This is a genomic window from Ruania albidiflava DSM 18029 (genome assembly GCF_000421225.1).
Lineage (GTDB): Bacteria > Actinomycetota > Actinomycetes > Actinomycetales > Beutenbergiaceae > Ruania > Ruania albidiflava.
On the sequence record NZ_ATWL01000014.1, the window covers coordinates 57672 to 98535 of the forward strand.

At 66.6% G+C, this 40864-nt stretch carries 30 protein-coding genes (1 of these 30 running past the window's edge); 16 read left to right on the forward strand and 14 right to left on the reverse strand.

Annotated features, from left to right (window positions below):
- Positions 1–808 carry the 5' portion of an ATP-grasp fold amidoligase family protein gene (locus tag K338_RS0115050; RefSeq protein ID WP_022918996.1) on the reverse strand. The gene continues 344 nt to the left of window position 1, outside the view, so the window shows 808 of its 1152 coding nt (coding positions 1–808); the start codon lies at positions 806–808; its stop codon lies off the left edge, out of view.
- 70 nt (positions 809–878) lie between these two features.
- On the opposite strand from K338_RS0115050, the gene K338_RS0115055 reads away from it, so the two are divergent.
- The 4 genes from K338_RS0115055 to K338_RS24675 all read left to right on the forward strand — a co-directional run bounded on the left by K338_RS0115055 (position 879) and on the right by K338_RS24675 (position 5046).
- Entirely contained in the window at positions 879–2315 is a 1437-nt protein-coding gene (locus K338_RS0115055; RefSeq protein WP_022918997.1) for a phosphomannomutase/phosphoglucomutase, read from the forward strand.
- Entirely contained in the window at positions 2312–2512 is a 201-nt protein-coding gene (locus K338_RS0115060) for a Trm112 family protein (protein WP_027286888.1), read from the forward strand. Before K338_RS0115055 ends, K338_RS0115060 begins: the two co-directional genes overlap by 4 nt.
- A gap of 40 nt (positions 2513–2552) precedes the next feature.
- Positions 2553–3494, forward strand: coding sequence for a cation diffusion facilitator family transporter (locus tag K338_RS0115065; RefSeq protein ID WP_022918998.1), 942 nt, complete (start codon positions 2553–2555; stop codon positions 3492–3494).
- Positions 3495–3717: 223 nt separating this feature from the next.
- Positions 3718–5046: a Mur ligase family protein gene (locus K338_RS24675; RefSeq protein ID WP_211218243.1), complete on the forward strand. Its 1329-nt coding sequence runs from the start codon at positions 3718–3720 to the stop codon at positions 5044–5046.
- Positions 5047–5050: 4 nt separating this feature from the next.
- Here K338_RS24675 and K338_RS23095 read toward each other — a convergent pair whose 3' ends face one another.
- The 4 genes from K338_RS23095 to K338_RS0115090 form a co-directional block, all read right to left on the reverse strand.
- Positions 5051–6154, reverse strand: a complete 1104-nt coding sequence (locus K338_RS23095) for a glycosyltransferase (RefSeq protein WP_022919000.1) — start codon at positions 6152–6154, stop codon at positions 5051–5053.
- Positions 6151–6843 carry an ABC transporter ATP-binding protein gene (locus tag K338_RS0115080; RefSeq protein WP_245542981.1) on the reverse strand — a complete coding sequence of 231 codons (693 nt, stop codon included), beginning with the start codon at positions 6841–6843 and terminating at the stop codon, positions 6151–6153. Before K338_RS0115080 ends, K338_RS23095 begins: the two co-directional genes overlap by 4 nt.
- Before the next feature lie 169 nt (positions 6844–7012).
- Positions 7013–7843, reverse strand: a complete 831-nt coding sequence (locus K338_RS0115085; RefSeq protein ID WP_245542982.1) for an ABC transporter permease — start codon at positions 7841–7843, stop codon at positions 7013–7015.
- 287 nt (positions 7844–8130) lie between these two features.
- Positions 8131–10317, reverse strand: a complete 2187-nt coding sequence (locus K338_RS0115090; protein WP_169579567.1) for an ATP-grasp domain-containing protein — start codon at positions 10315–10317, stop codon at positions 8131–8133.
- 188 nt (positions 10318–10505) lie between these two features.
- On the opposite strand from K338_RS0115090, the gene K338_RS0115095 reads away from it, so the two are divergent.
- The 8 genes from K338_RS0115095 to K338_RS25680 all read left to right on the forward strand — a co-directional run bounded on the left by K338_RS0115095 (position 10506) and on the right by K338_RS25680 (position 21294).
- Positions 10506–12062: an asparagine synthase-related protein gene (locus K338_RS0115095; protein WP_169579568.1), complete on the forward strand. Its 1557-nt coding sequence runs from the start codon at positions 10506–10508 to the stop codon at positions 12060–12062.
- Positions 12059–12526 carry a hypothetical protein gene (locus K338_RS0115100; RefSeq protein WP_022919005.1) on the forward strand — a complete coding sequence of 156 codons (468 nt, stop codon included), beginning with the start codon at positions 12059–12061 and terminating at the stop codon, positions 12524–12526. Before K338_RS0115095 ends, K338_RS0115100 begins: the two co-directional genes overlap by 4 nt.
- 24 nt (positions 12527–12550) lie before the next feature.
- A complete protein-coding gene (locus tag K338_RS24680) occupies positions 12551–14686 on the forward strand; it encodes a glycosyltransferase (protein WP_157612503.1) in 2136 nt (711 codons plus the stop codon).
- Positions 14687–14792: 106 nt separating this feature from the next.
- Positions 14793–15878, forward strand: coding sequence for a sugar-transfer associated ATP-grasp domain-containing protein (locus K338_RS0115110; protein WP_169579569.1), 1086 nt, complete (start codon positions 14793–14795; stop codon positions 15876–15878).
- A gap of 20 nt (positions 15879–15898) precedes the next feature.
- Positions 15899–16657, forward strand: coding sequence for a cysteate racemase (cuyB, locus tag K338_RS23105; RefSeq protein ID WP_022919008.1), 759 nt, complete (start codon positions 15899–15901; stop codon positions 16655–16657).
- Positions 16644–19211, forward strand: coding sequence for an acylphosphatase (locus K338_RS24685; RefSeq protein ID WP_022919009.1), 2568 nt, complete (start codon positions 16644–16646; stop codon positions 19209–19211). Before cuyB ends, K338_RS24685 begins: the two co-directional genes overlap by 14 nt.
- Positions 19201–20370 carry an ATP-grasp domain-containing protein gene (locus tag K338_RS0115125; RefSeq protein WP_022919010.1) on the forward strand — a complete coding sequence of 390 codons (1170 nt, stop codon included), beginning with the start codon at positions 19201–19203 and terminating at the stop codon, positions 20368–20370. Before K338_RS24685 ends, K338_RS0115125 begins: the two co-directional genes overlap by 11 nt.
- A gap of 12 nt (positions 20371–20382) precedes the next feature.
- Positions 20383–21294 (forward strand): hypothetical protein, encoded by a 912-nt coding sequence (locus K338_RS25680; RefSeq protein ID WP_157612507.1) that lies wholly within the window; start codon positions 20383–20385, stop codon positions 21292–21294.
- On the opposite strand, the gene K338_RS0115135 is transcribed toward K338_RS25680, so the two are convergent.
- The 5 genes from K338_RS0115135 to K338_RS0115155 are packed head-to-tail and all read right to left on the reverse strand — an operon-like array spanning position 21257 to position 29843.
- Positions 21257–22297 carry a hypothetical protein gene (locus tag K338_RS0115135; protein WP_022919012.1) on the reverse strand — a complete coding sequence of 347 codons (1041 nt, stop codon included), beginning with the start codon at positions 22295–22297 and terminating at the stop codon, positions 21257–21259. The genes K338_RS25680 and K338_RS0115135 overlap by 38 nt on opposite strands.
- Positions 22294–24792, reverse strand: coding sequence for an ATP-binding protein (locus K338_RS0115140; RefSeq protein WP_022919013.1), 2499 nt, complete (start codon positions 24790–24792; stop codon positions 22294–22296). The genes K338_RS0115135 and K338_RS0115140 overlap by 4 nt, the downstream gene beginning before the upstream one ends.
- A 53-nt stretch (positions 24793–24845) precedes the next feature.
- Complete coding sequence (locus K338_RS0115145; RefSeq protein WP_022919014.1) at positions 24846–27764, reverse strand: Mur ligase family protein; 2919 nt, start codon at positions 27762–27764, stop codon at positions 24846–24848.
- Positions 27761–28576, reverse strand: coding sequence for a serine hydrolase (locus K338_RS24690; protein ID WP_169579570.1), 816 nt, complete (start codon positions 28574–28576; stop codon positions 27761–27763). The genes K338_RS0115145 and K338_RS24690 overlap by 4 nt, the downstream gene beginning before the upstream one ends.
- Positions 28577–28583: 7 nt before the next feature.
- Positions 28584–29843: a nucleotide sugar dehydrogenase gene (locus tag K338_RS0115155; protein ID WP_027286892.1), complete on the reverse strand. Its 1260-nt coding sequence runs from the start codon at positions 29841–29843 to the stop codon at positions 28584–28586.
- A gap of 46 nt (positions 29844–29889) precedes the next feature.
- Here K338_RS0115155 and K338_RS0115160 point away from each other — a divergent pair, with 46 nt between their 5' ends.
- Together K338_RS0115160 and K338_RS0115165 are read left to right on the forward strand one after the other, a co-directional pair.
- On the forward strand, positions 29890–30975 hold the full coding sequence (locus K338_RS0115160; RefSeq protein ID WP_157612508.1) for a hypothetical protein: 1086 nt from the start codon (positions 29890–29892) through the stop codon (positions 30973–30975).
- Positions 30972–32036: an ATP-grasp fold amidoligase family protein gene (locus tag K338_RS0115165; RefSeq protein ID WP_022919018.1), complete on the forward strand. Its 1065-nt coding sequence runs from the start codon at positions 30972–30974 to the stop codon at positions 32034–32036. Before K338_RS0115160 ends, K338_RS0115165 begins: the two co-directional genes overlap by 4 nt.
- A 9-nt stretch (positions 32037–32045) precedes the next feature.
- Here the strand turns inward: K338_RS0115165 and K338_RS0115170 are convergent, their stop codons facing one another.
- Positions 32046–34256 (reverse strand): CDP-glycerol glycerophosphotransferase family protein, encoded by a 2211-nt coding sequence (locus K338_RS0115170; protein ID WP_084481277.1) that lies wholly within the window; start codon positions 34254–34256, stop codon positions 32046–32048.
- Positions 34253–35374: a glycosyltransferase family 2 protein gene (locus K338_RS24695; RefSeq protein WP_022919020.1), complete on the reverse strand. Its 1122-nt coding sequence runs from the start codon at positions 35372–35374 to the stop codon at positions 34253–34255. The genes K338_RS0115170 and K338_RS24695 overlap by 4 nt, the downstream gene beginning before the upstream one ends.
- A gap of 68 nt (positions 35375–35442) precedes the next feature.
- Between K338_RS24695 and K338_RS0115180 the strand changes: the two genes are divergently transcribed.
- Positions 35443–36069 carry a hypothetical protein gene (locus K338_RS0115180; RefSeq protein WP_027286894.1) on the forward strand — a complete coding sequence of 209 codons (627 nt, stop codon included), beginning with the start codon at positions 35443–35445 and terminating at the stop codon, positions 36067–36069.
- An 18-nt stretch (positions 36070–36087) separates the two neighbouring features.
- Here the strand turns inward: K338_RS0115180 and K338_RS0115185 are convergent, their stop codons facing one another.
- Positions 36088–37461, reverse strand: a complete 1374-nt coding sequence (locus tag K338_RS0115185) for a glycosyltransferase family protein (protein WP_157612510.1) — start codon at positions 37459–37461, stop codon at positions 36088–36090.
- Between the two features lie 603 nt (positions 37462–38064).
- Between K338_RS0115185 and K338_RS0115190 the strand changes: the two genes are divergently transcribed.
- The gene (locus K338_RS0115190; RefSeq protein ID WP_169579571.1) at positions 38065–39201 is read left to right on the forward strand and encodes a CDP-glycerol glycerophosphotransferase family protein; all 1137 of its coding nucleotides are present in this window, start codon (positions 38065–38067) and stop codon (positions 39199–39201) included.
- Between the two features lie 473 nt (positions 39202–39674).
- Here K338_RS0115190 and K338_RS0115195 read toward each other — a convergent pair.
- Positions 39675–40864, reverse strand: a 1190-nt coding sequence (locus K338_RS0115195) for an IS4 family transposase (protein ID WP_027286769.1), incomplete at its 5' end; no start/stop codon positions are given.

Here is a 40864-nt window from a genome sequence, read left to right on the forward strand (position 1 = left end):
ACCCCTGGGGGACAGGCAGATCGTGGTCCATCGTGCGGAACCGGTCCGCCTGCCCGAGGTCTTCGCGATCCTCGGTGAGATACCGATAGCGGATCGAGGCGGGGTCACGGTGCGTGCCGACCCGCCGCAGCATCACCTGGAGTACCTCGCCATAGGCTGTATAGATCTTCACGTCCTCAGGGATCGCACCGGCAGAGGCGTGAACGTCGAGCACCTCTTCTGCGAAGAACGGGGGACGGGCCCGCCGCGGCCCGAGCTCGACGAACCGAGCCTTGATCTGCGCGAGCGTGAGGCGTTGCGAGCCATCCAGCGACTCGAAGACTCCACTGGACGCCCTGCGCAGCAGAAAGACCGAGACCCCGCCGGCCCCGCCGTCGGCCTTGAGTACGAACTCCCCAGGCATCGCAGTCAGGTCGATCTCCTCGACAGAGCTCCACACCGCCAGTACCTCGGGCGTACGCACGCCGTGCGAGGCTGCCAGGTGATAGTTGCGGAGCTTGTGCGGTATCTGGCTAAAAGGGGTGAGGTACTCAGCGTCGACCGTGCGAACGATGCGCTGAGCATTCCGGAGGCTGAGGACCTCGCGACGAAATGAAGGACGTCCCGTGCTGCGCAGAAGCCGCTCCCGGGTTTCCTGCGCCTGCGCCTGTTCTTGACGAAGCCTCCGGTCCAGCGCCTTGATCTGGGCCGATCGGGATTCGACCTTTCGGGTGAGCCGGTCGATCTGCTCCCGTTGCCGCTGGATGATCGCATCCCGGCGTGCGATTGCTGGGATCCGAGACCGCAGCCACGTCTTTGCCTTCTGCACCGAGCTCTCCTGCCGCCGACCAGGTCTGATCCTGCCATGGGAGCAGGCCGAGGGACGATAGGCTCACGTTGTGTCTGATCTCGATGCCATCGTGAAGGCGTACGACATCCGAGGCGTGGTGCCCGAGGAATGGGGCGAGGAAGTCGCCCGTGCGCTTGGTGGTGCGTTCGCGGATGTCGTCGCCACACCCGGCGGTGCCAACAGCATCGCCATCGGGCATGACATGCGGGCCTCCTCACCCGGTCTCGTGCAGGCGTTCGCAGAAGGCGCCTGCTGGCGTGGCGTCGACGTCACCCTGATCGGGCTGTGCTCCACCGACGGTCTCTACTACGCCTCCGGCTCGCTGGACGTGCCCGGGGCGATGTTCACCGCGAGCCACAACCCGGCCCAGTACAACGGCATCAAGATGTGCCACGCCGGCGCCCGACCAGTCGGCCAGGACAGCGGGCTCGCCGACGTGCAGCGGCTCGCCGCGCAGTACCTGGATGAAGGGATTCCCGCGGCCGGCGACACCGGCACGCGCACCGAGACCGACCTCCTGGCCGACTACGCCGCGCACCTGCGGGGGCTAGTGCCTCTCGAAGGCATCCGTCCGCTGAAGGTCGTCGTAGACGCAGGCAACGGGATGGCCGGTCTGACCGTCCCAGCAGTTCTCGGTACCGAGACCGGGATGCCGGATGTGGGCCTGGAGCTGGTGCCGCTGTATTTCGAGCTCGACGGCACGTTCCCCAACCACGAGGCCAACCCGCTCGATCCGGCGAACCTGATGGACCTGCAGACCGCCGTCATCGCCGAGGAGGCCGACCTCGGTCTGGCGTTCGACGGCGATGCCGACCGGTGCTTCGTCGTCGACGAGAAGGGGGTCCCGGTCAGCCCCTCCGCCGTGACCGCCCTCGTCGGCCTGCGTGAGCTGTTCAAGGAGCAGGAGGCCGGACGCCAGGCGACCATCATCCACAACCACATCACCTCCCGCGCCGTGGCCGAGCTGGTAGAAGGGTCCGGCGGACGCGCAGTCCGGACTCGGGTGGGGCACTCGTTCATCAAGGCGCAGATGGCCGAGAACGAAGCCGTCTTCGGCGGCGAGCACAGTGCGCACTACTACTTCCGCGACTTCTGGTTCGCGGACACCGGCATGCTCGCGGCCCTGCACGTGCTGCGAGCACTCGGCGAGTCAGCAAGCCGCCTCTCCGAGATCGCCGAGATCTACACCCCGTACTTCGCCTCCGGGGAGATCAACTCCCGGGTCGCCGACGCACCCGCCGCCCAGGAGCGGGTGCAGCAGGCCTTCGCCGACGACATCGCGGCCGGCACAGTGCAGGTCGAGGAGTTCGACGGCGTCACCTACAGCCACTGGGACAGCTCACCGCGGTGGTGGTTCAACCTACGCTCCTCCAACACCGAACCGCTGCTGCGCCTGAACGTGGAGGCGCAGGACGAGGACATCATGACCAAGATCCGCGACGGCGTGCTCGCCCTGGTGCGCGAGGGACAGGAGGTGGAACAGTGACGAGCCCGGACAACGGCGTCGAACTGTGGCTGCGGCAGATCCTGCGCTGCCCCGTCACCGGCGAGAAGCTGGTCGCAGGCACGGCACCAGACGGGAGTCCGGAGCTGCACTCCACCGGAACCGGGCAGGTGCTCGCCTATCCAGTGCGAGACGGCGTCCCGGTGCTGCTTGAGCACGAGGCCCGCCGGGTCCGCTGAACACGTGATGCTCGCACCCGACCTGGGAGAGGACTGACGTATGGCAGCCGGCGGCGGCACGAAAGCAGTGATCGCGGCGTTGCTCGCGAACACGGGCATCGCGGTGACCAAGTTCGTCGCCTACCTGCTCACCCAGTCCAGCTCGATGCTTGCGGAGTCGGTGCACTCCCTCGCCGATGCCGGTAACCAGGTGCTGCTCCTGGTCGGCGGGAAGAGGAGCCAACGACGCGCCTCCGAGGTGCACCAGTTCGGCTACGGCCGGAGCCGGTACGTGTACGCCTTCATCGTCTCGATCATCCTGTTCACCCTCGGCGGCTGCTTCGCGCTCTACGAGGCGTGGCACAAGTTCTCCGACCCCCATCCGATCACCTCCTGGCAGTGGGTACCGGTGCTGGTGCTCGTGGTCGCCATCGTGCTGGAAGGCTTCTCCCTGCGTACCGCAGTGCTCGAGGCCAACCACGCCCGGGGCCGAACCCCGCTGCTGAAGTTCGTGCGCCGGTCCCGGTCGCCGGAGCTGCCGGTCATCCTGCTCGAGGACATCGGTGCCCTGGTAGGTCTGGTCCTGGCGCTGTTCGGGGTGTCGATGACCCTGGCCACCCACGACGGACGCTGGGATGCGATCGGTTCGGCAGCGATCGGCATCCTGCTGGTGGTGATCGCCTCCTTCCTCGCGGTGGAGATGAACTCCATGCTGCTGGGTGAGGCTGCGTTGCCGGAGCACCAGGACGCGATCGAGGCCGCCGTGGTGGGGCAGGGCATCCCCTCCCTGATCCACCTGCGCACCATGCACCTGGGCCCCGACCGGGTGCTGGTCGCAGCGAAGGTGGCGGTGGAGAAGGGGGCCACGGCAGCGGAGGTGGCTGCTGCCATCGACGGTGCTGAGGCGCGCATCCGAGCCAGCGTCCCGATAGACACCGTGATCTTCCTGGAACCGGACCTGCGGCGCGGACAGGCGGCGGAGGCTCAGGCCACGGTGGAGTGAGTAGGTAGGCACCGCCGTGCAGCCCTCTACGCCTGCCGATCTCTTGGACTTCGGACAAACACAACCAGGACGACCTTGAGGAGCACGACCCCCGATGCTGACGTTGGAAGCTCTGCTGGAACCGCTTGCTGCTCGTGTGCCGTACAGCTATGTCGGCGAGCCGAACATCAAGTTTCGGGGGATCGCGCTCCGCGCAACCCGCAAGCTTGCTGGTGGTCAGTTCGTGGTTCTCGTCGACTCCCACTGGGGAAAGCGTGCCCGGGAGAAGTTCGGCTATCCCGACCGCACGCGTGAGGAGGTGGTCAACGATGCTCACCACCACGGAGCGACAGGGTTCATCGTGAACGAGCGACTCAGGGATGAGCCCTTCCTCGAAGGCAAGAACTGCTTCTTCGTGAAGAACACCCTCGACTTCGCGTTTCGGCTCGTGGAGACAGTACGTGCAGTCACAGCGAAGAAGGCCGTCGCGGTGACTGGGTCTGCCGGCAAGTCCACCACCAAAGCGATGATCACCCACGTGTTGCGCAGCCTGCCCGATCAGCCTGAGATCTACAGCCCACCGAGCACGGACAACATATTCACGAGCGTTACTTGTCAGCTGAGCAGGATGGACAACTACGACTACTCGGTACTGGAGGTCGCCGGTTCGGCGTTTCTTCGGTTCCACACGAATTCATTTGCCGTGTCCCCTGACGTCAGCATGGTCACCTCGATCTCCGAAGCCCACCTTGACTATCTGGACGATCTCGAAGGAGTAGCACGAAGGAAGGCGCGTCTCTTCGACCGTCCGCCGCCGGGTGGCACAGCAGTGATCAATCTCGATACCGCCTGTGCCGACCGTCTGGTCACCCACGCCCTGGAGCAGGGCTGTCGGGTGGTCACGTTCGGGGAGACACCGGAGGCGATGATCAGGCTGGTGAGCTACGACCCAGCCTCGAAGCGAGTCGTCGTCGAAGCCGACGGTACCCGGACTGAGTTCACCGTCGGTGCCGTCGGCAAGCATATGGCGATCAACAGTCTGGCCGTCCTGGCCACCCTGCGGGCGCTCGAGGTCCCAGGCTGGCCGGGGGCACTGGAGTCCTTGGCCACCTTCCGGGCGTTGACAGGTCGTGGTGAGACGAGGTCGGTGGCACTACCCGGAGGAACGCTGACCCTGGTTGACGAGTCCTACAACGCCAACCCAGCGTCGATGAGGGCGGCACTTGCGGCGTTGGCGGACAGACCAGCGGCAGGCGGTCGCCGTATCGTGGTCCTCGCGGACATGCTCGAGCTGGGCGCAGGTTCCGCCGATATCCACCGTGACCTGGCCCCGGCCCTCGAGCCGCTCGCAGACGCACAGGTGCACTTGGTGGGGGAGAACATGGCTGCACTCTTCGGGGTGGTGCGGGGACGACTTCCTGGTGTACGGCACTGGCAGAGTGTCGAGGCGTTGAGGTCGACCCTGCTGGCCGGCCTGCAGCCGGGCGACGTCCTGCTGCTCAAGGGGTCCAACGGGATGAAGCTGACGAGCATCGTGAAGGCGCTGCAGCCGACGTCGGCTGTGACTGGCTGACGAGTCATCCGGTTGCGTGCTCGAGGGCACGGACGAATGCGCCGGCATCCTGGTACCAGTTCATGTTCGCCGCGACATAGTCGTAGCCGCTCGTGGCGCACGTCGTGCGGTAGGAATCATCGGCCGCGAGCTTGCGCAGAGCTCGGGCGGCAGCATCGATGTCTCCGAACGGGACGATGGCGCCACCGCCAGAACTGGTCACCAGGTCTGCCGCGGCCTCGTTAGGAGTGCTGACCACCGGGACACCGTGAGCCAGGTACTCGACCAGCTTCGTGGGCAGTGAACGCGTGTAGTTCGGCTCGTCGTGCAGCAGCGCAAGCCCGGCGCACGCACCGCTGAGCATCGTGATCGCCTGGTCATTGGGAACGAATCCGGTCCACGTGAGGTGGCCCGCGTCGTGCGCGGCGCGCAGCAGCGGTTCCAGTGACGCCTCGGCTGGTCCGATGAGCTGGAATGTCAGCTCTGGTACGGCCTGGGCAAGAGCTATCATCTCCTCGGCGCCTCGGGCACGGGAGATCTTGCCCAGGTAGACCACGCGATCCTGCCCCGGAGGTCGAGGGCGTCTGCCAGGCACCAGGACCGAGTTGGGGACTACGGGGTGTTCTCGCCGGAACCGCGCCGCATAGCTGTGCTCCGCCAGCAGCAGGTGGTAGCGGTTCTCGGCGAGACGTTCCGCGAGCCGGACAGCCCATGCAAGCACAGGCCGTAGCGCACGCGGTACCCACGACCGCATCGAGAGGGCCGCTGCCGTGTCCTCGTGCACGTCCCAGACGACCGGTGCGACACGAGCACCCAAACCGGCGACAGCAAGCAGCAGGTCGGGGTCGTGCAGCAAGATCACGTCCGCGTGCGGCCCGATCCGGCGGACCAAGCCTCGCGCCATACGGACGGCTGTCAACCGTCGCCGCCCCGCAGCGCGGGGAAGGGAGAGGCCGTGGACACCGTCTGGCGGGGTGCGGCCGAACGCCTCGAAGGGGGCGGCATACACCACCTGGTGCCCGGCATCGAGCAGTGCGGGGATCTGGCGGTGTCGGATCCGCGCATCCTCCGGATCGTGCACGATCGTCACGACGAGGATACGCAGCGGGCGTCCCGGCGCCAGCGTCATCGGCGCCTTCGCAGCTCAGCGGCATACCGGTCCATGACTTCGCCGCTCGGGCCATCGTCGACCACCTTGCCCTGGTCTAACCAGATGGCACGGTCGCACATGTTCCTGACGGCCCGGATGGAGTGGCTGACGAGGAACACCGTGCCGGCCCGTTCGCGGATCTGCTCGATGCGCTTCTGACTCCGGGCCCGGAAGGATGCGTCCCCAGTAGCGAGCGCTTCGTCGATCATCAGGATGTCGGGCACGGCGGCTGTGGAGATCGCGAACCGTAGCCTGGCGGCCATGCCGGAGCTGTACGCTTTCATCGGCAGGTGGATGAAGTCCTGCAAACCCGCGAACTCGACGATGTCGTCGTACCGCTCTTGCACCTCGGCCTTGGTCAGGCCGAGCGCGAGGCCGCCGATCATGATGTTGCGCTCGCCGGTCAGCGACTTGATGAGTGCTGCGTTGACGCCGAGCAGGGCCGAGGTGCCGGAGACATACACATCGCCGGAGGAGACTGGCATGAGTCCAGCCACCGCACGGAGCAGCGTGCTCTTCCCGGCACCGTTCATGCCGACGATGCCGATGGACTCCCCATGATGGGCGACGAAGGAGACACCGCGAACAGCGTGTACCTCACTGATCGCTCCGACGTGCCGACGACTGCGGTTGAAGAGCGCTCGGACCTTGCTGGTCTCGGTCGCCACCGACTTCTTTCGGCCGCCGAACACGCGATACTTGACGTGCACATCGTCGACGACGACTGAGGGTGTTCCGATTCGTCGAGCGGGGAGAGGAGCATCGGGCTCACCGTTCTCGGACTCGTCTGGCTCGTGGTCGACCTCGTCGAAGTCGCGTTCGTCGAAGTTCTCCGGATCAATCGCGGCCATACTCGTCCTCCGCCGCCCAGAAGAAGATCAAGCCGATGACGGCGAAGAGAACGGCCCATCCGACTGCCGCGATCCACAGCGGAAGAGTCATCGTGGCTTCACGCATCAGACAGGCACGCATCAGGGTCAGATACACCGCAAACGGCTGCAGCTCAAGGATCATTCCGAGTGCGCCAGAAAGATACCCTTGGATGGAGAAGAAGACGCCAGAGACATAGCGCAGCAGGCGGGTTGCCACGGGAATCAGGTTGCGCAGGTCCCGTGCGATCACCACGATCCTTGCCACGATCATGCACATCCCGGCGGTGAACAGCAGGATCAGCAGGAGTACGACGGGAACCAGGAGCCACTTCCAGGTGAGGGGCTCCCCGGTCACCAGCACCAGGACCAGCATCACTCCCGTGGCGGGTAGGAGCGTGAGCATCTCTGAGAGGGCCACAGAGATGGGCAGCACTGCGCGCGGAAAGTTGATCGCGCGGACCAGGTCGATGTTGTTGATGATCGACTTCGCGCCCGCGTTCACTGATGAGGACAACGACATGAAGATGAAGATGCCGATGATCAAGAACGCTGGGAAGTTGTCGATACCACGGGTGGTGCCCAGCAGCTTGCCGAAGACGAGGTAGTAGACCGCTGCGAGCAGCAGTGGGCTCAAGATGGTCCACAGCTGACCCAGGTAGTTGTTCTGGTTCTGCGAGTACGACTTCGCATGGGACATCGTCCAGAGGAAGCCACGCCGGGACCAGAGGTCTTTGAGGTACTGCCCCAGCGGTGGCCGCTCGCCGATCTTGACGAGCCCGTGCTCCTGGGCGAGCACAGCCAGTGCGGAGGGCTCAGCTGCCTTGTTCTGTCGCGCCACTACAGGACATCTCCGGTGCCGGTCGGTCGCTGCCCCCTGCGAACATGATCGCCGGGCGGCACCGGATGCGTCGAGCGCGACCGGCGACATGCACACGGGTGCCCCATGACTGCTGCTCCAGTCCCTCTACTGGCTGATGACATCTGGCCAAACCTCGAGACAGCATACGCTGTGCGGTGCCTCCCACCGCATCGAACAGGGGCCCGCGTGGCGATGTGATGTGCCTCGCACCACGTGTGTTCTGCTCAGAGCCGCCGCGACTCTCCGGACAGGATGTGTCGCGCCACGGCGGGATACGGGTCGTACGCAGGCCCACCCAACGGGTATCGAAAGAGAGCAAGAGCTGGGTCGCTGTGGAAGCGCCAGAGCGCCCAGGTGGCTTCGCTCTCAGAGCGGCGACGAGGAACGAAGGCGAACGTAGCGATGCCTGGATTACCGATCGCCGACATCAGCCTGGCGGCCTGGTTCTCGAGCCCTGGCCACGGCAGAGTGCTCAGACCGATGGTGCTGGCGCCGTCGACCAGCCGCGGCGAGCGCCCCAGCTGCAGCGTGTGACCCTCGCTGAGAACCTCCTGCGCATCGGTGCCGACAAGGAGCTCGTCGACGGTCCAGCGTCCTGCATAGTGCTTGAGCACCGGGTGGGCAGTGCGCCTGCTTCGCTCGCGGTCGAGCAGCATGGCCAGTGTCGAACGACCGTCACCGGTCACGGTCAGGGGGACCAGCAGCTGCGCGCAGATGAGCTGGTGCCCCGCCATGAGCAGAACACACGCAGGATCGGTCGGTGTTTCTACGAGGCGAGATGGTGTGGTCCTGGGTAGCCGTTCCCAGACCGTGTCGAGATCGGCTCTGCCGGCAACACGCACGTTGTGCATCGTCGAGCCCTTGCCGGGATATCGCAGCGTCCACGTGCGCCAGGGGCGTTCGGCGAGCTCCACAGCCTTCTTCTTCTGGGTAGCGCGGATCCAGTGGCGTGCCATCACTGGCACCCCGGAGATGCGTGCCACTCGATGCAGCACGTCAGGATCGGCCCCCACTGCACCTCCGATGAGGGTGCGCCCTGTTCGCTCCGCCAAGAACGTCCCGCTCCCCTCGCTGACGTGCACGAACCGACCGTCAACGTCCAGAGACACGGTCTGGGGCGCGCTGGCGCTCTCCAGGGCAGACCTCAGGCATGCCTCATCCAGGTTGCGTGGTCCGCCACTGTGTTCGTCCTCCGCTGCAGCAGAGATCCCGAGGGTGGTCGTGTCGTCCGATGCGGCCATGATCAGATCGGTGAGGTGGGCTAGGTCCACCTGCACCGGCGCAGGAGCTGTGTCCTTCTGCCACACGCTGAACGGTATGCGCGCCTCCTTGGCCCAGTGCGCAGCGACCTGGATGTCGTCCACAGGTGAGGAGGGGCCGTACAGCGGGTACAGGTGGAGCGGAATCTCGTTGTTCAGGTTCACCTCACACACGACTGCCCGCTGGGAGCTGATCGGTGCGTCGAACCGTTCGACGAGCAGGTCGATGCCGGCATGCAATGCGGACGGGAACAACGCCGCAGCCCGCTCGGCCAGGTCCGCGATCTCCGGATGCAGCCGGTCAAGGATCTCGTAGCTGTCCCCGCCGGCGGAGATGTTGGCCACATAGTGCAAGAAGACGCGCCGTCCAACCTCCGGCACGGTGTTGGCGCTCAGTCCGCGCGAGGCCAGAAACTGTTCCTTCTCCGGAGTGAGGAGCACACGTTGGTGTCGTGCGTAGTCGTTCGACTCCCGCAGGGCGTCCTTCTCCTCGACCAGCTCCGCAATGGAGGAGGTCCCATCGCCGATGACGTTCGCAGGTACCCGCAGCGTTGCCCCTGTTGCGCGGCCAGCCACAACACATACCCGCAGGTCGATCGCCGGTACCATCTCCTCCACGAGGACGGACCGGCCCGACTGCAGGATCGGTGCCGCGGCTGCGGCTGCTTCTGCTGCGGTCTGGACGTCGGTGGTGACCCCGCGGCCACCGCTCCCGAGCACCGGTTTCACGACGGCTGTGCCACCGAGCGCCTCGAAGCCATCCCGAACCTCGTCCTCGCTGTGTGCCTCGCGACCACGTGCGACGGGAAGGCCCGCTGCACTGAGGATTTGTCGGGTGATCGACTTGCGGTTCGTCACCGCCCTATCGAGGTACAGCAGTGCGGAGGACATGTTCTTGTAGAACAGCAGCGCGCGCGTACCGTCATGCAACACCCGGACTTCCGGCGATACCTCGATGCTGGACAGTCCGATACGTTCACCAGCCTGCACCAGACGGACCACGTCGAGGACCCGCTTCTCCACGTCGTGCTCTCGGCGGTAGTGCCGCGCCCGCAGGTCCGCCACGGCGTCGAGTGCGGAGGCGATCAGTTCCTCGTTGCTGACGGCGGAACACGGTCGCTGTGCTGACTGGGGCTGCGTTCTGCTGCTCACCTTGCCTGCCTTCATCCAAGGTCGGTGCACCGAAAGCCTTCGGGCACCCAGCCGGCGCGATGCCGTGCGTAGAATGCTGCTCGTCAAGCATCCTAGATCACCGGGGGAGCACAGCCCTGTCTCACACTCACGTCGGGCCCGTGCTTCTTGGTGCGGTCGGGGACGCCGGCGGTGACCGTGTCCGAGCGATGGCTCAGCTACTGGGCGGTGTACCTGCGGTCCTGACCACACCAGGGCTCACCGTTCATGGTCGGGGTGCTGTGCTGCAGCGGGGCGGCGATCGTCTCCTGTGGGATCACGCACCGGCGGCCGTGGAGGGCCAGGAAGGGATCTCGGATGCCTTTCTGCTCGATCGTGACCGGGACACGGTGCTGATCCAGAGTGCGCAGTCCGGTGCCGTCCCGGTGTACGTCGAGGTCGAGGATGACCAGGTCACCTTCAGTTCTGTCTTGGACGCACTGGTCCGCACCAAACCTGGTGGTGCAGCGCCCGACTGGAACGGTGTGGCCGAGATGGTGGCGGGCAGCGGCCCGCTCGGCGGGCGCACGGTGATCAGGGGCATCGATCGTCTCCGACCGGGGGAGCGTCTCGTCCTCGATCCGCACCAGCCGCTCCGGCGGACACTCGAGTGGCAATGGCCGCACCTCGAACCCGGCGCCGGCTCGGCAGAGGAGCTCGCCGGGGCGGTGACCAGCTCCGTGGGCAGGCTAGTCGGTAGCGGCTCTGTGCTCTCGATGCTCAGCGGCGGCTGGGACTCTCGGCTGCTCCTGGCCGTCGCGAACGATAGGTCTGCTGATGCTGATCTCCAGGCCTACACCACCTCCTCGGACACCGGGACGGTGATGGAGGAGCTCGTCGCGGCCCAGGTGGCACAGCATCTTGGCGTCCCTCATCAGATCGTGATGCCCGACCGGTCCCAGTTCGGTGCAGACCTGGCTGACTTCGCGGCCGCCGCCGACTACCAGACGTCCTTCCACATCTGGTTGGTGCCACTCGCACGTGCGGTCCTGGCCGCACAGCGCCTTCGACCTGAGCAGATGCGTCCGACAGTCCTCGACGGCCTCGGTGGCGGGTTGTTCATCGGTAGCTCATTCTCAGACGATCACGCAGGACAGCCCCTCGTGGAGAACCGGATGGCTGGGGTGACCCGGTACCTGGGTGCAGCCGAGCGAGTGTTTCGGCCGGGTGTCGGTCGATCGCTCGCCGACCGGATCCGTGCAGACGCAGAACCGACAGTGCGTCGGTTCCTCGAGCACCCCTATGGGCACACCCTGACGGCATACCTGACCCGCACCGTTCCCGGAATCAGTCTCGCACCACATGCCCTCATGGCCCGGACCGGTCCGGTGGCCACCCCGTTTCTGCGCTCGGACGTGGTTTCCGCCGCACTACGGCTGCGGCCGCAGGCGCATGCGAAGGACAGGCTGTACCCGCTGCTCATCGGTGCGATCGATCCGGCGCTCAGCAGGCTGGCCACCGCCCAGGCGCAGGTCCCGTGGCCGCGACCCCACCCGAGACGTATCAGTTCTACGGAGGCCATTCGGCACCTTCGTGCCTTGTTGCTTCGAGAGCCGGTGCGCGACCTGCTGGCGCCCTCGCTGATGACGGCCGGGCCGAAGTACTGGCGAGGGCTGCTGGCGACAACCGCGGGCCAGCATCTGATCCGCGGTCTGGCTGTGCTCAGCCTGTGGTGTGATGCCTACGGAGACCTGATGCGTGACCTGGACGTACAGGAGCTCGTATGAGCACCAGCGAGGCGTGGCCCTCCCGCATCGTCCGTTTGCCCGAGGAGAGCCCGATATGGCCCGTGCGTGCGGGTCGTGCCCACGCGGTCGTGCTGCACGGTCCTTCGCTGGGCCGACCAGCTGCGTTGACTGGTGACCTGCTGGAGGTGCTGGTCGATGTCGAGCGCCGTGGACTGCACATCGTGCTCGTCGCTGTGCGGCCCAGCGATCTTGACTCGTCGGTTGCAGCCATCTGCAGACATGTCCTGACTGCCGATGCACAGACGTTGGACCTGGCTAGGTCACGATGGGGCGCGGCCCAGGTGATCGCGGTCAGTGACGTCGGCGATACAGCCGTTGTCGCAGCAGTATCTGGCTTGCCCGTGCCGGAGTCTCGTACGCTGCATCGACGACTGTGGGAGAGGCTGCGCGGCAGGGGCAACCTGCTCGGCAGGTTCCGACAGTTCAGGGTCGACACCCGTTAGCGTGAAGACGCTGACGCTTGTGCCATGCGCTGGGAGGAAGAACGGATGAGTGCGCCGCCAGGAGTTGTTGATGTGCTCATGGCGACCGATCTCCGCTTTCCTGGTGGCACAACGGCCAGCATCGTTGAGGAGGTCACCGCCCAAGCGCGCGCGGGATACCGGACGGCCCTGCTGCACATCCCCTCGCCGATCCAGCGTCCAGGCGTCCCCTTCGCTCCCCGCATCCGCTCGCTGCTCGAGTCCGGTATGGCCGACCTGGTGCTCGATGGCCCGGTGCATGCCAAGATCCTCGTCATCCGTCACCCCAGCGTCCTGACGGCGATGCCCCCCTGGCTGCCGCACGTGACGGCGGACAAGGTACTGATCGTCGTCAACCAGGTTCCCGTCGATCCGCGGGCGCACGCGCCCTATTACGACGTCATGGAGAACCACCGCGCTGCGCGCAGGTTCACGGACACGGAACCTGTCTGGGCACCCATCGGGCCAGCGGTGCGCAAGGCGCTCACGCGTTTCGAACCCCGGATCCCGATGCTCGACCACGACTGGACGAACATCGTTGACGCGGACGCCTGGTACACCCCTCGCTCCCACGCTCCGGGGGACCATCCTGTGATCGGTCGCCACACGCGAGGGCACTGGAGCAAGTGGCCGGCCGATCGGCAGACCCTGCTCGCAGCCTATCCTGCTGATGAGCGATACACGGTGCAGGTGCTCGGCGGTACCGAGGCTCCACGGGATGTGCTCGGCTACTTGCCGAAGAACTGGATAGACCTACCGTTCAACTCTGTCGCTGCAGCCGACTTCCTCGGTCGCACAGACTTCGTCGTCTACTACCATCACCCGGCGCTGATCGAGGCCTTCGGACGGACAGTGCTCGAAGGTGCCGCGTCCGGCGCCGTCACGATTGTCGATCCCCTGTTCGAGCCGACTTTCGGGCCAGCCTGCGTCTACGCTGAACCACTCGAAGTTCGCCGGATCATCGACCGCATGAGTATCGACCACGACGCCTACACGTCACAGTCCCGCCGCGCCGTGGAGCACGTACGGGCCCATTTCAGCTATGACGCGCACGCTGCCCGTCTCGCTGCGCTCATCGGGCCACCGGAGCCGCGGCCGGCCGGTGGGGCGGACGACGATGGGGCATGGGAAGCCTTGCCTGCGGACGAGACGAAGACGCTGATCGTCGACCTTCGTCCGCGCGCTTCGCTCGGCGTCGCCGAGGTCCGGCAACTTCATCGAGCCAGCGACCCGGACGGGGTGGCCTCGGCGCTCCTGCTCGTTCCGGCTGCCGCGGTCACCGAAGAGCTGAGAGCCATCGCCGACATCGAGACCATTCCCGACGTCGTTGACGACGTGTCGTCCCGTGAACGTCACCGGTACGTCCGTGCACGTGTTCAGGGCATCCTGGAGACCTATCCGCGCATCAGGCGAGTGGTGGTGCTCGGGGACGCTGATACTGTCCTGTCGGCCGTGCCTCCTGCAGTGCCCTTGCACCGTGCAGTACGCGAAGACCAGCGATGGTGCACCAGTGAGCCGGTGCAGCGGTCGAACGGTGTGGTCGCCCATTCGGGGCGTTCGGTCTCTGAGCTCACGCAACGGGGCATCAACCTGTTGCGGCAACGTGCACCACGGCTCGTTGTCCGGCTCGGTCTGCTGTCGAAGCACGCGGCGCGTTCGTTGCACGCTCAGACTCTCGATCGGCTCGCACCGTCCGGCGCCTTGCTGATCGAGCGGACCGAGATCCCGAAGCTGCCCACTCCTCCCTCTCCCATATCGAACAGACGACCCACAGCGCTCTTCGTGGTCACAGATCCCTCGATCGCTGCAGGTGAGACGTTGCTGGCCATACGCCGGCGAGCTGTGATCAGCAATGCCTTCCGGCCTGTGGTGCTTGCGCCGACGACATGGCTCACAGAAGGGGACAGGCTTGGCATCGTAGTGGAGACGTTTGTGGTCCGCAGGCTCACAACGCAGGCGTATACTCGGGCGCAGTCTGGTTACCTGCGTCGTCGTATCGCTGAAGTCGTGCAAGCGTTCCAACCTGCTTCTGCGACGACGATCCGAAGGGGGCCGGGCGATCCGTCGAGTCTCCTCGGGGAGGCGCTCGACGTTGCTGAGGAGCTGAGCACGCAGCGGACTGCGTCCGGTGATCTGGACTAGGAGAATGGTGGGCACAGGCACAGGCGTGCGCCGGGCGGGGGCCGCGGGACTCCGTCGCGTGCGATCGTTCCTAGGCAGGATGCGGCGCAAGTATCGTGCTGGTCGCATGCTGCTGCGCGAGCTGCGCAAGCTCCTTCGAAAAGAACGGCAGTGGCCCGTCGCATTGCGCATGCGTAGGCCGCGGTGGTGGCTGAAGGGGTTCCTGTCTCGTAGTTCGGTGCTCTATGACCTGGACCATAATGAGCACGGCAAGTATGTGTCCGATCTGCAACGGGTGTTTCGCACGAAACGAATGGTCAACCCGCGTCTGCAGGACGTGATCAACAATAAGTTCACGACCCACTTGTTGTTGCGCGCGATGGACGTACGGTCGCCAGAGCTCCTCGGTCTGTACTCCCGTGGGGCAGTGCATCCGTTCCCAGCAGACGATCAGATCCACCTGAGCACATACCTGACGTCTCTGCCGGTCGGAGAGACAGTGTTCTTCAAGGTCCTGGCCGGTGCCGAGGGAAAGAACATCTTTGCACTGACACGCACCTCGGCGGATGCGATGCGCGTCAACGGCGAGGTGCTGCCCATCGCGGACGCCATCGGACTTCTGCGCCGGCAGGACCGGCCATTCATCATCGAACGGGGCCTTGAGCAACATGCAGCTGTCTCCGCCCTCTTCCCGTCCTCGGTGAACACCGTACGAGCGCTCACCATGCTCGATGTGAACAACAACAACGAGCCCTTCATCGCGCTCGCAGTGCAGCGGATTGGCTGCAGGCGATCAGCTCCGTCGGACAACTGGAGCCGGGGAGGGCTCAGCGCGCGTATCGACCTGGACACTGGTCGGCTGACACGAGCGACCAGGTTGCCCGACAGCAACGTCAAGGAATGGTTCGAGACTCATCCGGACACAGGCGCCCAGATCGCCGGTGTGGTGCTGCCGCACTGGGAGGAGACGCGTGCGCTCATCCTGCACTCGGCTCGCGTACTTTCCTTCATGGAGTACGTCGGCTGGGACATCGTGATCGGCCCGGACGGTCCGCTCGTGCTCGAGGCGAACATCAACACGGGGGTGAACGTGCTGCAGTCCCACCAGCCGCTGTTCACCGATCCACGAGTTCGCGCCTTCTATGCACAGCGCGGTGTTCGCACTGAGCTCAGTGACGAGCCGCCGCCCGTCGCGATCGAGGAACCGGTGTGAACGGAGTGTCCACGAGAGTGATGCCTACGTCGGCGGGCCCGGTCCTTGGCGTGCTGGGTGGGATGGGGCCTGCGGCGACCGCAGACTTCCTGGACAAGCTGGCTGCACGGACTCCTGCTGGCCGAGACCAGGAGCACATTGCGACCTTGGTCTACTCCGACCCGACGACACCGGACCGCTCGGACGCCATCGTCGCCGCTGGTGCCGATCCGTTGCCAGCGCTGGTGCACGGTGTCGAGTTCTTGTCTAGCGCCGGCGTCAGTGCCATAGCCGTCCCGTGCAACTCTGCGCACTACTGGTTCAACGACATGCAACATGCTGCCGACGTGCCCATCTTGCACATCGTCGACGCCGTAGCCGACAAGGTGAGGGCATGGGAAGGTGGGGTGTCGCGGATCGGCTTGATGTCGACCGACGGTACCGCAAGGTCGGGTGTCTACGACCGCCTTGTCGACCACGGCTACGAGCTGATGAACCTCACCGATCTTGGCGAGGACAATCCGACGACAGCAGGCATCCGACTGGTGAAGGCCGGGAGCCTGGAACGAGCGCAGACGGTGCTGGTCGAGGCAGCAAACATGTTGGTGGACCGAGGGGCACAAGCCATCGTCTACGGCTGCACCGACATCTCCGCGGTCCTCGGCCCAGCGCCGCCAGGCGTCGCAGTCCCGGTGTGGGACTCCGCGACGGCGCTGGCCGACGCAGCTGTCGACTACATCCGCAACGAGCGCCACGTTGGTGGCACAGCAACGAGGAAGGTTACCCATGGCGCACGCTGATTCGGTCACGTTGGACCGGCTGCAGGCCATCAGCTATCGGTCTGGTAACGATGCGCCGCGTGGGCGGCGTCGGCGATTCACGAATGCTCTGGTGGTCGTGGATGCGTCTGGCCCAGACGAGGCGATGATCCGTGGCCTCGGCGAAGCACAGTTTCGTGGGCGCGAGACCGGCGACCGCACGGAGCACTCGTGGAAGTTCCTGACGGAGTGCCTGGAGCTGCTCCACGGGCGCACGATCGACTGTCGTAGCAAGCCGGCGGCTCTGGCGTCCATCGCCAGCGTGATGGCCGAACTATCCCGCCGCGCGCGTGCGCGGGATCAAGAGTGGCGTCCGCGTATCGGCCTGGACAAGCGCTCGGCGCGTCGCCTGATGAAGCAGGCAGCCGAGCGCGCCGGAGTCATCGAGGGCGCAGTTCCGATGGCTGGGGCCCTGTACGGCGTGGAGACTGCGCTGCTGGACGTTGCTGCCCGCGGCCTGGGGATCTCAGTGGCGAGCCTGTTGGGTGACGAGCCGGCGCCGGTCGCCCGGATCCAGCCTGTTTCTGCGGGCAACACAACGACCGCCGAGCTGATCGATGACCTCAAGGCGCGGTCGGGTGACGATTCGGGCGACCTGCCAGTCTGGTTGGACTTCCAACGGAAGCTGTCCTACTCCCGTGCGCTGCGGCGCATACGCGCGGTCGTCCGCGCTGCCGGGCGGCACGAGATCGGTAACGAGATCGTCATTCGTCGCGCACTTCGGTTCAGAGACCTTGGTCGGCGCCCAGCACTGCTTCGTGCGGTGGACGAGATCGTCGAACGCGCACCGCATCCGGTCCGCGTCACCATCGCAACCGATGTTGTCGGCGTAGCGCGCCGGCTGAGCAGCCTGCTGATGCGTCGTCGCAGGACACGAGTGGTCGTGGTGCGGCCAGCGGCTGCTGGTGGTTTGGTTGCCGCTGCAGGGATGGCCCGAGACCTGAAGTACGCCCCGGCACAGCGGCTGTACATCTCGGACGTCGAGCTGGGAGGCCCCATAGCAGCTGCGGCGCTCCAGCACCTGGCGGCCGCGCTCCCTGGTGTGCAGGGTGTCATCACGCACGACCACCACGGCGAGCAACCGGATGTCGTGGACGGGCAAGGTCTCGACATCGCGATGCCGTGGGAGACGATCGTGGACGCGGTCAACGACCTGGCAGTGGTGCCTCCGGAGCAGGCGATTGGTGATCGGCAGCCGAACACCTACAGCGAGGTGCCGTTCCTGCAGCCGATCGGTCCGAACGGGACCAAGGGACACATGATGGAGCGCCAGGCGCTCTCCCGTGGCATGTCCACCATCCGGTTCTCCAAGGGCGCCTTCGTGGCCAACGACGGTGTGCATGAACCATTGCTGTTCAAGTGGAGCAGGTCTCCGCTGTCCAGCGCCTCCGCGCTCGCCCTGTGCACGCACAAGGAAGCGACCCGGTTGCGGCTGGGGCGCGCCGGGGTCCCCGTTCCTCGGGGCCGCACGTTCCGCAACGGCGACTTCGAGACAGCCAGGGCCTTCGCCGACAGCCTCGGCTATCCAGTAGTCGTCAAGCCCGCGATGGGGGTGCGCGGCATCGGAGTCGTTGCTGGCATCCAGGATCGCAGCGAGCTAGATCTCGCCTTCGACCAGCTGCGGCAGAGCAAGCTCGGCGAGCAGGACTTCATTGTCGAGAAGCACATCTCCGGGAAGGACTACCGGATCGTGGTGGTGGGCGACGAGGTGATCGCTGCCATTCTCCGCGACCCGGCCTCGGTGGTCGGTGACGGCGTGCACAATGTGGCCGAGCTGATCATCCGCAAGAACGCTACCCGCCGGTTGAACCCGCACCTGTGGGGCCGGCCGATCCTGTTCGGGCCGGCTGCTCGCTACCAGCTCGCCCGAGAGGGCCTGACCCTGGAGTCGGTCCCACCCGCGGGCGAGCGAGTCCTGCTGTCGAACTCGTGCAGCCTCTCCCAAGGCGGCGACTCCGTGGACGTGCTGGACGAGCTGCACCCCAGTGTCCGCGAAGCCTGCGTAGCAGCGGTCAAGGCCATTCCAGGTCTGGCGTTCTGCGGCGTGGACTTCCTGCTGGAAGACCATCGCAAGCCGCTCGCCGAGCAGGAGGCCGGGATCTGCGAGCTGAACGCCCATGCGGCGATCGGCAACTGCGAGTACCCCACCTATGGCAAGCCGCGCGAAGTCGCTCGTACGTTCATGGATGCCTGCATCGAGCGTTATGACCTCGATGTCTGGCAGAAGCCCGCCGAGCAGCTGTCGTTGCGCTTGGTCGTCCGTGGACGGGTTACCGGCGTCGGCTATCGGGAGTGGATGCGCCGGCATGCGAAGACCTACGGTGTCACCGGCTGGGTGCGCAACCGTGGCCGCCGCAGCGTCGAGGTGGTCATCGCCGGCGAGACGGTGGCCGCCAGCGCGCTCGCCGCGGCGGCAGTCCTGGGCCCGACCCGAGCCCGTCCGACCTCGGTGACCACCGAGCATGTCCAACGTCCGGCGACGTCTGACTTCAGCATCGTCCAGCGCGCACCCCAGGAGCTTGCCCGTGTCCAGTGAAACCCTCTCCCAGAAGATCGCACCACACGAGGAGTTCGACGGCGTCCTAGCACTGCGTGCACTGTTGCGAGCGGGTCTGGACGTCGAGGTCTATCCGCGCCAGGTGGTCTACGCACCGGCTAGGAACGGTGTCGATCTCTCATTCGTCCACGGAATCCCTGGGAGCAGCGGGCTCGGTCCGGTGACGTATGCGCAGGACAAGCGGATGCAGCGAGGTCTGTTGGAGCGTCACGGGGTCCCCGTCCCGCGGTCCGCAACCTTCACCATGGGCCGAGGTATCAGTGGCGCCAAGCGATTCGCCCGGAAGGTGGGCTACCCGGTCCTGGTCAAACCAGCCGTCGGTGACAATGGCATCGAGACCTTCCGCAACATTCGAAGCTCCGGCGGTATCGACGCGGCGCTGGACTATCTGCGTACCCCACCGTCCGAGCGCCCAGGATTCAGCCGTGCTGCCTACGGGCTCACCGAGCTACGGGAACCCGGGGAGGAGAACGGCCGGATCGTCGTGCCGCCCGGGTACATGTTCATGGTGGAGAAGCAGCTCGAAGGTACCTATCTGCGCGTGCTGGTCAGTGACGGCGAAGTGCGCTCGATCATCCAGTGCGAGGGCGTGCCCACTGACGAGAGCTTCATCGGCGGCACCGAGATCCTCGGGCAGACCCATCCCAGTCTCAACGAGCTCGCGTTGCGCGCGGTGGCCGCGCTGCCCGGGCTGAGTCTGGCGGCGATCGACTTCGTGGTGGAGAACCCGGTTCGGCCGGTCGATGAACAGGACCTTGGTGTCGTGGAGCTCTCCGAACGTCCGGCGCTGTGGGTTCAGGCGCGGGTGGATCCCACGTGGGCGGAGCAGCTCGCCGAGGACCTGGTCCGCCGGTACGCCACGGCTGAGGGACATAGTCTTCCAGAGCCGCGGCCGTCCGTCTCCGTGACACTGGAAGCACACGCGCTACCCGACGCCACGGAGGGAGGCCAGGCTATCGTCGAGGCCGCCACTGCCCGGGGGCTGCAGGCCGAGGTCACCGACGTCGACCAGACTGCGGGAACGGTCTACGCGAAGCTATCCGGCGACGCCGGTATCGTTGCGCACCTGGTCAACGAGATGCTCAACGGTTCGATCGACGAGCAACGGGTGATGCTCGCGGTGGTCCGCCCGAGCTGAGCGGAAGCAGCCATGAACGATGCAACGGATGAGTCAGCGCACGTGATGCGCGACCTCCGGCTGAGTGTGACCGGGTGGAATACCCGCGTGATCGTCCGAGAAGCCTTGGCCCGTGGGATCGAGGTCGAGCGGCTCGGCCCCAACGGTGGAGTCCGGTTGATCCGCGGCAACCGGCGGCACTGGTGGTGGGCGGAGCCGCTGGGCTCGGCAGTGGTGAAGCCGCGGAATGCCAAACGCGGCGCCGGAGTTCACGTCGCGCTGCGGTCGCGATCTGCATTTGTTCGAGCATTCCGGTCCGTGGCCGAAGAGTATGGGTCGGTCCTGGTCGAGCAGCACCAGGTCGGGAAGGAGTTCCGATTCTTGGCCGTTGGAGGGAGGATCGTCGGTGTGATCCACAGACGTCCTGCCAGCGTGGTCGGGGACGGTCGATCGACCGTGGAAGAACTCGTCCGAGCCAAGAACCAAGACCGTGGCCCAGTGCACAAGCCCTTGAAGCTGGGCGAACCAGAACTCAAGGTCCTAGCCAGACAGCGTATGCGTGCTTCCAGCGTCCCCGGCACCGGGCTGCGTGTCTTCCTCCGCAACACGCTCAACCTCCACGTCGGAGCCGATGCCGTCGAAGCGGCGGCGGAGATCTCCGCCGAGGAGATGCAGGTGATGGAACGCGTAGCACAAGCCGTGCCTGGCGCAGGCGTCCTGGGCATCGATGCTCTCGTGCCGCGCAAGGAGGAAGACGGAGGTCTGGGCATCATCGAGCTCAACGGTGCCCCCCCTGATCTCGATGCACCACTTTCCGTGGGAGGGAAGACAGGTGGATGTCGCGGCTGCCATCGTCACCGCGATGTTTCCCGGTACTGCACTCTCTACCTGAGCACAGGCGATGGCGTCAGCGAAGCCAGTCGATCGAGACATGGAGCGGCCTGACCCCCGGGACCAGGCCCTGGATGAGGGACCATTGCAGGGTTCCCAGCGACTCGGCGTCGCCAGTAGAAGAGACCTGGATCTCAGACGAGGAGTCCGCCGTCACAGACAGGGCGGGAAAGTTCGCCCTGCAGAATTGCGTGACCTGCGCAGCGGCACGCTCGGGCAGAGCCACACCGCCGATGGTGAGTACGGCATCTGGGCACGTGGACCTGCTCTGCAGGTGCAATCCCTGAGCATCCGCCTCAAGCTGTAGCAAGCGTGTCGCAGCATGGTGGGCTGCGGCTTCGTCTCGTTGTAGAAGCCTGGTGAACGTGATGCGGGGATTCACGTCCAGCACCTTGCACTCGCCGGCGGACGGGTGTCTCGGATCGTCGAGTGCGAACCAGACCCGTCCGACGCTCAGGCCGGGCACGTCGTGGATGGCGCTACGACCGAGCTCTTCCAGGTCTGGGTGCAGATCGTCGGCCGTCGCTGGTTCGTTGTCGATGAGTCGAGCGATGACCTCGCCGTGGGCGATGCTGAGCTCGATCCTGCGCGCGCCAGCGATCTTCTGTACTAGGTAGCGTGCGCGTGGATGTGTCGGCCCGGGCGATCGTCTGCTGGCAAGCCGTGCCACAGCCTCGATCTGCATGACCAGCTCGTCCGAGTCTGTGACATGCGGGGACTCCTTGACTGTCCATACGGGCGAGGCGCTCACCGGGTAGCCAGCGTTCTCCGCCCAGGACAGTGCGGGGCGACGGTCGGACCTGAGCAGGAACACTCCGAAGTCGGCAACGTCGTGACCTGCGTCGCGGAGCAGAGCACGCGTCAGGTCGCGTTCACTGAGGAGGGCAGCCGCGCCCTGGGTGGTGCTTGCTGGGATTCCTCGGGTGAACGCCACCGTCGGCCCTGCCTGGGTTCCTGAGGCCAGCAGGATCTCCCCGGGCAGCATGGTCGTGCTCAGCTGAGCCTGCAACGCTGCGAGATTAAGAAGGGCGATGCTGTGGCGGTATGGGGTGCTCATGCAGTCTCCGCCGGTGACTGTGCCGTGGCGACGATCGGTTCGGTCTCCACTCGCCCGACCCGCACTCCCTTCGGTCCCTTCACCGCCAGGCTGCACAACGAGGTCACTGCAACCAGGCCTCCGGACAGATCCGCACTGCCCGTCTGTGGACCACGCTCGACAGCATCGGCGTGGACCCCACGCGCAGCGGCCTGCTCGACGAGCCAGGTCACGAAGCGCTGCGGATCGGAGACGCCCGAAGCATGCAGACGAACGCGAAGCGTGCGACCAGATGTGCCGATATCGATGCCGTCGCGTTCTGCAGAACCGCGGAACAACACGTGCGCAGAGGCGCAACCAGGTCCGTAGACGGGGAACTCCGGGGTGGTCAGCTCGGGACAGGAGTTGAGCTCGCAGATCCCAACCTGCTGGTCTGCCAGAGGTATCCGATGGTCTTCGATCAGGACGTCGACCCCGCAGAAGTTCAGCCCTGGTATCGCGGCCACGGCGCTGACCATCGCGGTCGCGATCGAGGGGTGGAGCTCGTCGGAGACATCGAAGGAGTCGCCCCACATGGCGCCGTCGGCGTTTGTCCCGAGATAGACATGCTCGCCGAGCGACGGGACGTCCCGCAGCGACCAGCCTTGGTGACCCAAGAAGCGTTCGCTGGCCTCGGCCGTGATCGGCGCGTTGCGAAGTCGTGGGTTCAGACGACGCGGACTGTTCGCGGCGACAATCAGCTCGGCGATGGATCGGCGGCCATCGCCCACTACGAGCGGGCGCCTCCGGCGGATGGCGGCGAGCACCCGATCATCACCGACGACGATGCGGTAGATGTCACCGGGGAGGTGCCGCTGGACCAGGACATCTCCCTTGGCGTACCGGGGGTAGTCGCGGATGGTCGCGAACGCTTCGAGCAGCTGCTCGTCGTCTCGGATGTTCAGCGTCACCCCCGTGCCCCCCGTGCCGCTTGCCGGTTTTGTGACCAGCGGATACCCGGCAGCGTGGGCATAGGCCAGTGCGCCCTCTTCGTCGTCGATGTCGAATATGCGTCCTTCAGGTACCGGAGCACCGGATCGTTCCAGCAGGGCTTGGGCAGCACCCTTGTGCCCGTCAGCGATCGCGTAGGCAGGATGGCTCGAGATAGGGGACCGGGCACTGGCTCCGAACAGCAGCGGCTGGTGCCCGGGGGAGGTCGCGGTGAACGTCGTTGCGGAGTAGCGCACGGTGCGGAATCCGTGCGCCAAGGCAGAGCGCTGCACGAGACTACTGCGGAGCGCGTCGTGAGCCAGACCGAGAGAATCAGCCTCATCCGGGTAGAGGTGCGGCTCCTCGACATGGTCGTCGCCGTTCTGTGAGAGGTGCACATAGGTGCCCGCCATCGGGATCAGCTCGTCGTAGCGGAGCCGAACCGGCGTCGGCTGACCGACGTCGGAACCTGTCGAGCCGCCGACGTCTACCGTGACGTGAGCGGTTACCGGCGCCGGGTCAGGGATGAATGCGTCGACGGCGTTCGAGAGCATGGCAGCACGTTGACAGGGCACGCTGCTCAGAGGGCTGCCGCCACGGGGCGGACTTGCCGCGACGAACCAGTCAGGGTGGTCGCTGCGAATCAGGTCGGCGAACTTGTGCAACCGGAGCAGAGACCCTACATGTGCCGAGCGAAAGTGGATGGCGCGGAGGCCGCGCGCGGTCACTTGCTCCAGCCGCTCGATGGTGCGGACCCCATAGCCCACCATGATGAGAACCTCACCGGCCATGCGGGAGAACGGGCCGTTGAGAGTCTCATCGGCAAGCGACTGCAGCTTCTCAGCGTGCTCGAGGTCCTTGACTCGGGTTGAGCAGTCCAGCACGAGCCGAGTGCCGGACCTACGCTTCAGCAGCTTCGCCAGTCGGGCTACGTACCTAGCGAGGGCGTCGTGGGGAGCTGATTCCGGGACCGCGATGATGTGCGTCGCTCTCATCAGCCGGGTGCGCTTCATCCGTCTCAGGTCCTCGTCGAGATCGCCTGTGGACGGCAGGTAGTAGATCGTCGGCCCGGACCCGTCCGGTGCGGGAACAGCGGCCCCGTCGAGCTGGTGTGCGACCTGCGCACGCCCTTCCAGCCGGGTGGCGGCAAGCCCGCGGTCGACAACGAGCTCGAGGAGCGCCGACTCAAGCCCAAGAATGCAGCGGCGACGTTCTCCTGGAGGCAGCGACCCACCAGCAGGCAGCCGGGCGGCGGCCACGAGCGTGGCGAGCGAGCCCGCTATGTCGCCTGCGACCGGGATCGTGTGTCCGGAACCGACCAGGCGGTCGAGGGCCTCCGTGATGTAGCGCACCGCTTGTGCGCGTACCTCGGCAGAGTTCGCGCGCAGGACGCATTCACCTGTTCCTGTCACGGCCTGGCCGTCAACGGTGGCGTCGACCTGGATGGCGAGGTTGGCGCGAGCTTGACGTTGTCGGACCAAAGGTGTCGGACCGGCGGTGAAGTATTCGCAGATGCTCGCACGCTCGATCATGATGCTGCTCGGCACGCAGGGAACCCTACACCTGGCACGGCGCGGAGCCGGCCATTGCTGTTGCTGTGTCAGCCCTCGTGCCGGTGGGCGGTCCAGCGCCTTCGAAGTCGACTCCAGAAGCCGAGTGCCGCGCCACCACCCTCGTCAGAGGGGACAGAGGCGGCTGCATCCGCGGGGCGGACTGCGGGACGTTGACCAGCCGACGTCGCGTCTCCGGTGCTCGTGGGCACGTGCAGCTCTCCCCGTTGCAGCCGTTTGACCAACCGGTGCAGGCCCACTCCGTGGGAGGACTTGACGAACAGCACATCACCGTTGCGTAGGTCCTGGCGCAGGTGGACGTCCATGTCTTCGGCGGCCGGAACCCGGGCACCACGGAGCTGGGTCGGTAGGCGTTCCCAGAGGCCGGAGTAGTGTTCCCCGACCAGGTAGACCCGGTCCGGGCGCACGCCGAGCACTGCGTCGAGCAGGTCGGTGTGCAGCTGTTCCGCGTCGGTTCCCAGCTCGAGCATGTCGCCGAGGACCAGGACGCGCCGGGAACGCTGGAAACGCTCCCCGAAGTCGCGCAACGTAGCCCGCATGGAGGCAGGGTTGGCATTGTAGGACTGGTCCACGATCGTCAGACGCCGGTCGTCGAGACGGGTCTTCTTCACTTGGCCGCGGCCTTTGAGCGGTCGGATCTCGGCAAACCGCTCCAGATAGTCCTGCTCCGAGCGACCCAGCGCGTGCAGCACAGCGAGCACGGCCAGCGCGTTCAGGGCGTTGTGCTCACCGCGCACGCCCAGGCGCAAGGCGATCTCCTCAGTGCCGCGCCGAGCACGGACGTGACCGGTGGCGGGCTCGTAGCCGACCAGTCGGAGGGTGGCCTCCGGGTGCCGGCCGTAGCTGATCACGCGACCGGCGTGCGCGGTGGCCTCAGCCAGCAGGAGGTCCGAGTGTGGTGTGTCCATGTTCAGCACGGCGACGCCCTGCCCGTGCAGTCCACGGAAGATCCTTGCCTTCAGCCGGGCGGTGCCTTCCAACGTGGCATCCAGGTCAGCGTGCGCCTGGCCGATGGAGGTGACGACCGCGATGTCCGGTCGGGCCATCTCGGGGGTGGACCAGTTGCCGAAGCCTACGAAGCCCACGTGCGCCATCTCCAGGACGGCGATGTCCGAGGGCTGCAGCAGTCCAGCGAGAGTCAGGGAGACGCCGTCGATCGTGTTCCAGTTCCCGGTCGGAGAGTGCACCCGGTCGGTACCGGAGAGCACATGCTGGAGCATGTCGGTGGTGGTGCTCTTGCCGGCCGTTCCGGTGACGGCCACCACCGGGTTGGGATACTGCTGCCGGGCATGCGCACCGAAGGCCCACAACGCCCGGCGAGGGTCGTCCACCGTGAGCACGGGCAGGTCCGCCCGAAGAGTCGGTGCGCTGGTCACTACCGCTGCTGCACCGGCGGTTGCGGCACGTCCAGCGACCTCCTCGGTGGTGAGCGGGGACTGCCCGGCTCGTCGCCGCAACGAGTCCGCCCACCCGCCCGTCTCCATGGTGAACACCACCTGACCGGGCTCGATGTCGTTGACCAGGAACGTGCCGCCACCGGCTCGCCTCTCGGGCCGGGGCGCCGTGAGCCATCGACCGCCGAAGAGGTCGGGAAGCGTCGCGAGGTCGAGCCCGGACACGTCGGTGGCCGCCGGGCTGCCGACCGGATGGTGCGCCGGATCGTCGAGGTCGTGCTCGTCCTGCACGAACGGTGCCAGCACCTCCGGGAGCAGCCGGGTGCCGAGGCCTGGCTCGTGCTGGAGGGCGATCACGTTGCTCCCCGCTGCGGAATACCGCGACGGCGGGTCAGCGATCGTCGCGGCTACGTTCCGAGGCGGCACTGTGGTCATGTAGTCGATCCGCGGCATCGACTTGCCGAGGTTGTGCAACGCCCAGGCGGTGAGCTCGCTGGTGCCGAGCATGCCGCCGATGCACAGCCGCAGCTGCGGGTCGGCGGCGACCGCGGCCTCGGCCAGGTCGAGGCTCGGCAGCAGACCGCCCGCTTTCGGGGCCTTGATGTTGATCGCCCGGCATCCGCCGCGCGCCTGGAGCTCGCTCAGGTCTCCGGCATCCCAGATGTTCTCGTCCGCCATGATCTGCAGACGCAGGTCCTGCTCTGCGTCCAGGTCCGCGACAGCCTGGTCGGCCACCCGCTGCAGGTCGGCGTGCTGCACACCGTCCTCCTGGGGCAGCGGGCCCTCGACGATCAGCTCCGCTGGTAGTTCCCCGGCGGCCATCTGTGCCGCTGCGGCGCGCACGAACTCGCTCGCGGCATCCAGGTCCATCGCCTCGTTGATGTCGATCCACAGCGGCTTGGGCCGGCCGGCGGCGGCGTTCCCCGTGGCGGCCGCCCGCAGCAGCGCGAGGTTGTGCTCGAGGGAGCCGTCGCCCTTCAGCCGGGTGATCGGGAAGCGCTTCTGCCGGGCGGCCCGGTCGCCGATCTCGGAGAGGGTGGCGGTGGTAGAGATCGTTGCGATCGAGATCCGTGCTCGGCTGCGCCGTTCGGTCAGCAGCTGGGAGATCCGCAGCCCCATCGCTCGGGCGGCCAGGTCCAGCAGGGCCACCTCGACACCCAGCAGGGTGCCCCGGAACGGTTTGGGCCCGTGCACCTCCTCGGCCTCTCGCTGGGCCAGGCGGTCCAGGTCGGCCATCACGGTACGCACCCCGTCGACGGCGGTGGTCCGGGTGGTCAGGTCGAGCTCCGCTCCTTCCAGGGCCACCAGAGCGGAGTGCAGAAATGCCCAGGCGGAGCGGTTGTCCGGTGCACCGTCACCGGTCAGCTCGTGCCGCGGCTGGGACTCGCCCACGCCTTCCACGGCGGCACCGTTGTGGCTGCCGTACAGGTGGACGATGAAGTTGGTGCTCTCGGTGATCAGCGCGCGGGCCGTGCCGTACGGACGCTTCAACGGCATCAGGTAGCGGTAGGCACGGCGGCGGTGCAGCTGCAGCCGCGCACCCGACGTGCTCACTCGACCGTCCTCAGTGCGCTGGACGGCGGGATCTCGGTGGCCACATGCGTGGGCAGGCGCCCGACCGTGTCGGCAAGGATCTCCCACCGGTCGTCCTTGCTGGTGCCGACCACGGCCACGCTGTGCCCGGTGTCCAGAAGTGCCGTGGCGGCATAGACCCCTTCGGTGGGAGTGCTGCCGGTCTTGGCGCCGAGCACTCGGGGACCGAGCTCCGGGACTGTCGAGACGAGATCGACCGTGCGGGCCTGTGGGCCGCCGACGCTCATCTGGTAGGTCTTCTTCGACCACACCTGAGCGATCACCGGGTCCTTGCTGACCGCACGGACCAGGTGTGCGATCTCGCGGGCGGTCGAGGTGATCGACATCCCCTTCCGGTACAGTCCGGTGGCGTTGCTGAACCGGGTGCGGCGCAGGCCCAGCCGGCGTCCCTCATAGTTCATCGCGGCCATGAACGCCGTGATCGGACGCTTCACCGAGAGCTGGGTCCCGGCGGGGCGTGCGATGGCAGCAGCAGCCGTGTTCGAGGAGGGCAGCAGCAGGTCGTGCAGCGCGTCCCACACCGTCAGGGTGTCGCCGGCGAAGAGGTTCTTCCCTGAGCCCCGGCGCAGGTCACCGGCCCCGACCGTGAGCTCCCGCTCGAGGTCGTCGAACAGGGTGAGCGCCACCATCGCGGTCATCAGCTTGACCGTGGAGCCGGGGAGGCAGTCCTGGTCGGCGCGTTCGTCGATGATCAGCTGACCACCTGGATCCAGGACGGCCACGGCGGTGCTGTCGGGGTAGTCGGCCAGGATCGGGGCGGGCGGTGTGATCACGCCGCTCTCACAGCCGGTGCACACCGGATGAGGTAGTCACACCGCGTGTGTCGAAGAACTGCTGCGCCAACGTCGCCAGCTTCTCCACGTCGTAGGCGGTGTGGTTCTGCACCAAGATCACTAGGTCGGCGTCGGCGACGGCCTTCTCCAGGTCGGGGACGCGCTCCAGGTCACCGTCCGGCAGGTTCCAGGTGGCGACCGCCGGGTCGTGATAGGAGACGTTCGCACCACCGGCCCGGAGGTCTTCGGCCAACGGGACTGCGGGTGATTCGCGCTGGTCGGCGATGTTGCGCTTGTAGGTCACTCCCAGCAGCAGCACCTTTGCACCCCGGAGTGCCTTGCCGTCTTCGTTGAGGATGTCCTGTGCGCGGCGGGTGACGTACAAGGGCATCCCGGAGTTGACTTCCTGGGCCAGCTCGACGAACCGGAATGGGTAGCCGAGCCGCGTGCGCACCGTGTAGCTCAGGTAGTTCGGGTCGATCGGGATGCAGTGCCCGCCCACACCGGGCCCAGGGTAGAAGGCCTGGAAGCCGAACGGCTTGGTAGCGGCCAGGTCGATCACGTTCCACAGGTCGATGCCGAGCTCATGGCAGAACCGAGCCATCTCGTTGACGAGAGCGATGTTGATGTGCCGGTAGGTGTTCTCCAGCAGCTTGGCGGTCTCCGCCTCGCGGCTGCCCTTGGCTGGCACGACGGTGTCGATGAACTGACGGTAGAAGTCAGCGGCGCGCTGGGTGCACGTCGGGGTCACACCGCCGACGACCTTTGGGGTGTTCTTGATGCCGTACGTGGGGTTGCCCGGGTCGATTCGTTCGGGTGAGAACGCCAGATGGAAGTCTGTTCCGGCCGTGAAGCCGGTCTCCTCGAGGAGCGGTTGGACGATCTCCTCGGTCGTCCCCGGCCAGGTGGTCGACTCCAAGATGATGACCTGCCCTGGCTGCAGCTGCCGCGCCACGGTCTGGATGGCGCCGGTGACCGCTTCAAGGTCCGGAGATCCGTCGCTGGCCAGCGGTGTGGGCACGCAGACGACGATGGTGCTCGCCCTTGTCAGCTCACTCTCGTCGCTGGTCGCCCGGAAGCCGGCCTCACGCATCTCCGCGATGTCGGCGTCGGAAAGGTCGTCCACGTGTGAGTGGCCTGCGTTCAATCCGTCCACGACGTTGGAGTTGATGTCGAATCCGACCACGGTCAGGCCGGTCCGCGCAGCTTCGTGCGCGAGCGGCAATCCGACGTATCCCAATCCGAGGACCACTACGTCTACTGTCATTGCCGTACTCCCTCTGGGGCCAGGTGCTCTCGCCTTCGGCCAGCTCATGGAACGGGCCGAGGGACAGCATACGTTCCCGCACTGCGATCGTGGGCGCACCGGGACTGCAGGATCACGCCGCGGCGGTGGTGAAGATCGTGAGAGCGACAGGCTGGTGTGGAATGATCACCGCATGCAGCAGGACCACAAGGGCAGCGGGTTCCTCGTGAGGATCGGTCGCCGCGTACGGCGGGCCGTGCAGCCTTCACCGGCGGCGGAGGCGGAGTCGGCTCAGGTCGAGACGGTCGGTGCTGAGCGCCGTTCGGAAGGGGCCGACGAGTCGGAGCTCAGCACGGCGTCCGTCCCGGTCCGGCCTGGAAGCATCGAAGAGTTGCGTGCTCTTCGTGCCCAGATCGCACAGGTGCAGGCAGAGCTGGCCGCTGCCGACCAGGAACGTGAGTCGTTGAAGGCCGAGCGTCTGCATCTGCAGGAGATCCTCGGTGCCCAACATGGGAAGCGCGTGCTGCCACGGCTCAAGGTGGAGAAGACCAACGGCGTGGCCAGTCTCGTCGCCGGTGCCCGGATGATGCAGCGCGTGCACGGCAAGGCGGACGACCCTGTCGCCGGTATCGACGGCGCTGGTGCGCTGTTCGCCGACGCGGAGCGCACCACAGCCTTCCTGCGGTCTCATGGCGTGCGGTCGGAGGTGGACCCCGCTGCAGTGCCCACTGTCGTCGTCCATGCCTTCAAGGGCCGGACGCCGCTGCTGGAGCTCTGGGCGGAAGGTCAGGTGCGCCACCTCACTCCGGGGGGAGAGGATCCGGGCGACATCCGCCCCGGGGTCCGCTATGACCCCGAGATCCCCGCCCCGGCCCGGCTTCGCCGGCTCGTACGCGCATCCCGCACGTTGTCGACGTACGTTCCGCGCCCCTATGTCCAGATCAGATGGTGCGAGAAGCGGGACGGAACTCCTGTACTCGTCGGGATCGATGTGAACCCACAGCGGATCCCTGTGTTGACGCCAGAGTGGGATGAGCGCCTCGGCAAGGCGTTCGACAGTGGCCACGCCCGGATGCTGATGCAGCCGTACAAGGTAGGAGCGTTGGACAACAGGGTGCCCGGCGGAACCTTCAGCTACGAGGAGACAGTGTGACGAGCGAGCCCACCTCCGCCGCTCAGCGACCATCCCGCAAGGTCCGCATCGAGCGTGCCCGGTCTCGCCTGGCTGCGCTCCAGGAGCGCCTGGCCAAGCGTCAGGACGGCAATCACGAGCTGCGGGCGCAGATCGCCGTGCTCACCGAAGAGGCCAAGTCGCCGGCAGAACGGCAGGCGACTGGGGCGGCCAACCTGGAGACCGACCCGGGCAAGCCCTCCTATGCACTCTCTGCACGGCTGCACCGACGGGCGAACACCACCGGCGTGAACATCCGTGAAGGGCTCCGCGAACCAATCCTCGACCTGTACACAAAGACCGCTGGGCGAGCCTTTGCCGCCGCGCACGGCGTGGCTGTCCCTCTCGAGCTCGGGCGCTGGCCTGATCCGGACGCGGTCGACTGGGACAGCCTGCCGGATCGATTCGTGCTCAAGTCCAGCAGGGGCGGTGGCGGCATCAGCGTCTTCCCGCTGGAGCGCACAGATGAGGGCTTCGTGGACCGCATGGTGGACGAGCCGGTGACCATCCAGGAGGTGACCGCCAAGCTGTGGAAGAAGCACCAGGATGCTTCGGTGTACATCGCCGAGGAGTTCCTCCAGGCCAAGGGTGGCGAGCCCGGCCAGATGCCGCACGACATCAAGGTGTTCTGCTTCTACGGTGAGCCCGCGTTCATCGAGGTGCGCACTGGTGACTGGTCCCGGGCGCGGGAGACCGAGCAACGGCTCCGTACCTTCCTCCCCGACGGCACCGAGCTGACCCACGTACGGGCCCTGATCAGCGCAGGTCGGGACGTGACCGCGCCGGAGGACTTCGAGGGAGTGGTGCAGGCTGCACGCGTGCTCTCCCAGGCGATCCGGCGACCGATCCAGCGCATCGACTTCTACGAGACGGACCGGGGCATCGTCTTCGGTGAGATCACTCAGAACCCCGGTAGGCCGCCGTCGCTGGTGCCCGAGTGGGACGAACGGTTGGGGCGAGCCTACGAGGATGCCTACGCCCGGCTGCTCGCGGACCTCACAGCCGAAGGGGCGCTCGGGGTGGAGTTCGGCGACAAGGGGTGAACCGTCGTCTCAGGGGTTGACCGACGACTCCTGCAGGAGGGTTTCGACCGCGGAGACGACGCGCCGGCAGTTGTCGTGGTCCCGGTAGGTGAAGGCGGCGTCTACCCGAGCGGTGTAGAAGGGATCGGGCGCGCAGCCTCGGGCAAGGACCTCCTCGAGCGCATCCAGAGTCTCGGCCACCGTGTACACCACGGGGCCGAACCCGTCTCGGACATGTTCGAACCAGGACACCGACGCATGACCGCTCGCGTACTCGTCCTTGTCGAAGTGGGTGTAGATGATGGGTGTACCCAGGTAGGCGACATCGAAGTGCACCGAGGAGTGGTCGGTGACGAAGGCATCGCAGCCTCGGATCAGGTCCTGGAAAGGCGTGCGATCTGTGTCCGCCAGAACGGTCCGTGGGCTGCTCATCTGGAACGCCGAGAGCTGCTCGCGCAGGTTGTAGTGGGGGAGGAACTGCAGCCGGTAGTCATACCGCTCGAGCATCTCGTGCAGGCGCGGGCTCGACAGGAACGAGCGGAGGAAGGTCTCATACGTCGACCCTTCGAACGGCACCAGCGAGGAGTCCATGCCGCTGAACAGCTTCGGCACGAGATAGCGCCGCCAGGTGGGCATGAACAGCACCGTGCGACTGCTCGGTCCCGGTTCCAGCGCGTCGTATCGTGGCATGCCGGTCTCCACGATCTGGCGGTCGTAGCCCGAGCTCTCCCGCAGCGCAGCGCTCTCTCTGGGGTTGACGCTCAGGTACAGGTCGTACCCGCCGGTGCCGCGCTTGACGGAGTTCGCCGATACGTTCACCCCATGCTTGAGGTACACGCGCACTGCGCCGACGCGCCAGGCAAGATGACGGGTGTAGCCGACGGGGGTCCATTGCTTCGGAATCATGTGCCGGACCGAGTAGGCATTCGCCAGGACGCTGGCGTGCAGCATGAGGAACTGGTGCCGGAGTGAGGAGTGCTTGACCACCTGGCCGAGACCACGAACCCGCTCGTAGTGCGGACTGGAGGTGTCGATCACGTAGTACACCCGACGGGTGGGCTGGGTGGTCCGCAGGTACCGGAACAGGTGATAGCCGTTGTCCTGGGCGGTGTCCGCGCGCTCGCCAACGAGCCATACCTGCCGCTGGCGCATGAAAGGTGCGGTGACCAGCCGGACCAGACGCGCCAGACGCATCCGGTTCCCGGTGCTGCGGCCGCGCAACGCCACGCGTAGATCCTTGCGAATGAGGGTCCGGTACCAGCGCCGGCGGGCATCGTCACCTACACCGTGCTGCACTGTGATCCACGTGTGCGGTGCTCGCCGGATGGCGTGCACCAAGTAGCGGGTCTGCTGTTGCTTGCGCTGCTCGTCCAACAGGTAGGTGCGGGCAGAGGAAAGCACCCCCGGTCGCGGGCGGAGCGGACGTAGCACGCGAAGAGCATCGTGTTCCGTCTCCAGGCCCACCATGATCAGATGGTTTCCGTCCGGCACGTCAGTCAGCGACAACCGGGCACGCAGGTTCTCCCAACGGCGAACCCCCTGGTTGCTGATCCGCTGACATACCTGAGCCACGTCCTCGCTGTGGACCACACCGTGCCGACCGCCGACCACGACGCGGTAGCGCCATGGTGGCGGGTCGGCCGAGTTGAACCTGCCGATGGCGACCCTGGCCTGTAGATCGATCGCGGTGTTGGCGTACACCGGGTCTACGCCCTCTAGGCTGCTGGTCCCGGTCATCAGGGCCAGATAGCCGAGATAGTCCGTCAGGGGCTGCACCACTGCCCCCCGGGAGAGGATCCAGCGCAGGTAGGCGCGGGTGGGCGTGGAGCGCTGCTGCTTGGTGAACAGCAGGCATGTGACGTCCATCGTCAGCCCAACAGCAGCGACCCGCTGCTGGCTGCGCACCAGCTGTTCGCGCAGAGCTCCTATGGGGTCCCGGGTCTTCCGACGGGACTCTGCCAACGCTACGTAGCGCGTGGTCACCGTCGCAAAGATCGCCTCGTAGGCGTCGGCGGTGAGTACGCGCTCGGAGCTCTCGTCGACCGGCAGCTGGAATTCGCGGGCCCCCGGTGCCAGTGCGCGAACCTGCTCCATGATCGGCTCAGCGTTCGGGTGGTGGGCGATGATCAGCGGCACGTCCCGTAGCTGTTCGTCGTCCTGCCACTTCTCCAACCACCGAAGCGTGGCACGCCTGGGCCCGCCCACGGTCAGGATCAGTGTCGTCTCATCAAATGGTGTCATGCGGCTCCCTCGGAGTCGGTGCCGGTGCCGAATGCGGGATGCTGCAGCATCCCGATCCACTGCTCGCGGACATTGCGGAGGAAATGTCCGACGTCGGTGGTCCAGGTGTGCGTGTGCGGATCGCTGCCGCGCACATAGAGATACCCGATGTCGTGTGGCTGGTAGGTGGTGCCGCCGTGCCGGTGCACAGAGGCAAGCAGCTCGGTGTCCACCCCGCGCGGCACAGATGCCCACCCGCCCACAGAGCGCAGGTCCTCACGAGCGAGGGTCATCGTGCTTCCTGCTACGCGGTGGGTGAAGCTCTCCCGGGCGCCGAACACGCGTCGTACGGTCGCGTCGAGCGCCTCGAGATAGACCACAGTGGTGGTCTTGCCGACCAACGTGGCACCGGAATAGGCGTGCGCCGCCGCCAAGTCCCACAGGTGGTCGGCACCGATGTAGTCGTCGTCATCCATCTTGTTCACCAGCTCGCCGGATGCCAGCGAGAAAGCTTCGTTCAGCGCGTCTCCGAACACAAGGTTCGCGTCGAGCTGGCGCGCCACCACAGGTCTGTCGCCAGCAGCTGCGCCGAGACCAGGTGGGACCGGCGCCCCGTGCACGCCGACGACGATTTCCAGGTCTGGGTAGCGCTGCTGCGCGAGCCTGCGGACCATCGCGGGCACCAGGTCGGGTCGACGACTCACCAGCACGACACTCATCTCGGGAAGACGCGGCACCAGCGGGCGCAGCGCAGCGCGGCGCTGCTCGACGCATGCCACGTCCCAGTCCAGGTCTCCGATCTCCCCAGGGTGCGGCGTCGGTCTGATCGTCGTGAGCAGCTCCGTTGTGACATGGTCCGCGACATCAGCGGTCAGGATGCCGCTGATGTAGGTGCCGCGGGCAACGGCGCGATGTAGCGTCTGTGCGCACACCTGCGCGACGCCGGGCAACGGGGTGCCGGTGCAGTGCACGCTGTGCAGCACGTCGAGACGATCGAGGAGCCGGTCAGGGCCGGAACCGGTCCACGAGCCGCTGTGCGGCCCGAGTCGCCACCCATCTGGTGCGAGACGGAGCAAGCCGCGACGGGTGCTGCGGGTATCCGGCACCCGGCCCACGGGGTTGTCGCTGCGGATGTCCACCCGGCGAGTATAGGGACGCAACTGTTCGACCTGATGGAGCGGCGTGCTCCTAGACATACGATGCCGCTATGACTTCCAGCCATAGTTCCGATGTGCTTGCCCTGGTCGCCGCCCACGGCTGGCGCCCGGAACAGGTGCGCGCGGTCAGTGGCTCGCTGGCCGGCCAGGTCGGGCGCATCCAGGTGCTCTCACCATCCAGAGCTGTGACGGCTGCACCTCCGAGAGTCGGCGCCTCACCTGATGCCCCCGCTGGGTTCGTGCTCGTAGTCACGGCCCCGGTGGTGTTCGCGCGCGGTGCCGTGCGCCGCTTGCTGCGGATGCGGACCCAGAGCACGGCTGTGGTGCGCGTGCTGCTACCCGAGGGGGGACCAGCTGACGTAGCGCTGTGGTCACAAGCGTGGTTGCAGACCGAGCATGTCGGAACGGACAGGCTGCTCGCGCTCGGCCTGGACTTCGACCGCGAACGGATGCCCGCTGGCGACCCACGGGTGCGGATCTGGACTCGCGGTGACGATCTCGGCATCGTCCCACTGGCCACTGTGCCGGCTCCTCCTGCTAGATGGGCGCGGGCCGAGGGGGGCAAGCTGTGGCTCCGGGCTGTGCTCACCGCGCTTCGTGGTCGCGCCGGTGCCGTACGTCGGGCCCGCCAGCTGGCGCGACAACGGCGCGGCCGCACCCGCCGGGGCCCCTTCTGAACGCGAGCTGAGACGTAGTCACCGCGTCCGGTACAGCCAGGTGGCGATCCGACGCCGGACCTCGGCGTAGTGCGGAGAGGAACCGGCGAGCACATGTTCGACGGGGCGGGCATCGGCGAGCATGGCGCGGTCCGGCTCGTGCGTCCATCGCAGTGCTGTCGACGTGCCGACGCGCGCCCGGGTGCGCAGGTCCAGCAACGGACGCCGCGGGCTGGCATCGGGCCAGGTGGATGCTGGCGTCCCACCAAGCGCTAGCGCGGTGACGCGATCAGCGATCTCCCGCCCGGCGTCGGCCGGTTCCAGCGCGGCCATAGCCGCGCGCAGCTCGTCCTGGACTCCTGGGTCCAGCAACCGGTCGATCGATGCGGCGATGCTGTGCTGCACGGTGAGCGCCACGCCCCGCTCTCTTGCGCCTTCGGTGCGTGCCGGTTGATCGTCGGTGGCGTGATGCAGGCTCGGGATCAGCAACGTCGGGATCTGGGTGCTGAGCAGCTCGTGCACACCGTTGTAACCACCCACGCCCACTGCCGCGTCGAATGCGGTGAGGTATCGCACCAGCGGGAACACGTCCTCAAGAACTACGACTCGGCCGGTATCCCCACCGATGGAGTGCTGCGCGATGGACTGGCGTGTCACGGCGACTAACCATTCCGGGTGCGAGCGACGGATGGCGTCGAGCACCTCGGCGCCGGTAGCGTCCACAGAGGCCAACGCCCCCGAGCCCGGTGTGAGGAGCAGGACCGGCCGATCGGTCGGCAGCCCCAGCTTGGCGCGAGCCTGCGCTCTCGGGAGCGGCTCGAGCACGTTGGTCAGGCTGACCGCGCCTTCGAGCCGTTCCACGTCAGTGCGATCCCGCGTGGGGCCGTGGTCCCAGGCTCTGGCGACGTCACCCGGTTCGATCGTCAGGTCGAAGTACCGGGAGAGGTCGAGACGGGAGGCTGGCGCTTCTGGTCGCCACAAACCGCGACGTACCCAGCCGAACCGGAGGCTGGGCAGGTGCTCGCGCGCAGCAAGCAACCCGGGATAGGGGGCGACGCCGTCGAAAACAAGCGCCTGGGCGCCGGTCTCGACTGCCAGTGCGCGGATCCGATCCCGCAGGTACGGAGCCCACCGGTAGGACCTGTAGCGGCGGCGAATCGGGGCGCGCCAGCCGGTTGGAGGCCATCCGGACTCCCAGCTCGGTGCGTACTCGAACCGGATGCCACGTTCGGCGGCGCCCGGCAGCTCGCCGCTGGCCGTCGCCGCGATGACTCTCGGGAGTGCGCGGGAGAGGCTGAAGACGACCGCGTCGAACCGGTGGGCGCCACTGAGCGCAACGGTGAGCTGGCGGGACAAGTGCCCCATTCCTACACCGTTGCTGGTCATCAAGATCACCACAGGGCGATCAGACATCCGGTATGCCTTCCTGGTTCAAGGTCGAACCTGCTGCCTGACTGACCCTAGCTGTTCTCCCTGAGGACACGGGGACGACACCGCGCGGACAGGTTCTCGTAAAGTATGTGCGCTATGACCTTGAGACCAGTGTGCGAGTTCGTCGACCGCTCCACAGACGCCTTGGTCATCGCTGTTCGCCTCCTCGGCACGGACGAAGAACCGACCGCCCGGTTTCGGCTCCGGCTCCGTACCCGCTGGGGCACTGTTGTCCTGGCGGAGACGGCGACGATTGCTGAACGTGTGGACCACGCGGGCAGACGGACGTGCTCGGCGCTGCGGTTCACCGTTCCCGCGAAGCAGCTACCGAACGCTGCGATGCGGTTGGAGGTCGCGCCCGAACGGCACGAGTCCTGGGTACCGGTAGCCACAACACCCGGCCTCCTCGCTTGCTCTCGCCCGGAACCGGTGGGCGAGCGGCGGGTTCAGGTGTTCCCTGCTGCCGGACGCTCGGCTACCTGGTTGCGGATCTCCGCGTGGACGCGCGGAGCGCGCATCGGATGGGCAGCGCGCAATGCCGCGCGCGAGCTCGCATTCATCGCTCGTTCACGTCGGTTCACGTGGGTGCGACCAGTACGGGCCCTGACGCGTCCGTTGGTCCCGCGTGGGCAGATCTGGCTCGTCGGGGAGAGACCAGAGACTGCCCGCGACAACGGGTTTGCCTTCTTCGCCCATCTGCGGCGGGAACGGCCCGAGGAACCGATCTACTACGTGATCGCCAAGGACAGTCCGACGGCTGCTGATGTGGCGGCACTCGGCCACGTGGTCTGGCACTCCTCCTGGCGGCACCGGCTGCTCATGCTGCACGCCTCGGTGATCGCCAACGCCTACTCGATCAAGCACATGCTGCCGAGCCGGTGGCGGCCGGGTGCGTACATGAACCAGTGCGCCTGGCGGGTGGGTGCGCGCCGGGTCTACCTCAAGCACGGAGTGCACCTGAGCCCGGACGCGGTGAAGAGAGGCAACGGAGGCTACGACCTGATCGCCACCGTGGGCGCGCAGGAAGCCGACGCCCTCGCGCGCACCTCCGGCTACACCAGCGCACAGCTGCGCGAGACCGGGCTGGCACGCTACGACAACCTGGTACCGGAGCGGCCGAGCCGCACGGTGCTGTTCATGCCGACCTGGCGCCGCTACCTCGTCCCGAAGCTCTTCGGCGGCGATGACACCGTGCTGGTGGGGTACCAGGGCTCGACGTACCAGCGCTTCGTGCACGGGCTCCTGGCCAGCGGTGAGCTGGCCCGCGTGCTGACGAGGCACGACCTGACCATGCTGGTCGTCCCGCACTACAACCTCGCCGGGCTCCTGCATCCCGACGACCTGGGCAGCGACCGGATCACGATCCTGGACGGCACCACGGCCGACATCCCGCACCTGCTCCGCAGCTGTGCACTGCTGCTCACGGACTACTCCTCCGTACAGTTCGATGTCGCCTATGTGGGCGCACCCGTGGTCTACGCGCAGTTCGACCGGGAGGAGTACGAAGCCGGCCACGGCGGCACATCCTGGTTCGACGCAGAGCGGGATGGTTTCGGACCCGTGGTCAGCACTATCTCGCAGGCCGTCGAGGCGCTCGAAGGCTATGCTGCCGGCGGCTTTGTCCGTGAGGCGCGCTACGACTCGCGAGTTAGCCGCATCTTCTCCTATGACGACCGCCAGAACTGCGCACGGATCGCGGCGGCCGTCGACTCGCTGTGGTGACTCTCCGGCGGCCCTCTGACCTGGCCTCGGTGAGACGGCCGGCTCAGCGTGCGGCATAGGAAAGCAATGATCGTACCGACGCCACCAGGGACTTGGACGTCGCACGGGCTGCTACCCAACGGGTGGCCCGGTCTTGGATCTTGCGGCAGCGGTCGGGCTCAGACTGGAGCTGGCAGATCAACGAGTCAGGCTCGCCCGCTGGGTACAACGCTCGATCAGCCAGGTGCGGACGCATGTCTTCCTGCGCCAGTACGACCACACCGTGAGCCCACGCTGCCACCACTAGGGCGGTGAGCTTGGGGATCGGAAGTGGTGGTGCGAGCAGATACTGCATCCGACCAAGGAATGCTGAGCGAGACCACACCTCTGGGGAAAGGCGCTCGATCGAGCGTCCGGCAAGCCTGGTCGGGCCGCGCCCGTAGCAGTACAGCAAGTTGCGCAGGTCCCGAGGTACTAGCTCCAACGCCGTTCGGTTAGCCGTCGGGTCCGGTCGTCAAGATCTTCGTGTGGAGTGTCGCTGGATAGGTTCGTCGGTCGATGGTGTCTCGGCCTTTGGCGCGGTATTTCGAGATCGCGCGTTTGATGACTCGCTGCCGGGTGCGGGTCCGGCGTGCTGGCATGACCTCGTCCAGGAGGGCGGCGCCGATGCGCCCGATGAGATCGATCGTGGTGCCGGTGATGGTGCCCGCGGCTTGGATGATCTGATCGCGTGCTGTCCGCAGTGCGGTGGTGAACGAGAGCCGGTCAGGATCGAGGTCTGGACGGGCCAGAGCGGTGTCGCTGATCGCGATGCGCAGCACCTGGTAGGCGGCCAGCAGTGCCCAGACCTCTTGGGTGACGGCGGCCGGGTGCTTGCCGCGCAGCACCCGGCCGGCAAGGATCGTGGACTTCAGCTCGCAGTAGGCCGTCTCGATCTCCCAGCGTTCGTGATAGAGCCGGAGCAGTGCCTGTGCCGGTGCTTGCTCGGGATCCAGCAGCGTGGTGATCAGCCGGTAGTTGCCAGTGCGGGTCCCGGACTCGGTGATGATGGCGATCTGGGCGTTGATCACTCGAACGCTCACGCCTCGTGCTTGGGCGAGGTAGGAGCCGTCGGGAAGCCGTTCCTGCGGCACCAGAGCCATTGCCCCGTTCCCGGTCTTGGCCCGGATGAGGAAATCGGCGCCCGCGCCGTCATGAACGTCGCTGAAGACCTGGTAGGTGGCGAAGTTCCGATCCCCGAGCAGCAGCATCCCAGGGCGCAATGCACCGGTCAGCTGCCGGGCATAGCCGAGCTCACCGACCCGGTCGGACCCGAACACGGCCTCGATGACGGTCCTGGTCCCGCAGGCCAGCAACGCGACCAAGCGCAGGAACGGGTAGCCGGCTTCCCCGTTCGGGCCGCCGCGGGGTTTGGGGAAGGCCACCTGATTCGCCTCGGTGTCCGCGACCGGGATCTGGGTGCCGTCGATCGCTACCACCAGGCGGCCCGCGAACCTCACCGAATCCTCGGCGTGGGTGGCCGCGGAGCCAGCGAGCAGCGTGAACAACTCACGCAACGGCCCGGGCCCCACCCGCCGCATCGCCTGCACGATCGAGGACTTCGCCGGTCTCGGCACCAGCACGGACAACCCGCTGCTCAACCGCCCCCAGACCTGCTGCCACCCCTGCTCAGCGAACAAGGCAC

Excerpts from the sequence above, each read along its gene's own strand:
- K338_RS0115155 (WP_027286892.1), bottom strand. The coding sequence starts at position 29,843 with ATGACAGTAGACGTAGTGGTCCTCGGATTGGGATACGTCGGATTGCCG.
- K338_RS0115170 (WP_084481277.1), bottom strand. The coding sequence starts at position 34,256 with ATGACACCATTTGATGAGACGACACTGATCCTGACCGTGGGCGGGCCC.
- K338_RS24680 (WP_157612503.1), top strand. The coding sequence starts at position 12,551 with ATGCGCTGGGAGGAAGAACGGATGAGTGCGCCGCCAGGAGTTGTTGAT.
- K338_RS0115065 (WP_022918998.1), top strand. The coding sequence starts at position 2,553 with ATGGCAGCCGGCGGCGGCACGAAAGCAGTGATCGCGGCGTTGCTCGCG.
- cuyB (WP_022919008.1), top strand. The coding sequence starts at position 15,899 with ATGCCTACGTCGGCGGGCCCGGTCCTTGGCGTGCTGGGTGGGATGGGG.
- K338_RS0115110 (WP_169579569.1), top strand. The coding sequence starts at position 14,793 with ATGCTGCTGCGCGAGCTGCGCAAGCTCCTTCGAAAAGAACGGCAGTGG.
- K338_RS24685 (WP_022919009.1), top strand. The coding sequence starts at position 16,644 with ATGGCGCACGCTGATTCGGTCACGTTGGACCGGCTGCAGGCCATCAGC.
- K338_RS25680 (WP_157612507.1), top strand. The coding sequence starts at position 20,383 with ATGAACGATGCAACGGATGAGTCAGCGCACGTGATGCGCGACCTCCGG.
- K338_RS0115135 (WP_022919012.1), bottom strand. The coding sequence starts at position 22,297 with ATGAGCACCCCATACCGCCACAGCATCGCCCTTCTTAATCTCGCAGCG.
- K338_RS23095 (WP_022919000.1), bottom strand. The coding sequence starts at position 6,154 with ATGACGCTGGCGCCGGGACGCCCGCTGCGTATCCTCGTCGTGACGATC.
- K338_RS0115095 (WP_169579568.1), top strand. The coding sequence starts at position 10,506 with ATGGCTCAGCTACTGGGCGGTGTACCTGCGGTCCTGACCACACCAGGG.
- K338_RS0115180 (WP_027286894.1), top strand. The coding sequence starts at position 35,443 with ATGACTTCCAGCCATAGTTCCGATGTGCTTGCCCTGGTCGCCGCCCAC.
- K338_RS0115160 (WP_157612508.1), top strand. The coding sequence starts at position 29,890 with ATGGAACGGGCCGAGGGACAGCATACGTTCCCGCACTGCGATCGTGGG.
- K338_RS0115185 (WP_157612510.1), bottom strand. The coding sequence starts at position 37,461 with ATGTCTGATCGCCCTGTGGTGATCTTGATGACCAGCAACGGTGTAGGA.
- K338_RS0115100 (WP_022919005.1), top strand. The coding sequence starts at position 12,059 with ATGAGCACCAGCGAGGCGTGGCCCTCCCGCATCGTCCGTTTGCCCGAG.